The sequence below is a fragment of the Duganella sp. CF517 genome, from assembly GCF_900110275.1.
GTDB lineage: Bacteria > Pseudomonadota > Gammaproteobacteria > Burkholderiales > Burkholderiaceae_D > Rugamonas.
Genome location: NZ_FODC01000007.1, coordinates 286,465 through 331,759, shown reverse-complemented (window position 1 = coordinate 331,759; position 45,295 = coordinate 286,465). Strand labels below are relative to the sequence as shown.

Sequence of the window (45,295 nt, the reverse complement as noted above, 5' to 3'; positions counted from 1 at the left end):
TTGTACCTGGACATCGCCTCGGGCCCGTTCTACGGCTACAACCGTCCCGGCGCCAAGCCGTCGCAAGGCATCATCAACGCCTGGTACGCCCAGGGCATGCAGGGCGGCCACAAAAACACCTACGACTCGATCAAGGCGTTCTCGGAGACCGATTTCCGCGACGACCTGAAAAAGTTCGACAAGCCGACGCTGGTGATCCACGGCGACGACGACCAGATCGTGCCGATCGACGCCGCCGGCAAGGCCTCGGCCGCCATCGTCAAGCACGCCAAGCTGATCGTCTACCCGGGCGCGCCGCACGGCCTGACCGACACCCATAAGGAAAAGTTCAACGCCGACTTCCTGGCCTTCGCCAAGTCCTGACAAGGCGCGAAACAACAGTTCGCCAAAAACCGCCTTCGGGCGGTTTTTTATGTGATATGGTCGCCGTTGCGCCGGACCAGACAGCACCCGCTATCACATGAATATCCACTTACTACAGCACCTGTTCTCGCCGCCGGACGATCCGTCGCTGATCAACTACGGCACCTATTCCCCCCCGCTGGTCGCGCTCTCCATCCTGGTTGCCATCTTTTCATCATGGATGGCTTTGCAAGTGGTGGGCCTGGCGCACGCCAGCACCAGCCGGGGCCGCGCCCTGCGCATCGTCATGCTCGGCAGCGGCAGCCTGGCGCTGGGCTGCGGCGTGTGGGCCATGCACTTCATCGGCATGCTCGCCTTCAACCTGTGCACCGTGGTCGATTACGATCCCGGCACCACGCTGCTGTCGGTGCTGCCCAGCCTGGGCGCCTCGTGCGTCGCGCTGGCGATCATCAGCCGCAGCCAGCTGACCACCGCCCCTTTGCTGACCGGCGGCCTGCTGGTGGGCGCCGGCATCGGCGCCATGCACTACACCGGCATGGCGGCCATGCGACTGGATCTGGCCCTGCGCTACGACCCGCGGATGTTCGCGCTGTCGATCGTGGTGGCCGTGGTGCTGGCCACCTTGGCGCTGTGGATACGTTTCGGCCTGCGCAACCTGCGCGGCCGGCTGCACCGCCACGTGCTGGGATTGATCAGCGCCAGCGTGATGGGCTGCGCCATCGCCGGCATGCACTACACCGGCATGGCGGCGGCGCGCTTCGTCGGCCGGCTGCCCGCCGGCGCCGTGCCGGAACAACGCGGCATCTACCTGGCGCTGGCGATTACCCTGATCACGGTCGCCATCACCATCTTCATCATGTCGGCCAACGGCCTGCTGCGCTACCGCGAACTGTTCCGCCAGAAAAGCGAAAGCGAAAGCTGGATGCGCGCGCTGCTCACCACCACCATCGACGGCGTCATCACCATCGACCGCGCCGGCACCATCCACGAATTCAATGTCTCGGCCGAGCGCATCTTCGGCTGGACGCGCGGCCAGATCGTCGGCCGCGATATCCGCCTGCTGATGGCCGACCAGGAACGCGCCGAACGCGAAGGCCTGCTCAAATACCTGGGCGGGGACGCCGCCACGCTCACCACCAAGGGCCGCGAGGTGCTGGGCGTGCGCAAGGACGGCGCCATCGTGCCGATCCGGCTGGCGGTCGGCCACGCCACGCTGGCCGAGCGCGATCTGTTCGTGCTGTTCATCACCGACATCACCGAGCGGCGCGCCATCATGCAGGCCTTGCGCGACAGCGAGCTGCAATTGCGCTCCCTGATCGGCAACATCCCCGGCATCTCCTTCCGCAGCAGCATGGAGTTCGACGCGCCGCCGCTGTTCATCAGCGACGGCATCGAGCGCCTGACCGGCCACCCGGCCAGCGATTTCACCGGCGCCGGGCGCACCCGCAAACTGAGCTCGCTGATCATGCCCGAGGACCGCGCCGGCGTGGCGGCCGAGATCGGGCGCAGCATCGCCGCGCTGGCGCCGTACAAGGTCGAGTATCGCATCGTCCACGCCGACGGCGGCACCCGCTGGGTATGGGAAAACGGCGCCGTCACGCGCGACGAGGACCGGCCCGAGATCGTCTGGATCGACGGCGTGATCCTCGACATCACCGAGCGCCATCAGATGGAGCAGGAACTGCGCAAGGCCAAGGAGATCGCCGAACAGGCGGCGGCGGCGCGCGCCAGCTTCGTCGCCAACATGAGCCACGAGATCCGCACGCCGCTCAACGCCATCCTCGGCTTCACCAAGGTGCTGCTCGACACCGATCTCGACGCCAGCCAGCGCCACCAGCTGGGCACCGTGCACAAGGCCGGCCGCTCGCTGCTGCGCCTGCTCAACGGCGTGCTCGACACCGCCAAACTGGACAAGGGCGCGGTGGAACTGGAGAACGAAGACTACAACCTGGCGGAACTGATCGACGAACTGGCGTCCACCTTCGGCGGCAACGCCCGCAACAAGGGCTTGCGCATCGACGTCGACTACGACGCCGCGCTGCCGGCGTGGCTGCACGGCGACCAGCTGCGCATGCGCCAGGTCATCGGCAACCTGGTCGACAACGCCATCAAGTTCACCGAGGCCGGCACCGTCACGCTGCGCGCGCGCGGCGACGACGGTTGCCTGTGCATCGAAGTGCGGGACACCGGCATCGGCATCGCGCCGGAACGGCTGCAGGCGATCTTCGACCAGTTCACCCAGGCCGACGCCTCGATGACGCGGCGCTTCGGCGGCACGGGGCTTGGCACCACCATCAGCCGCCAGCTGGTCACGCTGATGGGCGGCCGGATCTGGGCCGAGAGCACGCCGGGCCAGGGCGCCATTTTCCACGTCAGGCTGCCGCTGGAAGCGGCGCGCGACCCGCACACCCGGCACGCCGGCGACGCCCTGCAAGGGCCGGCGCCACCGCCGCCGCGCACCGCCGCCGGCACGCCGCCGGCCGCCTACGACGCCGCCCTGGTGCGCGCCAAGGCCGGCCAGCTGCTGCCGGCGCTCAAACGCGGCGAATTGAACGACGCGGCGCTGGCGGCGCTGGCGGCGGGCATCGGCGGCGCCGGCGCGCCGGCCGCGCTGACGCGCCAGCTGGCCGACATCGAAAACGCCTTGAATGAATTCGACTTACCGCTCGCGCACGCGACACTGGAAGCCATGCTGGAGAGCCTGGCGGAGGAAAACCCATGATCACCACACACCAACCGAACATGCCGCTGATCCTGGCGGTCGACGACGAGGCCAACAACCTGCAGCTGCTGCGCCACATCCTGCAGGACCATTACCGCCTGCTGTACGCCAAGGACGGCGCGCGCGCGCTGGAGCTGGCGCGCCAGGAACTGCCGCAACTGATCCTGCTGGACGTGATGATGCCGGGGATGACGGGCTACGACGTCTGCCGCGCGCTCAAGGCCGATGGCGCCACCGCCGACATCCCGGTCATCTTCGTCACCGCGCTGACCGAGGGCGAGGATGAAGTCATCGGCTTCGACGCCGGCGCCGTCGACTACATCACCAAGCCGGTCAACCCGGCGATCGTGCGCGCGCGCGTGCGCACCCACCTGTCGCTGGTGCGCGTCGACGAACTGAAACGCACGCGCCTGGAGATCGTGCAGCGCCTCGGCCTGGCCGCCGAATACAAGGACAACGAGACCGGGCGCCACGTGATCCGCATGAGCCACTACTCGCGCATCCTCGGCCTGGCGCTGGGCATGGGCGAGGCCGAGGCGGACGACCTGCTGCACGCGGCGCCGATGCACGATGTCGGCAAGATCGGCATCCCCGACAGCATCCTGCGCAAACCGGGCCCGCTGGACGCGGATGAATGGAAGATCATGCAAACGCACGCCGCGATCGGCGGCGAAATCATCGGCAAGCACGCGCACGGCATGCTGGCGATGGCGCACCAGCTGGCGGTGACGCACCACGAAAAATGGGATGGCAGCGGCTATCCGAACGGCCTGGCCGGCGAACAGATTCCGCTGGTCGGGCGCATCGTCGCCATCGCCGACGTGTTCGACGCGCTGACGTCGGCGCGGCCCTACAAGGAGGCCTGGCCGGTGGAGCGGGCGGTCGAACACTTGCTGCAGCAGCGCGGCAGGCATTTCCAGCCGGAGCTGGTCGACCTGTTCCTGAAACAGATGCCCGCGCTCCTTGAGATCAAGGAGCGCTGGGCAGAGCATTGAGTGGTGAAGGCGGCGCGGCCGCCGGGAGGGGACGTCAGGCCACCAGGCGCAGCTCGCGTCCCGCCATGCGCGCCATCACGGCGACCACGTGGTCGATCTGCGCCCGGGTATGGCCGGCGTTCATCATGAAACGCAGGCGCGCCTGGCCCACCGGCGCGGCCGGGAACTGGATCGCGTCGACATGGACGCCCTCGCGCCGCAATTCGATCGCGTAGCGCTGGCAGGTCTCGGCGTCGCCGATCAACACCGGCAGGATCGGCGTCTGCGTCGAGATGATGGTGTAGCCCAGCGGCGCCATCTTCTCGATGAAATAGCGCTGGTTGTCCCACAGGCGCTGGCGGCGCTGCGGCTCCTGCTCCAGCAAATCGAGCGCCGCCAGCAGCGCCGCCGCCTGGTCCGGCGGCGGCGGGCAGGTGAAGCCGTAGGCGGAACTGGTCAGGCGGATCACGTCGGCGACGTCGCGCTCGACGGCGACGAAGCCGCCGATCGAACCGAGCGCCTTGCTCAATGTCCCCATTTGCATGATGTTCTCGCTGTAGCAGTTGAAATGCTCGGAGGTGCCGCCGCCGTTGGCGCCCAGGATGCCGGTGGCGTGGGCGTCGTCGATGTACAGCAGCGCGCCGTAGCGCTCGGCCAGCGCCACCAGCTCCGGCAACGGCGCGATCGTGCCCTCCATGCTGAACACGCCGTCGCTGACGATCAGCGGCGTGGTGCCCTCCCCGGCGCCGGCCTTGAGCAGCGCTTCCAGGTGGTTCATGTCGCAGTGCCGGTAGTTGTAGCGCAGCGCGCCGGACATCTGGATGCCTTCGCGGATGCTGATGTGATTGAACTCGTCCGAGTAGTAGGCGTACTTGTGGCGCTTCTTGGTGCGGAAGCCGTGCAGCCGCGCCAGCGTGGCCGCCTTGACGATCGACGACAGCACGCCGATGTTGGTCATGTAGCCGGTCACGAACAGCACCGCGTCGCTCTTGTGCTTGAGCGCCCCGAGGCGCCGTTCCAGCTCGCGGTAGACTTCCAGGTCGCCGCCCAGCAGGCGCGATTCGCAGTTGCCGACGCCGTAGCGGTCCAGGCCCTGCTTGGCCGCCGCCACCAGGCGCGGGTGGTTGGCCAGCGCCAGGTAGTTGTTGGTGCTGAACGAGACCACGGTCTCGCCGCCGGTGACGAAGGTTGGATCGGGCAAGCTGCCGTGCACCAGCGAGTCGTGGTGGATCGGGTGGTGTTGCAGCCAGTGGGCGATGTCGCTTAAATCATGCATGGTGATGGAGAGTCGAGTGAGCGTGAATCCATGATAGGACCACGCGCCTCTCCGTAAGATTGCGGCCGCATTACAGGTAGGATAGCTTGGCGCCGCGCGCCCGCGCCGTCACCCCGGCGCCAGCGGCAGCAGGATGCGCGCGACCAGACCGGGCGCGCCGTCCTCCAGGGTCAGCGAACCGCCGTGCGCGGTGGCGGTGGCGCTGACGATGGACAGTCCCAGGCCGTTGCCGGGCAGGTGGCGGCTCTTGTCGAGGCGGTAGAACCGCTGCGTCACCTTGCCGCGCTCCGCCTCCGGGATGCCGGGGCCGTTGTCGTGGATGGCGATCGAGGCGCGGCCCTGGTGCAGGCCGGCGCGCACCCGGATGGCGGCGCCCGGCCCGGCGTACTTGATGGCGTTGTCGAGCAGGCTGGCGACCGCGCTGGCCAGCAGGTTGCGGTCGCCGTCGACGTACAGCGAGGCCGGCGCGTCGACCGTCAGCGCGATGCCGCCATCCTCGGCGATGGCCTCGTACATCTCGCCGATGTCGGCCACCACCCGTCCCAGGTCGAGCCGCTCGAACAGGCGCGCGCGCATGCCCGATTCGGCCTCGGCGATCTGCAGCAGGCGCTCGAACAAGCGTATCAGGTCGTCGATGTCGTCGATGGCGTCGTGGGCGGCGCCGGCCAGGCGCGGCACCGTCATCTCGTGGCGCAGCGCGTCGTCGAGCCGGCCGCGGATGCGGCTCAATGGCGTGCGCAGGTCGTGGGCGATGGCGTTCGAAACGTGGCGGATGCCCTCCATCAGCAGCTCGATGCGGTCGAGCATGCGGTTGATGTCGCGGTTGAGCAGCGCGAACTCGTCGCCGCCGGAGACCGGAATGCGGTGACTGAGGTTGCCCGCCTCGATCTGGGCGGCGGTGCGGCGGATCTCGCCGAGGCGCCCCTCGATGCCACGGCGGAACAGCAGCGCGCCAGCCACCGTCAGCAGCAGCGACACGCCGGCGCCGGCCAGCAGCGCGCGCCAGATCACCTCGCGCACCGCGTGCTGCTCGCTCAGGTCGCGCCCGACGATCAGCAGGCCGCCGTCGGCCATCGGCCGCAGGTACAGGCGCGCCGGCCGGTCGTGGCCACTGCGCTTGACGACGGTGGTGAGCATGAGCGCGCGGCGCGGCGGCGCGGCCCCGGCGCCGGCCGGCACGACATCGAGGTTGCCGGCGGCGGGCACGCCGTTGCCGGTGAGGAGCTGGAATATCTCGCGGTCGCTGTCGACGCCGTCGGCCAGCTGGCGCCGCACCTCCTCCACCAGCGCGCCGTGGCCGGGGAAGCGGGCGTGTTCGATCAGGCGCTCGGATTGCGAGACGATCTTGCCGTCGAGGTTATCATCGAGCACGCCGATGGTGCCGCTGTAGAACACCGCCGACACCACCACGATCGAGAAGGTGCCCAGCAGGCCGTAGCCCAGCGCCAGCTTGGCGGCGATCGAGGCCCGCCCGAGCGGCCCGAAAGGCCGCCTGGCCGGGAAACCGCCGGAAGCGGCGGACCTGGTCGGGGAATCAGCCAAGCGCGGGCCTCGTCCCGTCGGCCGCCGCGTCGGCCGCGCCGGCGCCCATGCGGTAGCCGACGCCGCGCAGCGTGTGGATCAGCATGACCGGGAAATCCTTGTCCACCTTGGCGCGCAGGCGGCTGATCTGGACGTCGATGACGTTGGTCTGCGGGTCGAAGTGGTAGTCCCACACCGATTCGAGCAGCATGGTGCGGGTGACGACCTGGTTCTCGTTGCGCATCAGGTACTCGAGCAGCCGGTACTCGCGCGGCTGCAAGGTGATGACCTTGGGGCCGCGCGTGACGCGCATGGTGCGCAGATCCAAGGTCAGGTCGGCCACCTGCAGCTGGGTGCTGTCGGCGCCGGGGGCGCTGCGCCGCAGCAGCGCCTCGACCCGCGCCAGCAGCTCGGAAAAGGCGAAGGGCTTGGACAGGTAGTCGTCGGCGCCGCCGCGCAGGCCCGTCACGCGGGCGTCGATGGTGGTCAGCGCGCTGACGATGATGACCGGGGTCTGCTTGCCCAGCGCGCGCAGCTTGTCGACGATGGACAGGCCGTCGATGCGGCCCGGCAGCATGCGGTCGAGGATGATCAGGTCCCACTGCTCGCCGGTGGCGTAATCGAGTCCGTCCGGACCGGTCGCGCAAGCGGTGACCAGATAGCCCGCTTCGCGCAGGCCCTTGCAGATGTAGTTCGAGGTTTCTACTTCATCTTCGATGACCAGGCAGCGCACGCGGTTCTCCATCATATTGGGGCGATGGCGGTATTCTACCCGCTTGCGGTAAGGGAGGCCGGGAGCGCCGGCGACGGCCCGTGGCCGGGTGGTGAACCCCCGCCCGGACGACGTCGTTGCGTCGCACAGGGGGTGGCGCCATCTTGGTAGCGCCATCGATGAGGACCGTCGGCAGGGCGCGGAGTTCGGTGACCATGATAGCCGCCGGCGCCCGCCGAAGCCTTGCGCTAGATCAAATTGCGCGGTCGCGCGGGGCCGGACGCCTGCCATTGTGGCGCGCCGCCAACTCGCGGTACAACGCGTGGTAGTTCTCGGCCATGCGTTCGGCGGTGAACAGCTCCCAGTAGCGCGCCTCGGCCCGGCGGCCCATTTCGGCGGCGCGTTCGGGCTGCTCCCACAGCAGGCGCATGGCGCCGCTGAACGCTTGCGGGTCGTCGGGCGGCACCACCAGGCCGGTCTCGTTGTCGATGTTGATGTAGGTGGTGCCGGTGCCGATCTCGCTCGAGATCATCGGCTTGCCGAACATCGCGCCCTCCAGCAGCGAGATGCCGAACGCCTCCGAGCGCAGGTGCGACGGGAACACCATCGCGTAGCACAGCCGCAGCAGCGCGATCTTGTCCTCCTCCTCCACCGCGCCGACGAACGTGACGTGGGTCAGCCCGAGGCGGGCGGCGTGCTCCTTGAGCTCCCGCTCGATCGGTCCGGCGCCGACGATCACCACCGGATAATCGATGTTGGCCATGGCGTCGAGCAGGATGTGCAGGCCCTTGTAGTAGCGCAGCACGCCGACGAACAGGAAGAAGCGCTCGCCGCAGCGTTCGCGCCATTTGTCCATCACCGCCGCCGACGGCTGCGGATAAATGCTTTTATCGAGGCCGTAGGTGATGGTGCGGGTCTTGTGTTCGAAGCGCTTGAGCACCGGCGACGAGGCCAGGTAGTTCGGCGAGGTGGCGATGATGGTGTCGACGCTGCGCAGGAAGCGGCGCTTGAGCGGGCTGTAGACGCGCAGCAGGTTCTTCTGGCGCACGATGTCCGAGTGGTAGGTCACCACGCTCGGTTTGTCGATGCGGGCCATGAAATGGGCGATGTCCATGAACGGCCACGGAAAGTGGTAGTGGATCACGTCGGCCTTGCGCGCCAGGCGCGCCAGCGCGCGGATCGCCGCGAAAGAGAAGCCGGTCGAGGCGATCTCGAAGTCCATGCGCACGCGGTGCACGGTGTGGCCTTCGAACTCGATGCGCGCCGGGCCGCGGTCGCGGGTCAGGGTCAGCACTTCGTTGGTCACACCGAGGCGGCCGGTTCCCACGCACATCTGGCGGATGACTTGCTCGATTCCGCCCCAGCTGTCGGGGTAGTAGGTCTTGTAGAAATGAAGGACGCGCATGGCTTGTGGTCGGGCTGCTCGGCGCAGCCGGGGTTATGTGGCGTTAGTGTGACAGGACGTCATGATACACGGCGGCGGTGCGCCGGGCCGCCTCGTCCCAGGTCAGTTCCAGCGCGCGGCGGTGGCCGGCGGCGACCAGGCGCTGGCGCAGCGCGTCGTCGCGCGCGATGGACGTCATGGCGGCGGTCATCTCCGGCACCGACAGCGGATCGAATTCCAGCGCCGCGCCCTGCGCCACTTCCGGCAGCGAGGTGGCGTTGGAGCTGGCCACCGGCACGCCGCTGGCGAAGGCCTCGACCAGCGGCAGGCCGAAGCCCTCGTACAGCGACGGGAAGACGAAGGCGCCGGCGCCGGCGTACAGGTGGCGCAGCTGCCCGTGGTCGGTCAGCTTGTCGAGCCAGACGACGTTCTCGCCGCGCTGTTGCGCGGCCTTGATCCGGTCGACCAGCTCCTCGCTGCGCCAGCCCGGCGCGCCGACGATGACCAGCTGGCGCGCCGAACGCAGCACCGGCGGCAGCGCCAGATAAGCGTCCAGAAGGCGCGCGATGTTTTTACGCGGTTGCAGCGTGCCGACGAACAGGAAGTAGCCGGGCTGCAGCTGGTACTGCGCCAGGGTCGCGTCGCGCGCTTCGGGCGCCGGGGCGTCGAACCATTCGGCGCCGACGCCGTGGTGCACCACGCTGATGCGGCGCTCGTCGACGCCGAAGCATTCGACCAGTTCGCGGATCGAGTAGCGCGAGCCGGTGATCACATGCTGCGCCTTGCGGGCGGCCTTGACCTGCAACCAGTTCTTCAGGCGCCGCATCTTCGGATTGCACCACTCGGGATGGGAAATCGGCAGCGCGTCGTGCAGGGTCGCCACCACCGGGCAATCCATGCGCACGATACGGTAATCGGTGGCGTGGAACAGGTCGAGCGGCGGCGCGTCCTTGCCCATCGCGCCGCTGGCGTGCAGGTGCACGCCGGCCGGCAGGATCAAGTCGCCCAGGGTCGCCAGCGGAAACGACAGCGGCAGCGCGCGGCCCACCGTCAGGCGGCCGGCGTCGCCCGGCGGCGCAAAGCTCAGCGGCAGCACCTCGCAGCCGGCGCCGGGCAGATGGTCGAGCAAGGCGCGGCTGTAGACGCCGATGCCGTCCAGGCGGCCGCCGGTGAGCACCGGTTCGACGGTGGTGGTCGACAGGCCGACGCGCAGCCGGGGCGTGGCGCCCACGGCGCTCAAGCCTGGTACATCCAGCGCAGCGTGTCGGCCAGCGGCACGCTGTCGACCGGGCCGGTGACGGCGGCCAGGCGGCTGTTGTCGCCGACCAGCCGCACCACTTCGTTGGCGCGCACGAAGGCCGGGTTGACGTGGACGTTGATCTGGTAGCCGGCGATGTCGGCCATCATGTCGAGCGCTTCGCCGAGCGAATAGGCCTGGCCCGAACAGATGTTGAACGTCCGGCCGGCGGCGGCCGGCGCGGCCAGCAGGCGGCGGTAGCTGCGCGCCACCATGCGCACGTCGGAGAAGTCGCGCCACACGTGCAGGTTGCCCAGCTCGATGTCGGCGGCCTTGCGGCGGAAGTGCGAGACGATTTTCGGCAGCAGGAAGTTCTCGTGCTGGCCGACGCCGGTGTAGTTGAACGGACGCACCACGATCAGCGGCAGCTTGTCCTGCCACAGGCGCGCCATGTATTCCATCGCCAGCTTGCTGACGGCGTAATCGTTGGCCGGCGCCGCCGGGACGTCCTCGCCGATCACGCCGACGTCGGTGTTACCGTAGATATTGGCGCTCGACGCCAGCAGCACCGCCGACGGTTTTTTCGCAAGGCCGGCCAGCGCCTCGAGCAGGTTGCGGGTGCCGGCGACGTTGACGCGGTAGATCTGTTCGACGTCGCCGTGGCCGACGAAGGCGATGGCGGCCAGGTGCGCCACCACGTCGGGCTGGACCTGTTGCACCACGGCGGCCAGGCCGGCGCGGTCGTTCAGGTCGACCGGGTAGCGGCCCTCGGCGGGCGCGCCGTCCGGCGACACGGTGCCGAAAACCTCGTAGCCGGCCGCGCGCAGCTCCTGCTCCACGTACCGCCCGGTGAAGCCGGACAGGCCGGTGATCAAGGCCCGTTTGCCGGTGCCTTCGCTGCCCTCGAGCGCCGCCGTCACCGCGTTCACCTTAGAAGGAGAAGCCGGCTTTGTTGCGGCGCAGGTCGGCCTCGACCATCATCTGGCACAGCTCTTCGAGCGTGGTCTTGGGCGTCCAGCCCAGTTTTTCGGTGGCCTTGGCCGGGTCGCCGATCAGCAGCTCGACTTCGGCCGGACGGTAGAACTTCGGATTGACGCGCACCAGCACCTTGCCGGTTTTTTTGCAGGTGCCGATCTCGTTGTCGGCCGCGCCACTCCACTCGATGGCCACGTCGATCGCCTTGAAAGCCATGCTGACGAAGTCGCGCACGGTCTCGGTGCGGTTGGTGGCCAGCACGAAGGTGTCGGGCTCGTCGGCCTGCAGGATGCGCCACATGCCTTCGACGTATTCCTTGGCGTAGCCCCAGTCGCGCTTGGCGTCCATGTTGCCCAGTTCGAGCACGTCGAGCAGGCCCAGATGGATCTTGGCGACCGAATCGGTGATCTTGCGGGTGACGAACTCACGGCCGCGCAGCGGCGACTCGTGGTTGAACAGGATGCCCGACGAGCCGAAGATGCCGTAGGACTCGCGGTAATTCACGGTCATCCAGTGGGCGTACAGCTTGGCCACGCCGTACGGGCTGCGCGGGTAGAACGGGGTGTCCTCTTTTTGCGGCACGGCCTGCACCTTGCCGAACATTTCCGAGGTCGACGCCTGGTAGAAGCGGATCTTCGGATTGACGATGCGGATCGCCTCGAGCAGGTGGACCGGGCCGACGCCGGTGATCTCGGCGGTGGTCAGCGGCTGGTCGAACGACACGCCGACGAAACTCTGGGCGGCCAGGTTGTACACCTCGTCCGGCTGCACCGTCTGCATCAGGCGGATGCTCGAGGCCAGGTCGGTCAGGTCGTACTCGACCAGGCTCAGGTTCGGATGGGACTGGATGCCCAGTTCCTCGATGCGCCAGAAGTTGACCGAGCTGGTGCGACGATAGGTGCCGGTGACCTGATAGCCCTTTTCAAGGAGCAACTCTGCCAGATACGCGCCATCTTGGCCGGTGATGCCCGTAATGAGGGCTTTTTTTGTGTTCGTCATGGTGTGTGGCTGCAAATTGTAGGATAAAAATTGTCCGGTATTGTAACAGGCTCGTAACATGGCGCGGCCCGCGGCGGCGCCGACATTACATAAATTACATCCTGTTACAGCGTGCCGGCGACACGAAAAACCGGCCCGGCTCCTGGCGGAACGGGACCGGCTTCAGCGGCCCGCGCCTGGCGGGCCGTCACGGCTGGAAAGGGTGGCTCGGACTAGGGCGGCTTACACCTTGCGCTGGGCCACCGAGTCGACCACGCACAGCGCGGTCATGTTGACGATGCGGCGCACCGTCGCCGACGGCGTCAGGATGTGCACCGCCTGGGCGCAGCCGAGCAGGATCGGACCGACCGCGATGCCGTTGCCGGCCGCCGTCTTGACCAGGTTGTAGGCGATGTTGGCCGAGTCCATGTTCGGCGCCACCAGCAGGTTGGCGTCGCCGGTCAGGGTCGATTCGGGCATGATGGCGTGGCGCAGTTTCGAGTCGAGCGCGGTGTCGCCGTGCATCTCGCCGTCGATCTCCAGGGTCGGATCGAGCTTCTTGACCAGCGCCAGCGCGGCGCGCATCTTCTGCGCAGACTCGCTGTTGGACGAGCCGAAGTTCGAATGCGACAGCAGCGCGGCGCGCGGCGACAGGCCGAAACGGCGCATCTCCTCGGCCGCCATGACGGTGATGGCCGCCAGCTCGTTGGCCGTCGGGTTCTCGTTGACGTGGGTGTCGACCATGACGAGCTGGCGCTCCGGCATGATCAACACGTTCATCGCCGCGTAGACGCAGGCGCCCTCGCGCTTGCCCAGCACCTGGTCGATGTAGTGCAGGTGCAGCTGGGTGGTGCCGAAGGTGCCGCAGATCATGCCGTCGGCGTCGCCCTTCTTGATCATCATGGCGCCGATCAAGGTGTGGCGGCGGCGCATTTCCAGCTTGGCGTATTCCTGCGTCACGCCCTTGCGGCTGGTCATGTCGTAGTAGGTCTGCCAGTAGTCGCGATAGCGGTCGTCGTGGTCCGGGTTGATGACGTCGAAGTCGACGCCGTGCTTCAGGCGCAGGCCGAACTTGGTGATGCGCGCCTCCAGCACGGCCGGACGGCCGACCAGGATCGGGCGCGCCAGCTTCTCGTCGACGATGACCTGCACGGCGCGCAGCACGCGCTCCTCTTCGCCCTCGGCGTAGACGATGCGCTTGAGATCCATCTCGGTCTTCTTGGCCACCTGGAACAGCGGCTTCATGAAGGTGCCGCTGCGGTAGACGAATTGCTGCAGGCTGTCGGCGTACGCTTGCAGGTCCTTGATCGGACGCGTCGCCACGCCGGAATCCTCGGCCGCCTTGGCCACGGCCGGCGCGATCTTGATCAGCAGGCGCGGATCGAACGGCATCGGGATCAGGTACTCGGGGCCGAACGACAGGTTGGTGAAGCCGTAGGTGGTGGCGACGATGTCGGACTGCTCGGCGTGCGCCAGTTCGGCGATCGCGTGGACCACGGCGATCTCCATCTCGCGCGTGATGGTGGTGGCGCCGCAATCGAGGGCGCCGCGGAAGATGTACGGGAAGCACAGCACGTTGTTGACCTGGTTCGGATAGTCCGAACGGCCGGTGCAGATGATGGCGTCGCCGCGCACGGCCTTGACGTCGTCGGGCAGGATTTCCGGATTCGGATTGGCCAGCGCCAGGATCAGCGGGTTCGAGGCCATGGCCTTGACCATGTCCTGTTTGAGCACGCCGCCTGCCGACAGGCCGAGGAAGATGTCGGCGTCGGGGATCACTTCGGCCAGGGTGCGGGCCGAGGTGTCGCGCGCGAAGCGTTCCTTGTCCGGGTCCATCAGCTCGGTGCGGCCCTTGTAGACCACGCCGGCCAGGTCGGTGACGTAGATGTTTTCCAGCGGGAAGCCGAGGTCGACGATCAGGTCCAGGCAGGCCAGCGCGGCCGCGCCGGCGCCGGAGACCACCAGTTTGCAGTTTTTGATGTCTTTGCCGACGTACTGGATGCCGTTCATGATGGCCGCGCCGACGATGATGGCGGTGCCGTGCTGGTCGTCGTGGAAGACCGGGATCTTCATGCGCTCGCGCAGCTGGCGCTCGATGTAGAAGCACTCGGGCGCCTTGATGTCTTCCAGGTTGACGCCGCCGAAGGTCGGCTCGAGCGAGGCGATGATGTCGACCAGCTTGTCCGGGTCGAGTTCGTTGATTTCGATGTCGAACACGTCGATGCCGGCGAATTTCTTGAACAGCACGCCCTTGCCTTCCATGACGGGCTTGGCGGCCAGCGGGCCGATGTTGCCCAGGCCGAGCACGGCGGTGCCGTTGGTGATGACGGCCACCAGGTTGCCGCGCGCGGTGTATTTATAGGCGGCGGCCGGGTCGATGACGATTTCTTCGCACGGGGCGGCCACACCAGGGGAGTAGGCGAGCGCCAGATCGCGCTGGTTGGTCAGTTGCTTGGTCGGCGTAACGCTGATTTTGCCTGGGGTCGGGAACTCGTGGTACTCGAGCGCGGCGACGCGCAATTGTTGACGAATTTCTTCTTTTTTCTCAGATGACGAATCCATGCTGTGCTGCCTTCCTGTTTGTGCGGTCGGAAAGCCTACGATTTTATCAGACCAATTCTTTCATTTAAGTAGGTATTTTCACCAACGATGATAACGGTTATTGGCAGAATTTATGGTTCCCGATGGCAATTGACCGAATTTTTGGTGTTTTTAGCGGCTTTAGGCTATCAATAGCTTCAACATAGTAACATTTCCTCATTTATTCAGTTTGGCTATTGATATCCGACAATTGATTGGGATTGACAATATTTCGGCGGCGCGGCTCATCGCTGCTCAGTCGCCACCGCAGCCACCGCCGCACCCGCCCCCGCAACCTGCACCACAGTCGACCCCGCCGCCGCAATCGTTTCCACTCCAATCATCTGCTGTCACTGAGTCGAGGCCCAGATCGGCGGCCCAATAAACGCCGGTCGTCCCGCCCGCGCCCAGCGCAGCCACCTGGCGCATGGTTTCGCCACAATCCGGTAGGTATACGAAGCCGTTCTTGATCTTCAGCGTTCCGTCCAAGGCGAACAGCAATGGAAGCCGGGTGGGCTTTTTGTGGTTGATGCGTTCCTGCTCGCAGACGAGCTTCCAGGTGCGTCGCAAGCCTTTCTGGGTCTTGCGGCCAGCACCGGCGGCGTGCGCCGGCGTGTGGTGCAGCGTTTTACCGAAGGCGCGACGGCAGAATTGTTCGTAGAGCCGCGTGGACAGGATCATCTCATGCCAAAGATCGTCGGCGACTTGCGAAGGCATCGCTAGAAAATACCTACGGCGTTCGTGGTGAGCCAGGAAGAACTGACGGAGTCCCCGAACGACTGTTTCGCAATCGGCCGTCGATAAATGTGGGTGACGCGCGCGCAGCACGTTCAGTAGTTCCGGCGGTGGCATGAAGTTTTGGATGAACTCCTTCCGGCTTCGATTCCTGCTGCTCTCGTAGTAAATCACGCAAGCAGAAAGCACCAAGGCGGCGCCTAGACAAATGACCATTTCCATGTCCCATCCCCTTAGCTTTAAGCGCAACAGCAATATTCGGTTTCACCGCGTACCGGCACCATGCGCGCGCACGACTGTCCGTGAGGTTTCCGCATGGCAACCTTAACTCTAAGTCGTCCTGAACGAGCGGCGAAATCGCAAACATTGCGTCTGCGCTTCTAACATCGCCCCGCGACGCCCGTACTGACGGCGAGCCATTCAAGATGAACTTGTGGCCTTACTGTCCAAATTGCGGAGCTGCAGAACCGTCGTCATGGCAGATGACAGAGCCTCCGAATTCGTAGATATCGAGATTCCTCTAACTGCGCTATGTTCGGTTAAGTACTGAACCCTTATCGTCCTAGTCAACCTTGTGTCGCCGTCTGAGCTTGGCGGATTACGCTACGCTAATCCGCCCTACGTGGTTTAGATCGTGCTTGCTTTGACTGCCTTTGTGTAAGTTCGCCTGACAGCCGCGTCTCTCATTTTTGTGCCCTTCCGTGCCCGGCTGGGTACAATAAGCCATGATCTCCGAATTCGACCTCATCAAGGAATACTTCCAGCGCCCTCAGCAACCGGGCCGGGCCACGCTCGGCATCGGCGACGATTGCGCGCTGCTTACTCCCACGCCCGGCATGCAGACGGCGATTTCGTCCGACATGCTGGTCGAGGGCCGCCACTTCTTCGCCGGCGAGGACGCCTATCGGCTCGGCCACAAGAGCCTGGCCGTCAACCTGTCCGACCTGGCGGCGATGGGCGCGCGGCCGGTCGGATTCACGTTGGCGCTGGCGCTGCCGTCGGCCGAACGCGCCTGGCTGGCCGGCTTCTCGCACGGCCTGTTCGCGCTGGCCGACGCCTTCAACATCGAATTGATAGGCGGCGACACGACCAAGGGGCCGCTGACGATCTGCATCACGGTGTTCGGAGAGCTGCGTCCGGGCCAAGCCTTGCGCCGCAGCGCCGCGCAAGCGGGCGACGATATCTGGGTCTCCGGCACGCTGGGCGACGCGCGCCTGGCGCTGGCAGGCTACCGCCTTGAACAAACCATGGACGCGGCGGCGCTGCACACGGCCGCCGTGCGCATGCACACGCCGGTGCCGCGCGTGGAACTGGGCGCCGTGCTGGCCGAACAGGGCATCGCGCGCGCCGCCATCGATATCTCCGATGGCCTGGTGGGCGATCTCGGTCATATCCTGGCGATGTCGAACGTGGGCGCCACCTTGAACGTGGACGCGCTGCCGCCCGGCGAGGCGCTGACGGCCTTCCCGCAGGCGCTGCGGCGCGCCTACACCGCCGCCGGCGGCGACGATTACGAGTTGTGCTTCACCGCGCCGGCGTCGGCGCGCGCGGCGGTGATCGCGGCCGCCGGCAGCGTGGCCACGGCGGTCACGCGCGTCGGCAGCATCGAGGCGGCGCCGGGGCTGCGCCTGGTGGACGCCGCCGGCGCGCCGCTAGACCTCCAACTCGCCGGCTTCGATCACTTCACGTCCTGAAGCGCGGTCACATCCTCGTCCGGCTGCCCCACCCTGCGCCCGCTGCCGTGCATTAGCCAGTAGTGGTGGAACGCCAGCCGGATGTTGTCGCGCAGCTGCGTGTCGTCCCACGGCTTGGTGTAGAAGCGGTAGATGGCGCCGCGGTTGACCGAGTCGAGCACCGCGTCGAGCCCCATGTAGCCGGACAGGATGATGCGGATCGTCTCGGGGTACATGTCCTTGACCTGGCCGAGGAACTCGGTGCCGTTCATGCCCGGCAGGCGCTGGTCGCACAGGATCACCTGCACCGGATGCAGCGCCAGCAGCTCGAAGGCTTCGTCGGCCGAACCGGCCGTCAGGATCTGGTAGCCGTCGCGCTGGAACAGCTGGCCGAGCGACCATAAAATATCCGGGTTGTCGTCGACGATGAGCAGCGTTTGCGCCGGCTGGTTGGGCGCGGCCGGATCGACCGGCAGGCAGCGGCCCGATTCGACCAGCACCGCCATGTCGGCCGGCGCCACCGGACGGCTGAAGAAGTATCCCTGGATTTCATCGCAGCGGCTGCGCCGCAGGTATTCGAGCTGCGCGCGCGTTTCCACGCCCTCGGCGATCACCCGCAGCTTAAGGCTGTGCGCCATGCTGATGATGGCCGTGGCGATGGCGGCGTCGTTCGGATTGGTGGTGATCTCGCGCACGAAGGCGATGTCGATTTTGAGCTTGTCGATCGGGAAGCGCTGCAGGTAGGCCAGCGACGAGTAGCCGGTGCCGAAATCGTCGATCGAGACCTTGATGCCGATCGCCTTCAGATTGGTCAGCACCATGATGGTGCGCTCGGCGTTGGACATCAGCGCGGTTTCGGTCAGCTCCAGTTCCAGCAGCTCCGGCGGCACCTCGTGGCGCACCAGCGCCGAACGCACCACCTGTTCCAGGTCGCCCTCGATGAACTGGCGGCTGGCGACGTTGACGGCCACGCGCACCGGCCCCACGCCGCTCCGGTTCCAGGCGCCGATCTGCTTGCAGGCGGCGTCGATGATCCAGGCGCCGACGCGCACGATCAGGCCCGTGTCCTCCAGCACCGGCACGAACTCGGACGGGAACACCAGGCCGAAGCCGGGCCGCTGCCAGCGCAGCAGCGCCTCGGCGCCGGCGATGGCGCCGGTGTGCAGGTTGACCTTGGGCTGGTAGTACAGCAGCAGTTCGTCGTTGTCGAGCGCGCGGCGCAGCGCCAGCTCCATGTCGAGCCGCGCTAGCACCTGCACGTTCATGCCGGCGGTGAAGAAGCGGTAGCCGTCGCGGCCCGCCTGCTTGGCACGCTCCATCGCGGTGTCGGCGTATTTGAGCAGCGTTTCGGGATCGGTGGCGTCGTCCGGATACATGGCGATGCCGATGCTGGCGCTGAGCACCGCCGGGTGCCCGTTCAAGTCGAACGGCAGGCGCAGCGCCTCGCGCACCTCGTTGGCCGTGTGGACGGCGTCCTGCTGGTCGCGCGGCATCGACAGGATCAGCGCGAATTCGTCGCCGCCCATGCGCCCGACCGTGTCGCGCAGGCGCACGCATTGCACCAGCCGGTTGCTGAACTGGCGCAGCAGCTCGTCGCCGAGCGCGGCGCCGAGCGAGTCGTTGATGTTCTTGAAGCGGTCCAGCGCGATGAACAACACCACGATGCGCCACGATTTTTCCTGCGCCAGCGCGATCGCGTCGGCCAAGGTCTGGAAGAACAAGGTGCGGTTGGGCAGGCCCGTGAGGCTGTCGTAGTGGGCCATGTGCTGCAGCAGTTCCTCCGAGTGGCGCCGCTCGCTGATGTCGCGCGCCACGCCGAGCATGACGGTCGACTGGCCGGGCCGCGTGAGCAGCTGCCAGTAGATCTCCACCGGCACCGACACCAGATCGCGCCGCATCAATTCGAGTTCGGCCAGTTCCGGCGTGCGCGCCTGGCCGACGGCGGCGGCGTAGTCGTCGAGCCGGTGCGCCTGCGCGCGCAGCAGCGCCTGCGTGCCCAGTCCGAGCCGGCTGGCGGTCTGGCCCAGCATCTCGTCGCGCGGGTAGCCCAGCATGCGGCAGGCGCCGTCGTTGACGTCGACCAGTTCGGCCGTGGCCGCGTCGAGCAGGAAGATGGCGTCGGCGGTGGCGTCCATGGCGCTGCGGAAGCGCTGCAGTTCGACGGTCCGTTCGCGCACCGTCTGCTCCAGGCGCACGTTGTAGTTGCGCGCCTCGCGGTGCAGCAGGCGGACCTCGAGCATGTTGCGGATGCGCGTGAGCACCTCGACCGGGTCGATCGGCTTGCTGAGGAAATCGCGCGCGCCCGATTCAAGCGCCTTGAGTTTCAGGTCCGGCTGCGCCGTCACCACCAGCACCGGCAGCCAGGAATCGGCTTCGAGCGGGCGCAGCGCATCCATCACCTCGAAGCCGTCCATGCCCGGCATCTGCAAATCGAGGATGATGAGGTCGTATCGATGCCGGCTGTGCCAGTCGGCCACCACGCGCGAATCGGTGGTGGCGGTGACGGCCTGGTAGCCGGTCGACTTGAGCAGGAATTCCAGCAGCTCCACGTTGACGACCTGGTCGTCGACGATCAAGATGCGTGCGTGAAAAATGTCGGTCTGGCTGATCATGGGCTGCGCCTCCGGTGCTATCGAACCGGCGTTATGGCCGGATCAGTCCGCTTTCTTCCCGCAAGCGACGTCGGCTTGCCAGGCTGGTGCGCGCATCCGCGGTGTTTAGGCTGAGCACGCCACGCAGTGCCATTGAGTGTACGCAAGTTCAAATCGCCGGTCTAATGTTTTTATGCAAAGTTAGGGTTGGTGTTAATCAGCGTGCATCGCTGGCAACGATTGTGATCTGCATGGTACAGTGGCAGCACACCCAGCGGGATATCCCAGCCGGCTCCCGAACGCCGCTTCAGAAGGAGAGTTTACATGACCACCGAGATGCAATCCGATAACGCCACCACCATCCTCGACCTGGCCGCGCAGGTCGGCAAGGCGCTGCAGGACAAGGGCCTGATCCTGGCCACCGCCGAGTCGTGCACCGGCGGCGGCGTGGCCCAGGCCATCACCGAAATCGCCGGTTCGACCGCGTGGTTCGACTGCGGCTTCATCGCCTATTCCAACGCTTCCAAGAGCGAGTTGCTGGACGTGTCGGCCGCGCTGATCGCGCAGATGGGCAGCGTTTCCGAAGAGGTGGCCGCGGCGATGGCGAGCGGCGCCCTCGGTGCGAGCAACGCCCACTTGGCCGTCTCGACCACCGGCATCGCCGGCCCGACCGGCGCCGTGCCGGGCAAGCCGGTCGGCACCGTCTGCTTCGGCTGGGCCAACGCCGACACCGTCCACACCGAGCGCCTGGTGTTCAGCGGCGACCGCAAGGCGGTGCGCGAGCAAACCGTGATCCACGCGTTGCAGGGCCTGCTGCGCTTCATCGACTGACCCTCCCTTCCCCCCGATGGCGCCATCACGCTGTGATGGTTGCCTTCCTGCCACAAAACAATTACTCTCGATGCGTTCGCGCGCGATGGTGCGTCTATTCCAAGCAGATTCAGGGGTGATTTCGATGCAAAACACGGTACATTTTATTCTTCAGGGTAAGGGCGGCATCGGCAAGACCTTGGTGTCGACGATATTGGCGCAGTGGCTCGCCAGCAAAGACGCGGCCGGCGACCTGGAAGCGCAGCGCCAGCCGCTGCGCTGCTACGACACCGACCAGGAGAACGCCACGTTTTCGCGCTACAAGGCGATGGACGTCAAGCACGTGCCGGTGATGACCGACAGCCGCACCATCGATCCGAAACGCTTCGACGCGCTGATGATCGACATCCTCGAAGAGGAAGGCAACTGCGTCATCGACAACGGCGCCAACACCTTCTCGCCGCTGATGGGCTATTTGCTTGAAAACGATTGCTTCGCATTGCTCGAGGAATCGGGCCGCAAGGTTTACATCCACACCATCGTCGGCGGCGGCGACACCTTGCACGACACGGCGATGGGTTTCGTGTCGACCGCCAAGGCCACCAAGGTGCCGCTGGTGCTGTGGGAAAACGAGCACTTCGGCCTGCTGCAGTCGGCGTCCGGCAAGCAGTTCACCGAATCGCAGACCTACGCCGACAACTCGTCGCGCGTGCGCGGGCGCATCGTGCTGTCGGCCCGCAACGCCGACACCTTCGGCGCCGACATCAAGAAGATGAACACGGCGCGCCTGACCGCCAACGAGGTGCGCGAAAGCGACAAGTTCAACGTCATGGAAAAGCAGCGCATCAAGGTGGTGTTCCGCGATCTGTTCGAGCAGCTCGACAAGGTCGAGTGGTAAGCTGCCATGGATCAGCAAAAGCTGCGCAGTCTGGTGTTTGAAAAAACCGGCGTCAAGATCGACATCGACGACCCGATCTTTGCGCTGGTGGCGCTCAACGAAGCGGTGCTGGAGGAGGCGGTCGGGCGGCACATCGCGGCCATCGACGCCGCCTCGCTCGAGCTGACGCAACATGCGCGGCTGGCGGGCGGGCTGCCGCCGGTGGCGGACGCGGCGCGCAAGGCGGCGCCGCTGGACGCGACCAACGAGCCGTCGGCGGCGCCGGCCGCCGCCTCCGCCGGCTATGTGCCCACGCCGCCCGGTCCGGTGCGGCCGATCGCCACGCAGTCGCCGGCGATCACGCCGCGCGAATTGCGCTTGCTGGGGGCGGCCGCCGGCATCGCCATGCTCAGTGCGCTGATCGTCGTCGGCGCGCAGGCGGTGTTTTCCAAGCCGCCGCCGGCACCCGTCATCGAGGCCAAGGCGCTGACGCCGGAGCAGACGCTGGCTTTGCGCAACGCGGAAAAACTGACCAAGGCCATCGAGAAGCTGGAGCCGAAGGCGCGCAACCAGTTGCAGGCGGAGTTGCAGAAGTAAGGAAGCGGCGGACGCGGCATCCGCCGTCGCGCGTTGCGCACCGCCTTTTTCGTGCTAACATGTGAATACCTGTTCACATGATGAGTTATACAAAATACATGAGCTGTCAACACGACTACGCCGGCGTCGATCCCGCCATCGCCCAGTTGGCCGACCTGTTCCACCTGCTGGGCGATCCGACCCGCTTGCGCATCGTGCTCGCCTGCGTGGCGGCGCCGATCGCCGTCAGCGACATCGCCACCTCGCTTGAACTGAGCAGCTCCCTCGTCAGCCACCACTTGCGCTTGCTGCGCGCGGCGCGCATCGTCAAGTCCGAGCGGCAAGGCAAACAAGTTTTCTACTCCGCCGCCGATGCGCATATCAGCGACGTCCTGAACGATATGCTCGAACATATCGCCGAACCTGCCAACGGGAACGAAGCATGAGCAAGCACCACGACCATCACGACCACGACCACGACCACGACGCGCATGGTCACGCGCATGATCATGATCGCGGCCAGGCGCCCGCCGGGCAGGCCGTCAAAGCCCACGCCCACGGCCATGGACACGATCACTCGCACGGCCACGGCCATCACCACCACGGCGATCCCAACACCATGGGCCGCGCGTTCGCCATCGCCATCGTGCTCAACCTGGTGTTCGTCGGCGTCGAATTCTTCTACGGTTTCCTGGCCAACTCCACCGCGCTGATGGCCGACGCCGGCCACAACCTGTCCGACGTGCTGGGCCTGATGCTGGCCTGGGGCGCGGCCATCCTGGCCAAGCGCCTGCCGAACCAGCGCTACACCTACGGCCTGCGCAGCACCTCGATGCTGGCGGCGCTGTTCAACGCCATGTTGTTGATGGTCGCGTGCGGCGGCATCGCCTTCGAGGCCGTGCAGCAGTTGATGCATCCGGATCCGGTGGCCGGCTTGACGGTGTCGGTGGTGGCCGGCGTCGGCATTCTGGTCAACGGTTTCTCGGCGTGGTTGTTCATGGCCGGCAGCAAGGACGACATCAATATCCGCGGCGCTTATCTGCACATGGCCGCCGACGCCGCCATTTCGCTGGGCGTGCTGGTGGCCGGCGTGATCGTTCGCTACTCAGGCTGGAACTGGGTCGATCCGGCGGTCAGCATGGTGATCGTGGCGATCATCGTCTACAGCACCTGGTCGCTGCTCAGGCAGTCGCTGCGCCTGATGCTGGCGGCGGTGCCGGACAACGTGGATCGCGGCGAGATCGAGCAATTCCTGCGCGGCCGTCCCGGCGTGACCGAGGTGCACGATTTGCATATCTGGGCGATGAGCACCACCGAGACGGCGCTGACCGCGCAACTGGTCACGCCGGCCGGTTATCCGGGAGACGTGGCGGTCGACGACATCACCCGTCAGCTGCGCGAGGATTTCTCGATCCAGCACAGTACCTTGCAGGTGCGGCTCGGCACCACGGTGCACGAGTGCTGCCTGCAGGAGCCCGCGCACTAATCGGCGAACCTGGCGTACAGCGCGGTGCTCAGGTAACGCTCGCCGAACGACGGGATGATCGTGACGATCATCTTGCCGGCGCTTTCCGGCCGGCGCGCCACTTGCAGCGCGGCCCACAGCGCCGCGCCGGACGATATGCCCACCAGCAAACCTTCCTGGCTGGCCGCCTGGCGCGCGGTCTCGAAGGCGTTGTCGTTGCTCACGCCGATGATCTCGTCGTACACCCGCGTGTTGAGCACGGCCGGCACGAAGCCGGCGCCGATGCCCTGCAGCGGGTGCGGTCCCTTGACGCCCTTGGCCAGCACCGGCGACGCCTCCGGCTCGACCGCGATGCAGCGGAACTCCGGCTTGCGCGCCTTGATCACTTCGCCCACGCCGGTGATGGTGCCGCCGGTGCCGACGCCGGCCACCAGGATGTCGGCGCGGCCGTCGGTGTCGTCCCAGATTTCCTCGGCCGTCGTGCGGCGGTGCACATCCGGATTGGCGGGATTGTTGAACTGCTGCGGCATCAGGTAACGGCGGTCGCCCTCGGCCAGCGCCTCGGCGCGGTGGATCGCGCCGAGCATGCCTTCGCCGCCCGGCGTGAGGATCAGCTCGGCGCCATAGGCGCGCAGCAGCATGCGGCGCTCGCGGCTCATGGTGTCGGGCATGACGAGCGTGCAGCGGTAGCCGCGCGCGGCGCAGACCATCGCCAGCGCGATGCCGGTGTTGCCGCTGGTCGGTTCGAGGATGATGGTGTCGGGGTGGATCTGGCCGGCCGCCTCGGCCGCTTCGATCATGGACAGGCCGATGCGGTCTTTCACGCTGTGGGCCGGGTTGCAGTATTCCAGCTTGACCAGCACGTCAGCGTCGAGGCCCTTGGTCAATCGATGCAGCCGCACCAGCGGGGTGCGGCCGATCAGTTCAGTAACGTCGTTGGCAATTTTCATGGAAAAAACCTCCGCGCGATGGGGAGTAGCCAGTCTACTCCTCCCGCGCGGACAACGACGGATTTATACGCTTACTTTACATCCATCAGTTCGACGTCGAAAATCAGCGCCGAGTTCGGCGGGATGCCGCTGCCCGGCGAGGGACGCGAGCCGTACGCCAGTTCGGACGGAATGATCAAGGTGCGCTTGCCGCCGACCTTCATGCCCTGGATGCCCTGGTCCCAGCCTTTGATGACGCGGCCGGCGCCGAGCACGAAGTCGAGCGGCTCGCCGCGCGGAATCGACGAGTCGAACTGCTTGCCATGCATGTTTTTCGCCAGCGGACGATACAGCCAGCCGGTGTAGTGCATGTAGACGGTGGCGCCGGTGGTCGCTTCCTTGCCGGTGCCGACCTTGCTGTCGGTGATGATCAACTGCTCGGCGGCCGGGCCCGGCGTGGCCGAGCCGACGACCATCGGCGGCGGCGGCGGCGCGACGGCGGGCGTGGCGGTGGTGGTTGGCGCGGCGGGCGCCGCCTGTGCCGCCGGAGCGGCCGGAGCGGCCGGAGCGGCGGGAGTCTGGGCCTGGGCCACGGAGGCCGCCAGCGCGCACAGCATTGCTACTAAAACGGAACTACGCGTCATGTTTTTTTCTTTCAATGAGTTTCTGTGGCCGGCACGGCGGCCGGGCCAGCGCGCACAATGATAGCAAACCTGCCTGGCGCACCGGATAAAATCTACGCCGTCGCGTCGGCCGCCACCGCTGGTACCGGCGCCGGCGCCGCCTGCGCGCCGTCGGCCAGCCGCCGCAGCACGTGGCCGGCGGCAACCATGCCGAAGGTGGCCGTGACCACCATCGCCGAGCCGAAGCCGGCGCAGTTCAAACCGGTCACGCCGCCGGCGCGGTCGTCGCCGTCGACCGCGCACACCTCTCCCGTTTCGGGGAATTTGAGCGGCTCCATCGAAAACACCGCGTCCACGTGGAACTTGGTTTTCTCGCCGCGCGGGTAGCCGTACTGGCTGCGCAACACCTTGCGCACTTTTTTCAGCAGCGGTTCCTGCTCGGTGCGTGCCAGGTCGCGCACGGCGATCTGGGTCGGGTCGGTCTGGCCGCCGGCGCTGCCGATGATGACCAGCGGCAGCGCGTGCTGGCGGCAATACGCGATCATCGCGGCCTTGGCCTTGACGCTGTCGATGGCGTCGACCACGTAGTCGAACTTGCCGGCGCCGAGCATCTCGTCGAGATTGTCGGCGCTGACGAAATCCTCGATCTGGTGGACCACGCAGGACGGATTGATTTGGGCGATGCGCTCGGCCAGCGCGCTGATCTTGGCCTGGCCGACGGTGCCGGTCAGCGCCTGGATCTGGCGGTTGATGTTCGATTCGGCCACGTTGTCGAGGTCGATCAGGGTCAGTTGGCCGATGGCGCTGCGGGCCAGCGCCTCGACGATCCACGAGCCGACGCCGCCGACGCCGACCACGCATACGTGGGCGCCGCGGAAGCGCGCCAGCGCGCGTTCGCCGTACAATCGGGCGATGCCGCCGAAACGGCGGTCGAAGTCGACGTCCGCGTCGACAATAAGGTCAGGGATACTGTTCATCCCGCCATTTTACCGGACGCGGCGACAAGAATTATTCTAGAATGACTTTCCCCCCCCAGCCTAAGCCCCACGCCATGAGCAACGCCGAGAATAAACCCCTGTTCGACACCGCCCCCGATTTCAGCCAGCCGATAGCAGTTTTGAAACATTGCCACGACCGGATCCGCAAACAATTGTCGACCATGCAAAACCTGCTGGCGCACCTGCCGGCGCACGGCGCCGACGCCGAGGCGCAACAAGCCGCGCAGGCCGTGCTGAAATATTTCAACAACGCCGCCCACCTGCACCACGACGACGAAGAACAAAACCTGATGCCGATGTTGCAGGCCACCGCCCGCGACGCCGACGCCGCGCTGCTCGACCAATTGGTGCCGGGCATCTTGGCCGACCACCAGTTGATGGACAAGGACTGGGAAATCGTCCGCGCGCAACTGGAGCGTATCGCCGCCGGCGCCGGCGCGGACCTGTCCGCGCCGGACGTGCAGCGCTTTTGCGACGCCTACGCCGCCCACATGGCCAAGGAGGAAGCGAACATCGCGCCGATGGCCAAGCGCCTGTTCAGCCCGGAGCAGATGGCGCAACTGGGCAGCGCCATGCAATCGCGGCGCGGCATCACGCCCGCGCTGCCGCAAAGCCAGGTGCCGGAACAACAGCAGGTGGCCGTCGCCAACGCCGTGGCCGACGGCGTGGTGCTGGCCGATCTGCGCCTCGACTATGGCCGCGCCAGCCTGACGGAAGCGGACGTGCTCGACGATCCGATCGCCCAGTTCGGCAAATGGTTCGACGAGGCGCTGCACGCCAAGGTCAACGAGCCGAACGCGATGAGCGTGGCGACGGTGGACGCCGACGGCAGGCCGACCTCGCGCATTGTGTTGATCAAGCAATTCGATCCGCGCGGCTTCACCTGGTACACCAATTACGACAGCCAGAAGGGCCGGCAATTGCGCGACAATCCGCACGCGGCGCTGCTATTCTTTTGGAGCGAGCTCGAGCGTCAGGTACGCATCGAAGGCAAGGTCGTCAAAACTTCGGCCGACGAAAGCGATCAATACTTCCATAGCCGGCCGGTGAAAAGCCAGATCGCCGCGATCGCCTCGCGGCAGAGCGCGCCCATCGCCAACCGGGAACAGATGGAAGCCAATTACGATGCGTCGGCCGCCGCCAGCGGCGCGCATCCGGTGCGGCCGGAACACTGGGGCGGTTACCGCCTCGATCCGGTGCGCATCGAATTCTGGCAGGGGCGCCGTTCGCGCTTCCATGACCGGATCGTGTATGTGAAACAGGCCGATGGCAGCTGGATCAAGGAGCGTTTGCAGCCGTAACCACGGCCGGCGCGCGCCGGTTCGGAACTCCAGACCATCGCTTGCGGTGGTCTTTTTATTTCTGAACCGGAGGTGCATCGTGTTGGCACAAGTGTTCGTACAAAATCGCTTCAGCGCCTGGATCGCCGGCATCCGGCGCCAGATCGCGCTGCCGCTACGCATTGAATTGTGGAACGGCCAGTGCGTCGACTTTTCCAGCGAGGCGCCGCGGGTGACGATACGCCTGCCCAATGTGGCGGCCGCGCGCTACCTGCTCAAGCCGTCGCTGGCCAACCTCGGCACCGCCTATGTGGAAGGCGCGATCGAGGTCAAGGGCGCGGCGCGCGACATGATCGCCGTCGTCAACGCGCTGGCGCGCACCACGCTCAAGCCCGAGCGCAAGTTATCGCGGCTGGCGCGCGGCATCAAGCACGACAAGCACAAGGACGCCGAGGCGATCCGCTACCACTACGACGTCTCCAACGATTTCTACGCGCAATTCCTCGACCCGAACATGGTCTATTCCTGCGCCTACTTCGAGGACGGCGACGAGGACCTGGCCGCCGCCCAGCTCAAGAAAATCGACCACATCCTGCGCAAGATCGTGCTGCGGCCCGACCATACGCTGCTCGACATCGGCTGCGGTTGGGGCGCGCTGGTGATCCGCGCGGCGCAGCAGTACCGGGTGCGCTGCGTCGGCGTCACCTTGTCGGAAAACCAGTACGCGCTGGCCCGGCAGCGCGTGCGGCTGGCCGGCCTCGAGCACCTGGTCGAGATCCGGCTGCAGGATTACCGCGACGTGCGCGGCCAGTTCGACCGCATCACCAGTGTCGGCATGTTCGAGCATGTCGGACTGCGGCATTTGCCGGAGTATTTCGCCGCCATCGAGCGGCTGCTGGCGCCGGACGGTCTGGTGATGAATCACGGCATCACCTCCACCGATGCGGACAACGGCCAGGCGCCCTATGGCGGCGGCGAGTTCATCGACAAGTATGTGTTTCCGCACGGCGAGCTGGCGCACGTGGGCAGCGTGCTCAAAGCGATGCAGCAAGGCGGCCTGGAGGCGTACGACGTGGAGAACCTGCGCCGGCACTACGCGCGCACCTGCGCCATCTGGACCGACAATTTCGAAGCGCACGGCGAGCGCCTGCGCGCGCTGGCCGGGGACAAGCGCTACCGGATCTGGCACGTGTACCTGGCCGGTTGCAGCCACGCGTTCGAGCAGGATTGGATCAGCCTGTATCAAATCGTCGGCCACAAGGCGGGCCAGCGCGGCGGCACGTTGCCATGGTCACGCAAATACATGTACCCGGAGCAAACGCAACGCGCTATTTGATGCGATGGCCGTGGATCTTGCGGAACTCGGCCACCTTGGGCGCGACCACGAACGCGCAATAGCCCTGCAACGGATGGCGGCGGAAGTAATCCTGGTGGTAATCCTCGGCCTTGTAATACGGCAGCGCGGGCGACAGTTCGGTGACGATGGGCGCGTCCCACACATTGGCCATCTCGGCGATGACCTGGCGCGCGGTCGCCTCCTGCTCCGGCGACTGGTGATAGACGACCGAGCGATATTGCGTGCCGACATCGTTGCCCTGGCGGTTAGCGGTGGTCGGATCGTGGATGGTGAAGAAAATCTCGAGGAGGTCGTGGTAGGCGACGACGGAGGGATCAAATTGCAACTTCACCACTTCGGCGTGGCCGGTGTCGCCGACGCACACCTGCTCGTACGTGGGATGCGGCACGGCGCCGCCCGTGTAGCCGGACTCGACGCTTACAACGCCCTTCACTTCCAGATACACCGCCTCCAGGCACCAAAAGCAGCCGCCGCCCAGAACCGCCGTCTCCAGCGCCGCGCCCGGCGCGCCATTGCTGCCCATAGCCCCCTCCGTATCGAAGCCGCTTGCCATGGGCCACTGTAACGCAATCGCGCGCCGCGCGCCGCCAGTTTAGCGCCGCGCGACGGGGCGGATTCCATCGCCGCCACAAATCTTTGGCATAATGGCTAAAAGAACCCAGGCCGACCCATGCACACCATCTCCCCCCGCGCCGAAGAACGCGCTTTCGACACCGCCCATTTCCGCCAGGCGCTGGGCCAGTTCGCCACCGGCGTGACCGTGATCACCACGCGGCTGGCCGACGGCACGTTCCGCGGCCTGACGGCCAGTTCGTTCAACTCGGTCTCGCTCGATCCGCCGCTGGTGCTGTGGAGCCTGTCGAACGGCGCCAACAGCATGCCCATCTTCACGGGTAACTCGCATTATGTCATCAACGTGCTCAGCGCCGGCCAGGCCCACCTGGCCAAGCTGTTCGCCACGCGCGGCAGCAATCCGTGGGAAACCGTCGAGTACGAGCTGTCGCGCACCGGCCAGCCGATCCTCAAGGGCGGCTCGGCCTGGTTCGAATGCCACAACCGCAGCCGCTACCCCGAGGGCGACCACGTGATTTTCGTCGGCGAGGTCGAGTTGTGCGAATTTACGCCGGCGCCGCCGCTGATCTTCCACGGCGGCCAGTTCGGCAGCCTGGGCTAAAAACGGAAATTGGTGTCGCCATTTGAAAAGCCGGGGTGGGCGGCGCGGCATAGAATGCTGGCAGCATTCACCATAATGAGAGACCACCATGAGCCAAGCCCGCGCCCAATTCCACTGGGATGACCCCTTGTTGCTGGACCAGCAACTGACCGACGACGAGCGCATGGTGCGCGACGCCGCCGCTGCCTATTGCCAGGACAAGCTGGCCCCGCGCATCCTGGAGGCGTTCCGCCACGAGAAGATGGACACGTCGATCTTCCGCGAAATGGGCGAATTGGGCCTGCTGGGGCCGACCATCCCCGACCAGTACGGCGGTCCCGGCCTGAACTACGTCTCCTACGGCCTGATCGCGCGCGAAGTCGAGCGCGTCGATTCCGGCTACCGCTCGATGATGAGCGTGCAGTCGTCGCTGGTGATGGTGCCGATCTTCGAATTCGGCACCGAGGCGCAGCGCCAGAAATACCTGCCGAAACTGGCGACCGGCGAATGGATCGGCTGCTTCGGCCTGACCGAGCCGAACCACGGTTCCGATCCCGGTTCGATGATCACCCGCGCCAAGAAGGTGCCGGGCGGCTACGCGCTGACCGGCGCCAAGATGTGGATCACCAATTCGCCGGTGGCCGACGTGTTCGTGGTCTGGGCCAAGGACGACGAAGGCGCGATCCGTGGCTTCGTGCTGGAAAAAGGCATGGCCGGCCTGAGCGCCCCCGCCATCCACGGCAAGTTCGGCCTGCGCGCCTCGTTGACCGGCGAGATCGTCATGGACAACGTGTTCTGCCCGGAGGAAAACGCCTTCCCGGACGTGCGCGGCCTCAAGGGTCCGTTCACGTGCCTGAACTCGGCCCGCTACGGCATCGCCTGGGGCGCGCTGGGCGCGGCCGAGGCCTGCTGGCACATCGCCCGCCAGTACGTGCTGGACCGCTCGCAATTCGGCCGTCCGCTGGCCGCCAACCAGCTGGTGCAAAAAAAGCTGGCCGACATGCAGACCGAAATCACGCTCGGCCTGCAAGGCTGCCTGCAGCTGGGCCGCATGAAGGACGCCGGCACGGCGGCGGTGGAAATCACCTCGATGATGAAGCGCAATTCCTGCGGCAAGTCGCTGGACATCGCCCGGGTCGCGCGCGACATGCTCGGCGGTAACGGCATTTCGGACGAGTTCGGCGTCATCCGCCACATGGTCAACCTGGAGGTGGTCAACACCTACGAGGGCACGCACGACATCCATGCCCTGATCCTGGGCCGCGCGCAGACCGGCATCCAGGCGTTCCAATAAGCCGCCCGCAGGATGAAAAAAAACCGCTGCACAACATCGCAGCGGTTTTTTTTCGGCCCAAATTCGATAATCAGAAGTTGAAACCCTTGAAGTTGTAGCCGACGCTGACGCTCACCGCCAGCGGATCGAGGCGGATATCCTGGTTCTGGCCGGTCGAGAAATGCACCTGGGTCTTGAGCTTGGTCTTGATCACGGTGGCATCGACGAACCACTGTTCGTTGATCTTGACGGTGGCGCCGACCTGGTAGCTGGCCGCCCATTTGTCGTCGACCTTGAAGGTCGCGCCCGGACCGCCGGTGTTCAGGATCGCCGTCAGCTGGCCCGAACCGCGTTCCTTCTGGAAGTGGGCGTAGGTGATGCCCAGGCCGACATACGGACGGAACATCGCGTTGGCCGGCAGGAAGCGGTACTGGATGAAGGCTGTCGGCGGCAACACTTCCGACGTGCCCAGCTTGCCGGTGCCCTCGATCGAGCCCGAGCCGATCAGGTCGTGCTTGTACGGCAGGCCCAGATCGATTTCCGCCGAAACATTGTCGGTGACCATGTACGCGAACGCCACGCGCGGTTTGGTGTCCGAATCGATGTCGGCCTTGGTGCCCGGCAGCGCCGGCGCCGACACGTCGCCGGATTTGACCTTCGGCGTGATCTTGTTGATGCCGGCGGTGACCAGCCAGGTGCCGGTGGTCTGTTGCGCCGACGCGGCCGTGGCCACCGACATCGCGGCGGCCAGCGCCAGCAGTTTTACGGTGGTGTTGAAACCCTTGTTCATATCGTCTCCTGATTTTTTATGGTGTGGTCCGGCGGGCGCCGCGCTCAGCGGCGCCCGCCCGCGACGACAGAATTACAGCCAGCCCTTGGTCACCAGGCTTCTGGACACATAACGGGCCAGCAGCAGGTTGTTGAACGGGGTCGGATGGACTTCGTCGGCGAACGAGTAGTGGCTGACGTCGCCCGCTTTGAGGTTGCCGCCGTTGCACGCCAGCGACGTGCCCAGCGGGTTCTTGGCCGCGCTCAGGTCGCAGGCGGGCTCGGTCACGTTGGTCAGGCCGTACGGGCCGGGATTGGTGGCCTGGTCGTGGCTGACGGCGAAGACGTCGACAATAAGCACCTTGGGCTCGGCCGACAGGCCGGCGGTCAGCGCGTTGTTGAAGGCGCTCACCATGGCGTTGATCAGCGCCTGGGTGGCGGCCGACTGGCCACGGCCCGACGGCGTGGTGGCCACGTCCGGCAGGTTGTTGACCGTCACGTAGTTGGCGCCGTTGGCGACGATTTGCGTCTTGACCAGGTTGGCCAGTTCGGTGCCGGCGGCGGCCAGCGCGGCGACCAGTTCCGGGCCCTTGGCGGTGGCGTAATCCAGTCCGGCCTTGGTGCCGGCGGCGGTGGCGTCGGCGGTGGCCTTGGCGACCATCGGACCGTAGACGGCCTGCGCGGCGACGGCCGAGTTGCCCGGCTGGACGGCGGCGGCGCCGATGGCGACCTGGGTGATGCTGGCCTGGGTGCTGCCGGCGCGCGCCGCCTCCGTTTGCGCGGCGAAAGCGATGGCCTGGGCGGCGGTCTGCGGATTGGTCGCGCCCGCCGCCAACTGCGGCACCAGGCTCTGCAAGTAGGCCGGACCGCCGGCGGCGGTGCCGGCGGCGGTGGCGCCGGCGCTCAGCGCGGCCAGCTGGAACAGCACATCGTTACCGCCGGCCATGACGAAGACCATCTCGTCGCCCTTGAACTTGCCGCCGACCGCTTTCAAGTGGTTGGCCACCTGGGTGACGACGGGAACCGTCAACGCGCCGAGCGCGCTGCCGGCCAATTTATTGCCCGGTCCAACCGGATTGGTGACGCGGGAGCCGCCCTGCGCATAGCCGTAGCAGCCGGCGTGGGCCACCTGCGGCACCGAGAAGCCCTTGCTGGCGTCGCCGTCGAGGCCGGTGAGCGCCGCGCACGGCGCGGCCAGGCCCAGCTGGGCGGCGATCAGTTCGGTCCAGTTCCTGCCGGTCAGGGTGGAGGCGATCGCGGTGTTGTCGCCGTTGATGGTGAATTTACCGCCCTTGAGCGCAGCCACGGTGCCGACGGCATACGAACCCACGTCGGACAGGCTGTCGCCGAACGACACTTGTGCGCTGTACTTGTTTTTGATGGTTTGATCACCCGGCTTCGGGTCGGCGCTGCCGCCGCAACCCGCAAGGACGGCCAGGGTCATTGCAGCGAGTGCAAATTTGGTGTTGCGCATATTGTCTCCTGTAAATATTCTTTTATGATTTGCTACGAACGAACGTGCTATTCGCATCCCGACTAATATGCCAGCGTTGGCGATGCTTGTATAGGAAAACACCCGACGAACTCATTAGTTGTGAGCAAAAAGGAACAGTTGCTCGGCTTTTTGAGTGCAAGTTGATCCAGCTCAAAACGCCGGCGGCGCGATCAATCGAGCAGCGATTCGATCACGCCGGCGGAGCCGAACACCGCGCGGCGCAGGCGGTCGTTGACGCCCAGCCATTGCGCATCCTGCGGCGGGGTTTCGACCAGGATCAGGTCCGAGCCGGTCTGGTCCATGTCGCGCAAGGCGGCGTAGAGGCCGTAGGCGTAGCCGGCCGGATCGGCGGGCAGCACCTGCTGGCTGGCCACCAGCGCCGGCAGCGCGTGGCTGATGACGGCAACCTTGACGCCCTTCGCTTGCAGTTGCGGCAGCTTCGCCGTCAACGTGGCGCCGTCGAGCATGGTCACCGGCGTGCGCGGCGCGTAATGCGATTCCAGCGTGCCGGAGGCGCGCGGCGCGGCCTGGTCGGGCGCGGCCGGCAATCGGCCGATGACGTCGGCGATCTGCCGGGCGCTGATATGGCCCGGACGCAGCAGCACCGGGCCGTGCGTCGCCAGGCGCGACAGGTCGACGATGGTCGATTCGATGCCGACCTGGCTGGGGCCGCCCTCGAGCACGGTCGTCAACAAGGCCGCCGAACAGGCGTCATCGCCCGTGATCGAGCCTTCATCGGCGTCGTCCAGCGCGAACTCGTCGCGCACGTGCTGGGCCGTGGTCGGGCTGACGTTGCCGAACTTGTTGGCCGACGGCGCCGCCACGCCGCCCTTGCCGCCCTTGAATGCGCTCAGCAAAGCGATCGCGACCGGATGCGACGGGCAGCGGATGCCGACCGTGTCCTGGCCGCCGGAGACGGCGTCGGGAATGTGGCCGGCGCGTTTCAAAATCAAGGTCAGCGGTCCCGGCCAGAAGGCGGCGACCAGTTGCCGCGCTTCGTCAGGGATGTCGGTGACCCAGTAGTCCAGATCGGCGCCGGGCGCCACGTGCACGATCACCGGGTGGTCGTTCGGGCGGCCCTTGGCCTGGTAGATGCGGGCGACGGCGGCCGGATTTTCGGCGTCGGCGCCGAGGCCGTAGACGGTCTCGGTCGGGAAGGCGACCAGGCCGCCCTCCTCCAGCACCAGCGCCGCCGCCGCGATGTCGGCGCCGTCAGCGACCGCGTGATGCGGTTTCTTCACGGCGCGATACCCAGGATGGCGCAGGCGGCGTCGAGCTGGCGCCGGGCCTCGTCCAACGTCGGCGCGACGATGGTCAGGTGGCCCATCTTGCGGGCGCGGCGCGGATCGTCCTTGCCGTACAGATGCAGGCAGGCGCCGGGCAAGGCCAGGATGCGGTCCCAGGCCGGTTCGCGCGCAGTCTCAGCTTCCCCCGCACTGTCGCCTTCGAACCAGACGTCGCCCAGGATGTTGAGCATGACGGCCGGCGAATGCTGGCGCACGTCGCCCAGCGGCAGGCGCGCCATCGCGCGGACCTGCTGCGCGAACTGGCTGGTGACGCAGGCGTCCATCGTGTAATGGCCGCTGTTGTGCGGACGCGGCGCCATTTCGTTGACCACCAGGCTGCCGTCGGTCAAGACGAAGAATTCGATGCACAGCACGCCGACGTAGCCGAGTTCGGCCACAATCGCCTGCGCCGCCTGTTGCGCGATCCTGGCGCTGGCCTCGGAAACGTTCGGGCCCGGCACGGTGGTGGTGAACAGGATGCCGTCGCGGTGGACGTTCTCGGCGATCGGATAGACCACCGACGCGCCGTCGGCGCCGCGCGCGGTCAGCACCGACACTTCATAGGCCAGCGGCAGCATTTTTTCCAGCAGGCAGGTGACCTTGTCCATGCTTTCAAACGCGGCGCGCACGTCTTCGCGCGACTTCACGCGGACCTGGCCCTTGCCGTCGTAACCCATGCGCACGGTCTTCAGGATGCCCGGCAGCAGATCGTCGGCGATATCGTCGATATCCTGCTGCGTGGCGATCACTTTGTGCGGCGCCGGCAGCACGCCCGAGCGCGGCGCGCAATCGACAAAGAATTTCTTCTCGGCGATGCGGTCCTGCGCCACCGAGACGCCGTGGGCGTCGGGGGCGACGAACACGCGCTCCGCCAGGCGCGACAGGCTGTCGGCGGGCACGTTCTCGAATTCGGTGGTGACGGCCAGGCATTGCGCGGCCAGCGCGTCGAGGCCGGCGGCGTCGCCGTAGCCGGCGTTGACCAGGCGCTGCGCGACCTGGCCGGCGGGACATTCATCGGCCGGCTCCAGCACGGCGACCTGGTAACCCATGCTCTGGGCGGCCTGGGCGAACATGCGGCCCAGTTGACCGCCGCCCATCACGCCCAGCCACGCCGCCGGATTGGCGGCGGGCACAAGTGGAGAAAAATCTTTGCTCATCGATTTATTTCAAACGTTATTCAAGCGGCAGCGTCATGGCCTTGGCGGCTTCGGTCTGCGTCACGCGGAAGGCTTCCAGCTTGTCGGCCAGCGCGTCGTCGTTGGCGGCGATCATCGCCACCGCCGTCAGCGCGGCGTTGGCGGCGCCCGCCTCGCCGATGGCGAAGGTCGACACCGGCACGCCCTTGGGCATCTGCACGATGGACAGCAGCGAATCCTCGCCGCGCAGATACTTCGACGGCACCGGCACGCCCAGCACCGGCACGATGGTCATCGCCGCGACCATGCCCGGCAGGTGGGCGGCGCCGCCGGCGCCGGCGATGATGGCGCGCAAGCCGCGCGCCCGGGCGCTCCTGGCGTACGCGTACATCTCGTCCGGCATGCGGTGCGCGGAAATCACTTGCGCCTCGAACGGCACGCCGAACTGTTTCAGGATGGCGACCGCGTTTTGCATCACGTCCCAGTCCGACGACGAGCCCATGATGACGCCGACCAGCGGCTTGTTGTTAGCGTCCGCCATCTCAGGCCTTCAGCTTCTGGCCGGTCAGGCGCTCGATCGCTTCGAAATACTTGGCCTGGGTCTTGTCGATGACGTCTGCCGGCAATGCCGGCGCCGGCGCGGTCTTGCCCCAGTCCAAGGTTTCCAGGTAATCGCGCACGAATTGCTTGTCGAACGACGGCGGCGACATGTCCGGCGCGTACGAATCGGCCGGCCAGAAGCGCGACGAATCGGCGGTCAGCACTTCGTCCATCAGGTGCATGACGCCGTTTTCGTCCAGGCCGAACTCGAACTTGGTGTCGGCGATGATGATGCCGCGCGTGGCCGCGTAGTCGGCGGCGGCGGTGTACAGTTTGATGCTGATATCGCGCATTTTGGCGGCCAGTTCGGCGCCGATGCGGCTTTCCATGTCGGCAAAGCTGATGTTCTCGTCGTGCTCGCCCAGCTCGGCTTTCGCGGCCGGGGTGAACAGCGGCTCGGGCAATTTCTCCGCCTGGCGCAGGCCGGCCGGCAATTCGATGCCGCAGATGCTGCCGGTGGCCTGGTAATCCTTCCAGCCCGAACCGATGATGTAACCGCGCACCACCGCCTCGACCATGATCGGCTTCAGGCGTTTGGCGACCACGGCGCGGCCCTTGACCTGCTCCACCTCATCGGCTGCCACCACGGACTCGGGCGCGACGCCGGTCAGGTGGTTCGGCACGATGTGGCCCAGTTTCTCGAACCAGAAATCGCTCATCTGGTTCAAGACCATGCCCTTGCCGGGAATCGGCTCGTTCATGACAACGTCGAAGGCGGACAGGCGGTCGGTGGTGACGATCAGAATTTTATCGTCGCCGACGGCGTAGTTGTCGCGGACTTTGCCATGGCCGAGCAGTGGCAGGGATTTGATGGAGGATTGGTAAAGGCTGTTCATAGCGGAGAATGTATTAACCAAACGTAGAAAAAGCGAAAACCGGCGACAAGGAAACCTTGCCAGCCGGTCAAGAGATTCGGGCCACCTTCGCCCGTCCAACCCGAATTTTACTTCACAATCTGTTGCAGCTCGCCGGCCTTGTAACGCTCGGCCATTTTTTCCAGCGTCACTTGCTTGATTTTCGACGCCTGGCCGGCGCAACCGAATTGCTCGAAACGGGCGCGAACGATTTGTTCGGCGGCCAGGCGGGCAGGCTTCAGGTAGTCGCGCGGATCGAATTTCGACGGGTTCTGGAACATGAACTGACGGATCGCGGCGGTCATCGCCAGGCGGATGTCGGTGTCGATGTTGATCTTGCGAACGCCGTGACGGATGCCTTCCTGGATCTCTTCCACCGGCACGCCATAGGTTTCCTTCATGTCGCCGCCGAACTCGCGGATGATGGCCAGCAGCTCCTGCGGCACCGACGACGAACCGTGCATCACCAGGTGGGTGTTCGGGATGCGCGCGTGGATTTCCTTGATGCGGTCGATCGCCAGGATGTCGCCGGTCGGCTTGCGGGTGAACTTGTAGGCGCCGTGCGAGGTGCCGATGGCGATGGCCAGCGCGTCGCACTGGGTTTGCTTGACGAAGTCGGCGGCCTGGTTGACGTCGGTCAGCAGCTGCTCGCGGGTCATGGTGCCGTCGGCGCCGTGGCCGTCTTCCTTGTCGCCCTTCATCGTTTCCAGCGAGCCCAGAACGCCCAGCTCGGCTTCAACGGTGACGCCGATGGCGTGCGAGAACTTGACCACTTCGCGCGACACTTCGACGTTGTACTCGTACGATGCGACCGACTTGCCGTCCGCTTCCAGCGAGCCGTCCATCATCACCGACGAGAAGCCGGAGCGGATCGCGGCCATGCAGACCGCCGGCGATTGGCCGTGATCCTGGTGCATGACGACCGGAATGTGCGGATAGGCTTCGATCGCGGCGTCGATCAGATGACGCAGGAACGCTTCGCCGGCATATTTGCGGGCGCCGGCCGATGCCTGCATGATGACCGGGCTGTCGAGCGCGTCGGCGGCGGCCATGATGGCCTGCACTTGCTCCAGATTGTTGACGTTGAACGCAGGGATGCCATAGCCGTTTTCAGCGGCGTGGTCCAGCAGTTGACGCATGGATACGAGGGACATGATGTGTACTCCAAACAATAAAAAAACTTGGTTGCCGGAGCATTGCGCCCCCGTTCCGCGGGGGCGCGCTATCGGACTTACTTAATACCTACTTTGACGATCTTGAGCGCGTTGGTGCCGCCGGCCTGGCCCATCTGGCCGCCCCACGTCACGACGATCATATCGCCCTTCTTGACGATGCCGTTTTGCACCAGCAAGTCTTCGGCCGCCTGCAGCACGGCGGCGCTATCGCCAGCCTGCGCCAGATTGTATGCCTTCACGTTGCGGTACAGCGCCGCCTTGCGCTGGGTCGTCACGCTCGGCGTCAACGCGTAGATCGGCGTGTCGATGTTGTGACGGCTCATCCACAGCGCGGTCGATCCGGACTCGGTCAGCGCGATGATCGCCTTGACCGCCAGGTGGTGCGCGGTGAACAGCGCGCCGTAGGCGATCGACTGGTCGATGCGGGTGAAGGTCACATTCAGGAAGTCGGCGTCGAGCTTGTTGTACTCGGACTGCTCGGCTTCCACGCAAATGGCGGCCATCATTTCCACGGTCTCGATCGGGTAGCGGCCCGAGGCGGTTTCCGCCGAGGTCATCACCGCGTCGGTACCGTCCAGCACGGCGTTGGCCACGTCCGACACTTCGGCGCGGGTCGGCACGGCGTTGAAGATCATCGACTCCATCATCTGGGTCGCGGTGATCGCCAGCTTGTTCGACTCGCGCGCCATCTTGATCATGCGCTTTTGCAGCGCCGGCACCGCCGCGTTGCCCACTTCCACCGCCAAATCGCCCCGGGCGACCATGATGCCGTCGGAGGCGTCGAGGATCTCCTGCAGCACAGGGATCGCTTCGGCGCGCTCGATCTTGGCGATCATCATCGGCTTGTGGTTGAACGGCTCGCCGGCGATGTTGGCCAGGGTGCGCGCCATTTCCATGTCGGTTGCGCTTTTCGGGAACGAGATCGCCAGATAATCGCACTGGAAACTCATCGCCGTCTTGATATCTTCCATGTCCTTGGCGGTCAGCGCCGGCGCGGTCAGGCCGCCACCCTGGCGGTTGATGCCCTTGTTATTGGACAGCTCGCCACCGATTTTCACGGTGGTGAAAATTTCATGGCCGACGATCTTGTCGACCACCAGCACGATCAAGCCGTCGTTGAGCAGCAGCTTGTCGTCGGCGCGCAAATCCTGCGGCAGCGCCTTGTAATCCAGGCCGACCCGTTCCTGGTTGCCCAGTTCGCCGTTTTCACCCCACTTGGCGTCCAGGATGAACTTGTCGCCATTGGTCAGGTCGATCTTACCATTTTCAAATTTGCCAACGCGGATCTTAGGACCTTGCATGTCCGCCATGATCGCCACTTCGCGACCGCATTCGGCCGCCGCCTCGCGCACCAGCTTGGCGCGGTCGATATGGTCCTGCGCCTTGCCGTGCGAGAAGTTCAAGCGCACGACATCCACCCCGGCGCGTATCATTTTTACCAGAACGTTGAAGTCTGTAGAGGCCGGGCCGATCGTTGCGACAATTTTGGTACTACGGGACATAGGATTCCTTAGCGTTGGGTCATGCGGACAGCCCCCGCGACAGCGGCGGGAACCAGGAAAAAACCAGGAAAAGCTGCACTGTAAGCTCGTGCCGAGCTTGGTGTCGCCCGGTTCAAAGGCGGCCACTAATGTAGCCAGACTACAAATCTTTGTAGCAAACTTTCACGAACCGGACTTTTTTCAGCGATTACTAGGATTTTACTGGCAATTTGCTACACCGCACGACCGTGCTTTTTACGTCGCATGATACTCAAGTTATTGCGCCGCAGCACGCTGCGTCAAGATCTCCACCGCCGGCAAGGTCTTCCCTTCCAGGAATTCCAGGAACGCGCCACCGCCGGTCGAGATGTAACCGATCTGCTCGGTGATACCGTATTTGGCGATCGCCGCCAAGGTATCGCCACCGCCGGCGATCGAGAACGCCTTCGAGTTGGCGATGGCCAGCGCCAGGGTCTTGGTGCCTTCGCCGAACTGGTCGAACTCGAACACGCCGACCGGGCCGTTCCAGACGATGGTGCCGGCGGCGGCGATTTGCGCGGCCAGCGTGGCGGCGGTTTTCGGACCGATATCGAGGATCATGTCGTCGTCGGCGACATCGGCCACGTCCTTGACGGTGGCGACGGCCGTTGGCGAGAATTCCTTGGCGCACACGACATCGACCGGGATCGGCACTTGCGCGCCGCGCTTGGCCATGATGTCGATGATCGCCTTGGCTTCCTCGACCAGCTCGTTTTCCACCAGCGACTTGCCGATGTTCAGGCCGACCGCCTTCATGAAGGTGTTGGCGATGCCGCCGCCGACGATCAGGTTGTCGACCTTGTCGGCCAGCGCCTTCAGGATCGACAGCTTGGACGACACCTTGGAACCGGCGACGATGGCCAGCAGCGGCCGGGCCGGGGCGCCCAGCGCCTTGCCCAACGCGTCCAGCTCGGCGGCCAGCAGCGGACCGGCCGCAGCGACCGGCGCGAACTTGGCGATGCCGTGGGTCGACGCCTCGGCGCGGTGGGCGGTGCCGAACGCGTCGTTGACGTAGATGTCGCACAGCTTGGCCATTTTTTGCGCCAGTTCGTCGTTGTTCTTCTTCTCGCCCTTATTGACGCGGACGTTTTCCAGCAGCACGACCTGGCCGTCCCGCAGGTTTTCCAGACCGGCGCCGTCGACCCACTGCTGTTTCAGCTCGACCGGCTGGCCCAGCAGCTCGGACAGGCGCGCGGCGACCGGCGCCAGGCTGTCTTCCGGCTTGAACTCGCCCTCGGTCGGACGGCCCAGGTGGGACGTCACCATCACTTTGGCGCCGGCGGCCACGGCCGCCTTAATCGCCGGAACGGACGCGCGAATGCGCGTATCTTCGGTGATATTGCCCGCATCATCCTGCGGCACGTTCAAGTCGGCACGGATGAAGACGCGCTTGCCTTGCAGCGCATTCTGGGCGATGAGATCTTGCAGACGGATGAAGTTCAAAACAGCGGACATGGCGACCCAAGGGTGAGTTGAAAGAAGAGCGCTATTTTACCGCAAGCCGGGCCGTGTTTTATTGTTATTGAAATACAGGAACAAGCGAGGGCAGCAGGCGGGGCAGCAGGCGTAGTGCCGTGAAGAAAGCCATGCCGAAAACGATGGTCTCCAGCATGTTGCGACGCAGCAAATAGTAGCCGGTGGCGACGACGCCGGCGATCAGTTTGAGGTTGCTGAAATCGACGACGGCGCGGCCGTCCGGGGCCAGCAGCAGATCCGGGAAGATAATGGCCGCCAGCGCGCAGGCCGGCGCATAGCGCAGCATTTCCTGCACCCGTTTGGGGATGGTGATGTGCTGGCCGATCAGCCAGAACGAGCTGCGCGTGGCGGCGGTGGCCAGCGCCAGCACGCCGATGACGACCCAAATTTCCCAATCAGCCATTGTTGTTCCCCCGGCGGTTGCGCCACTTGTCCGTGCCCTCTTCCACCGCCATCGCGGTCGACATGCCGACCAGCACCGCCAGCAACAGGCCCAATTTATAGGGCAACCCGGCGGCGGCGACCGACACGCCGCCCGCGACCAGCACGCCGCACAGCGCCGGGCGCCCCACCATCAGCGGAATCATCACGCAGATGATGGCCAGCGTGCCGGCAAAGCCGAGCCCCCACTCCGGCGGCACCGTGCTGCCGAGGAAGATGCCGGCGATCGAGCCGACCTGCCACGCACCCCAGTTCGGATACATCAAGCCCTTCAGATAGGACAATTTCCCCACCTGCGGCGCCTCGGACGGATATTTTTGCAAAAACAGCGCCACCGTCAGATCCCCGGAGACATAGCCGAGCAGGAACCGGCGCGTCCACGGAAGATGGGCGAAGTGCGGCGCCAGCAAGGCCGAGAAGATAACGAAGCGCAGATTAACGACGAACGCCGTCAGGAAGATGACCCAGATCGGCGCGCTGGCGGCGATCAGCGGCAACGCCGCCAGCTGCGCCGAGCCGGCGAACACCAGCAACGTCATGCCCAGCGCCTGCGGCACGCTCAGCCCGGACTTGACCATCGCGATGCCCACCACCAACCCCCAGGCGCCGATGCCGAACAGGGTGGGAGTGCCGACCTTCAGGCCCTCCCGCCAGGAAGGCTCATGGTGTTCGGCCACGTAATGATCGGGCCGGGACGGTTCGGGCCGGGGCGCGGGCGCGGGAGGGGTGCTGCTCGGTTCGGTCATGTGGCTTCAGGTGCTCAGGTGGTTGTGGCATTCCCGCCACACAGCAGGCCACACCCGTATTGTGGAGGCGCTATTTTACCGATGATTTTTGCTCAATGCGCAATTCCGTTAAAATCGTGGTTTTCACGCCTTTCGGAGCATTACAACATGACCAACGCCAACACGTCCGCCGCAGCCGCCACCAACGCCGTTGAGCTGGATGGCAAGGATTTGCCGGCACACTGCCCGAACCCAGCCATGCCGCTGTGGTCGTCGCACCCACGCGTGTTCCTGGAATTCAACCACGACGGCGTCGCCAAGTGCCCGTACTGCGGCACCGCCTACCGCCTCAAGCCGGGCACCGTCGTCGGCCACCATTAACACCATGCCCACCGCCAGCCGCGTCCCCCGGAGCCCGCATGCCCATTAAACGAGAAAAACAGTTGAACGGCAGCGCCGTCGAGGTGGAAACGGCGTTCTACGCCGCGCTCAACCGCGCCGACCTGGACGCGCTGATGGCCCTGTGGGCCGACGACGAAGAGATCGTCTGCGTCCATCCGGGCGGCACCCGCCTGATCGGCCACGCGGCGATCCGCGCGTCGTGGAGCAAGATCCTCGAACATGGCGGCCTGCACATCATGCCGTCGCAACTGCACGAGACCCACAACCTGATGAGTTCCGTGCACACGGTGGTCGAAGGCGCGACCGCCGCCAGCGGCGAGCCGGCGCACCTGGTCGCCACCAACGTCTACGTCAAAACCCCGCGCGGCTGGCGCATCGTGCTGCACCACGTCTCGGTCGCGCCCGGTCCGGCGCCGGCCGACACGTCGACGCAAGTCCTGCATTAACGCCATCGTCCAGCGCCGTGAAGTACACCGCTCCGTTCTGGCTGCCTAGCGGTCACCTGCAAACCATCTACCCGGCCGTCGCCATCGCCAAGCCGGCGGTGACGTTCCGGCGGGAACGCTGGGACGCGCCGGACGGCGACTTCGTCGATGTCGATTTCGTCGACGGCCGGCCGGGGCAACCGTTCGTGGTGCTGTTCCATGGCCTGGAAGGCTCGTCCGACAGCCACTACGCGCGCGCCCTGATGGCCGACATCGCCGCGCGCGGCTGGTCCGGCGCGGTGCCGCATTTCCGTGGCTGCTCCGGCGAGGCCAACCGCGCGCCGCGCTTCTACCATTCGGGCGACGCGGCCGAAGTCGACTGGATCATCCGCCGCCTGCACGCCCAGCACGCCGCGCAAGGCGGCGGCAAGTTCTACGCGGCCGGCGTCTCGCTGGGCGGCAACGCGCTGCTGCGCTGGCTGGGCGAATCGCAGCACCAGGCCGACTTCGTCGACGCCGCCTGCTCGGTGTCGGCGCCGCTCGACCTGGCGCAGGGCGGCGCCTCGCTGTCGAGCGGCTTCAATATGATCTACACGCGCATGTTCCTGCAAACGCTCAAGCCCAAGTGCATCGCCAAGCTGCGCGAGTTTCCCGGCCTGTTCGACCTCGACGCTTTGCACGCGGCGCGCGACCTGTACGCCTTCGACAACGTCGTCACGGCGCCGCTGCACGGCTACCGCGACACCGACGATTACTGGGACCGCGCCAGCGCCAAGCACGTGCTCAACGACATCACCGTGCCGACGCTGGTGCTCAACGCCAGGAACGATCCCTTCCTGCCGGGCCGCCACCTGCCGCAGCGTGCGGCACCGAACGTCGTATTGGACTATCCTGAGCACGGCGGCCATGTCGGCTTCGCGGTCGGCGGGCTGCCGGGCAAGCTGCACTGGCTGCCGCAGCGTTTGATTCACTTCATGGAAGGCGCCAACGACGGTATGGCTCAGATACGGATCGAGAAGAAACATGGATGACATCGTCAAGCAGGCGCTGGCCAAATGGCCGAACGTGCCCCACTGCTACGGCTGGCTGGGTCTGGACGCGCGCGGCAACTGGCGCATGCGCGACGAGCGCGCCCAGCAGCAGAATCTCCCCGGCGACAAGCTCGCGCACGAGGCGCTGATCGCCTTCATCGTGCGCAACTACGCGGCCGACGACAGGGGTTGCTGGTATTTCCAGAACGGCCCGCAGCGGGTCTATGTGAACCTGGAGGCGACGCCCTACATCGTGCGCACCGATCCGTCCTGCGGCTGGCTGCTGCACACCGGCACCGCGATGGGCGGCATCGACAAGGCGGTGTTGACGGAGACCGGCGCGCTGGTGCTGCGCAGCGGCGAAATCGTCGCCCAGCTGGACGACCGCGACTTCGCGCAGGTGCTGCCGCTGCTCAGGATGAACGACGAGCCGGTGGCCGACGAGACCTTGCTGGAATGGATGGCGAGCGATGCGCAATCGGTCGCCGCCACGTTGACGTTGACCGACCACGAACGCCAGGTGCCGGTGCACCGCGTGGCCGCCGCGCAATTGGCGGCGCACTTCGGCTTCGTCAGCGAACCGAGCGCCCCGGCGTAAGGTCCGACGAACCCTGGCGCAGCCGGTCGAACGGATTGGTCGACTGGTTGGAAAACGGACTATTCGGGCGGTTCGGGTTGCCGGTCCGGTCGTCGTCCTCGGCGCGGGTACCCGACCGCATCTCCGCCTTGAACGCCGGCCTGCTGTCGGCCTCGCGCAGATCCTTTTTGCCCTTGTCGCCCATTTCCTCGCGCCGGCGCGCCTGCAACTCGCGCTCGCGCGCATCGATCACGGCCTGGTCGTAGAACGACGCGTCGGGCGCCTTGCGCGCGTAGTTGAGCTGGTCGAGCGCCGACAACAC

At 65.9% G+C, this 45,295-nt stretch carries 43 protein-coding genes (1 of these 43 cut by a window edge); 17 read left to right on the top strand and 26 right to left on the bottom strand.

Annotated elements, in window-relative coordinates; all coding sequences use genetic code 11:
- The 3 genes from BMX85_RS25425 to BMX85_RS25415 all read left to right on the top strand — a co-directional run.
- Nucleotides 1-363, top strand: a 363-nt coding sequence (locus BMX85_RS25425) for an alpha/beta fold hydrolase (protein WP_143068064.1), incomplete at its 5' end; no start/stop codon positions are given.
- A gap of 97 nt (nt 364-460) precedes the next feature.
- Nucleotides 461-3,085: a sensor histidine kinase gene (locus BMX85_RS25420; protein ID WP_090325417.1), complete on the top strand. Its 2,625-nt coding sequence runs from the start codon at nt 461-463 to the stop codon at nt 3,083-3,085.
- Nucleotides 3,082-4,080 (top strand): HD-GYP domain-containing protein, encoded by a 999-nt coding sequence (locus BMX85_RS25415; protein WP_090325415.1) that lies wholly within the window; start codon nt 3,082-3,084, stop codon nt 4,078-4,080. Before BMX85_RS25420 ends, BMX85_RS25415 begins: the two co-directional genes overlap by 4 nt.
- A gap of 34 nt (nt 4,081-4,114) precedes the next feature.
- Here BMX85_RS25415 and BMX85_RS25410 read toward each other — a convergent pair whose 3' ends face one another.
- The 9 genes from BMX85_RS25410 to BMX85_RS25370 all read right to left on the bottom strand — a co-directional run bounded on the left by BMX85_RS25410 (nt 4,115) and on the right by BMX85_RS25370 (nt 15,679).
- Nucleotides 4,115-5,335, bottom strand: coding sequence for an aminotransferase class I/II-fold pyridoxal phosphate-dependent enzyme (locus tag BMX85_RS25410; protein ID WP_090325413.1), 1,221 nt, complete (start codon nt 5,333-5,335; stop codon nt 4,115-4,117).
- Nucleotides 5,336-5,443: 108 nt separating this feature from the next.
- Entirely contained in the window at nt 5,444-6,877 is a 1,434-nt protein-coding gene (locus tag BMX85_RS25405) for a sensor histidine kinase (RefSeq protein ID WP_090325411.1), read from the bottom strand.
- The gene (locus BMX85_RS25400) at nt 6,870-7,601 is read right to left on the bottom strand and encodes a winged helix-turn-helix domain-containing protein (protein ID WP_304529061.1); all 732 of its coding nucleotides are present in this window, start codon (nt 7,599-7,601) and stop codon (nt 6,870-6,872) included. The genes BMX85_RS25405 and BMX85_RS25400 overlap by 8 nt, the downstream gene beginning before the upstream one ends.
- 220 nt (nt 7,602-7,821) lie before the next feature.
- The gene (locus BMX85_RS25395) at nt 7,822-8,973 is read right to left on the bottom strand and encodes a glycosyltransferase family 4 protein (RefSeq protein WP_090325409.1); all 1,152 of its coding nucleotides are present in this window, start codon (nt 8,971-8,973) and stop codon (nt 7,822-7,824) included.
- Between the two features lie 43 nt (nt 8,974-9,016).
- A complete protein-coding gene (locus BMX85_RS25390) occupies nt 9,017-10,183 on the bottom strand; it encodes a glycosyltransferase family 4 protein (RefSeq protein WP_090325460.1) in 1,167 nt (388 codons plus the stop codon).
- A gap of 5 nt (nt 10,184-10,188) precedes the next feature.
- Nucleotides 10,189-11,109, bottom strand: coding sequence for a GDP-mannose 4,6-dehydratase (locus BMX85_RS25385; RefSeq protein ID WP_090325458.1), 921 nt, complete (start codon nt 11,107-11,109; stop codon nt 10,189-10,191).
- 10 nt (nt 11,110-11,119) lie between these two features.
- Complete coding sequence (gene gmd / locus BMX85_RS25380; protein WP_090325407.1) at nt 11,120-12,163, bottom strand: GDP-mannose 4,6-dehydratase; 1,044 nt, start codon at nt 12,161-12,163, stop codon at nt 11,120-11,122.
- Between the two features lie 222 nt (nt 12,164-12,385).
- Entirely contained in the window at nt 12,386-14,704 is a 2,319-nt protein-coding gene (locus BMX85_RS25375) for an NADP-dependent malic enzyme (RefSeq protein WP_090325405.1), read from the bottom strand.
- 273 nt (nt 14,705-14,977) lie between these two features.
- Nucleotides 14,978-15,679, bottom strand: coding sequence for a glycine-rich domain-containing protein (locus tag BMX85_RS25370; RefSeq protein WP_090325403.1), 702 nt, complete (start codon nt 15,677-15,679; stop codon nt 14,978-14,980).
- A 503-nt stretch (nt 15,680-16,182) separates the two neighbouring features.
- On the opposite strand from BMX85_RS25370, the gene thiL reads away from it, so the two are divergent.
- Nucleotides 16,183-17,151 (top strand): thiamine-phosphate kinase, encoded by a 969-nt coding sequence (thiL, locus tag BMX85_RS25365; RefSeq protein WP_090325400.1) that lies wholly within the window; start codon nt 16,183-16,185, stop codon nt 17,149-17,151.
- Here the strand turns inward: thiL and BMX85_RS25360 are convergent.
- Nucleotides 17,136-19,742 carry an EAL domain-containing protein gene (locus BMX85_RS25360; protein ID WP_090325398.1) on the bottom strand — a complete coding sequence of 869 codons (2,607 nt, stop codon included), beginning with the start codon at nt 19,740-19,742 and terminating at the stop codon, nt 17,136-17,138. The two genes, thiL and BMX85_RS25360, sit on opposite strands and share 16 nt — an antisense overlap.
- A 303-nt stretch (nt 19,743-20,045) precedes the next feature.
- On the opposite strand from BMX85_RS25360, the gene BMX85_RS25355 reads away from it, so the two are divergent.
- The 5 genes from BMX85_RS25355 (at nt 20,046) to BMX85_RS25335 (ending at nt 23,470) form a co-directional block, all read left to right on the top strand.
- Nucleotides 20,046-20,552 (top strand): CinA family protein, encoded by a 507-nt coding sequence (locus tag BMX85_RS25355; RefSeq protein WP_229210660.1) that lies wholly within the window; start codon nt 20,046-20,048, stop codon nt 20,550-20,552.
- Between the two features lie 124 nt (nt 20,553-20,676).
- The gene (locus BMX85_RS25350) at nt 20,677-21,429 is read left to right on the top strand and encodes a P-loop NTPase family protein (protein WP_090325396.1); all 753 of its coding nucleotides are present in this window, start codon (nt 20,677-20,679) and stop codon (nt 21,427-21,429) included.
- Between the two features lie 6 nt (nt 21,430-21,435).
- On the top strand, nt 21,436-22,005 hold the full coding sequence (locus BMX85_RS25345; protein WP_090325394.1) for a hypothetical protein: 570 nt from the start codon (nt 21,436-21,438) through the stop codon (nt 22,003-22,005).
- 98 nt (nt 22,006-22,103) lie between these two features.
- On the top strand, nt 22,104-22,430 hold the full coding sequence (locus BMX85_RS25340; RefSeq protein WP_090325393.1) for an ArsR/SmtB family transcription factor: 327 nt from the start codon (nt 22,104-22,106) through the stop codon (nt 22,428-22,430).
- Nucleotides 22,427-23,470, top strand: a complete 1,044-nt coding sequence (locus BMX85_RS25335; RefSeq protein ID WP_090325391.1) for a cation diffusion facilitator family transporter — start codon at nt 22,427-22,429, stop codon at nt 23,468-23,470. Before BMX85_RS25340 ends, BMX85_RS25335 begins: the two co-directional genes overlap by 4 nt.
- Here the strand turns inward: BMX85_RS25335 and cysK are convergent.
- The 3 genes from cysK to tcdA all read right to left on the bottom strand — a co-directional run bounded on the left by cysK (nt 23,467) and on the right by tcdA (nt 25,978).
- Nucleotides 23,467-24,399 carry a cysteine synthase A gene (cysK, locus tag BMX85_RS25330; RefSeq protein WP_090325390.1) on the bottom strand — a complete coding sequence of 311 codons (933 nt, stop codon included), beginning with the start codon at nt 24,397-24,399 and terminating at the stop codon, nt 23,467-23,469. The genes BMX85_RS25335 and cysK overlap by 4 nt on opposite strands.
- 71 nt (nt 24,400-24,470) lie before the next feature.
- Entirely contained in the window at nt 24,471-24,995 is a 525-nt protein-coding gene (locus BMX85_RS25325) for an FKBP-type peptidyl-prolyl cis-trans isomerase (RefSeq protein WP_090325388.1), read from the bottom strand.
- A gap of 119 nt (nt 24,996-25,114) precedes the next feature.
- Nucleotides 25,115-25,978, bottom strand: a complete 864-nt coding sequence (gene tcdA / locus BMX85_RS25320) for a tRNA cyclic N6-threonylcarbamoyladenosine(37) synthase TcdA (protein WP_090325386.1) — start codon at nt 25,976-25,978, stop codon at nt 25,115-25,117.
- A 41-nt stretch (nt 25,979-26,019) separates the two neighbouring features.
- Between tcdA and pdxH the strand changes: the two genes are divergently transcribed.
- Together pdxH and BMX85_RS25310 are read left to right on the top strand one after the other, a co-directional pair.
- Nucleotides 26,020-27,300 (top strand): pyridoxamine 5'-phosphate oxidase, encoded by a 1,281-nt coding sequence (gene pdxH, locus BMX85_RS25315; protein ID WP_373924139.1) that lies wholly within the window; start codon nt 26,020-26,022, stop codon nt 27,298-27,300.
- Nucleotides 27,301-27,391: 91 nt separating this feature from the next.
- Complete coding sequence (locus BMX85_RS25310) at nt 27,392-28,615, top strand: SAM-dependent methyltransferase (protein ID WP_090325383.1); 1,224 nt, start codon at nt 27,392-27,394, stop codon at nt 28,613-28,615.
- On the opposite strand, the gene msrA is transcribed toward BMX85_RS25310, so the two are convergent.
- A complete protein-coding gene (gene msrA / locus BMX85_RS25305) occupies nt 28,608-29,159 on the bottom strand; it encodes a peptide-methionine (S)-S-oxide reductase MsrA (protein WP_090325381.1) in 552 nt (183 codons plus the stop codon). The two genes, BMX85_RS25310 and msrA, sit on opposite strands and share 8 nt — an antisense overlap.
- A gap of 147 nt (nt 29,160-29,306) precedes the next feature.
- On the opposite strand from msrA, the gene BMX85_RS25300 reads away from it, so the two are divergent.
- Entirely contained in the window at nt 29,307-29,810 is a 504-nt protein-coding gene (locus BMX85_RS25300) for a flavin reductase family protein (RefSeq protein WP_090325379.1), read from the top strand.
- Nucleotides 29,811-29,898: 88 nt separating this feature from the next.
- Complete coding sequence (locus tag BMX85_RS25295; RefSeq protein ID WP_090325377.1) at nt 29,899-31,083, top strand: acyl-CoA dehydrogenase; 1,185 nt, start codon at nt 29,899-29,901, stop codon at nt 31,081-31,083.
- 70 nt (nt 31,084-31,153) lie between these two features.
- On the opposite strand, the gene BMX85_RS25290 is transcribed toward BMX85_RS25295, so the two are convergent.
- The 11 genes from BMX85_RS25290 to BMX85_RS25240 all read right to left on the bottom strand — a co-directional run bounded on the left by BMX85_RS25290 (nt 31,154) and on the right by BMX85_RS25240 (nt 42,559).
- Nucleotides 31,154-31,852 carry an OmpW/AlkL family protein gene (locus tag BMX85_RS25290; protein ID WP_090325375.1) on the bottom strand — a complete coding sequence of 233 codons (699 nt, stop codon included), beginning with the start codon at nt 31,850-31,852 and terminating at the stop codon, nt 31,154-31,156.
- Between the two features lie 72 nt (nt 31,853-31,924).
- On the bottom strand, nt 31,925-33,304 hold the full coding sequence (locus BMX85_RS25285; protein WP_090325373.1) for an SGNH/GDSL hydrolase family protein: 1,380 nt from the start codon (nt 33,302-33,304) through the stop codon (nt 31,925-31,927).
- Nucleotides 33,305-33,495: 191 nt separating this feature from the next.
- Nucleotides 33,496-34,566: an L-threonylcarbamoyladenylate synthase gene (locus BMX85_RS25280; protein ID WP_090325371.1), complete on the bottom strand. Its 1,071-nt coding sequence runs from the start codon at nt 34,564-34,566 to the stop codon at nt 33,496-33,498.
- Nucleotides 34,563-35,768, bottom strand: a complete 1,206-nt coding sequence (locus BMX85_RS25275; protein WP_090325368.1) for a 5-(carboxyamino)imidazole ribonucleotide synthase — start codon at nt 35,766-35,768, stop codon at nt 34,563-34,565. The genes BMX85_RS25280 and BMX85_RS25275 overlap by 4 nt, the downstream gene beginning before the upstream one ends.
- 16 nt (nt 35,769-35,784) lie before the next feature.
- Nucleotides 35,785-36,288 (bottom strand): 5-(carboxyamino)imidazole ribonucleotide mutase, encoded by a 504-nt coding sequence (gene purE / locus BMX85_RS25270; RefSeq protein ID WP_090325366.1) that lies wholly within the window; start codon nt 36,286-36,288, stop codon nt 35,785-35,787.
- A gap of 1 nt (nt 36,289) precedes the next feature.
- Nucleotides 36,290-37,183, bottom strand: a complete 894-nt coding sequence (locus tag BMX85_RS25265) for a phosphoribosylaminoimidazolesuccinocarboxamide synthase (RefSeq protein ID WP_090325364.1) — start codon at nt 37,181-37,183, stop codon at nt 36,290-36,292.
- Nucleotides 37,184-37,290: 107 nt separating this feature from the next.
- Complete coding sequence (gene fba / locus BMX85_RS25260; protein ID WP_090325362.1) at nt 37,291-38,355, bottom strand: class II fructose-bisphosphate aldolase; 1,065 nt, start codon at nt 38,353-38,355, stop codon at nt 37,291-37,293.
- Between the two features lie 77 nt (nt 38,356-38,432).
- A complete protein-coding gene (gene pyk, locus BMX85_RS25255) occupies nt 38,433-39,878 on the bottom strand; it encodes a pyruvate kinase (RefSeq protein ID WP_090325361.1) in 1,446 nt (481 codons plus the stop codon).
- A gap of 255 nt (nt 39,879-40,133) precedes the next feature.
- The gene (locus BMX85_RS25250; protein WP_090325359.1) at nt 40,134-41,351 is read right to left on the bottom strand and encodes a phosphoglycerate kinase; all 1,218 of its coding nucleotides are present in this window, start codon (nt 41,349-41,351) and stop codon (nt 40,134-40,136) included.
- A 64-nt stretch (nt 41,352-41,415) separates the two neighbouring features.
- Nucleotides 41,416-41,775 (bottom strand): AzlD domain-containing protein, encoded by a 360-nt coding sequence (locus BMX85_RS25245; RefSeq protein ID WP_090325357.1) that lies wholly within the window; start codon nt 41,773-41,775, stop codon nt 41,416-41,418.
- Nucleotides 41,768-42,559, bottom strand: a complete 792-nt coding sequence (locus BMX85_RS25240; protein WP_090325355.1) for an AzlC family ABC transporter permease — start codon at nt 42,557-42,559, stop codon at nt 41,768-41,770. Before BMX85_RS25240 ends, BMX85_RS25245 begins: the two co-directional genes overlap by 8 nt.
- 147 nt (nt 42,560-42,706) lie before the next feature.
- Between BMX85_RS25240 and BMX85_RS25235 the strand changes: the two genes are divergently transcribed.
- The 4 genes from BMX85_RS25235 to BMX85_RS25220 are packed head-to-tail and all read left to right on the top strand — an operon-like array spanning nt 42,707 to nt 44,994.
- Nucleotides 42,707-42,919 carry a zinc-finger domain-containing protein gene (locus tag BMX85_RS25235; RefSeq protein WP_090325353.1) on the top strand — a complete coding sequence of 71 codons (213 nt, stop codon included), beginning with the start codon at nt 42,707-42,709 and terminating at the stop codon, nt 42,917-42,919.
- 38 nt (nt 42,920-42,957) lie between these two features.
- Nucleotides 42,958-43,386 (top strand): YybH family protein, encoded by a 429-nt coding sequence (locus BMX85_RS25230; protein WP_090325351.1) that lies wholly within the window; start codon nt 42,958-42,960, stop codon nt 43,384-43,386.
- 17 nt (nt 43,387-43,403) lie between these two features.
- Nucleotides 43,404-44,396 carry a YheT family hydrolase gene (locus BMX85_RS25225; RefSeq protein WP_090325348.1) on the top strand — a complete coding sequence of 331 codons (993 nt, stop codon included), beginning with the start codon at nt 43,404-43,406 and terminating at the stop codon, nt 44,394-44,396.
- Entirely contained in the window at nt 44,389-44,994 is a 606-nt protein-coding gene (locus BMX85_RS25220) for a DUF2946 family protein (protein WP_090325346.1), read from the top strand. Before BMX85_RS25225 ends, BMX85_RS25220 begins: the two co-directional genes overlap by 8 nt.
- Here the strand turns inward: BMX85_RS25220 and BMX85_RS25215 are convergent.
- On the bottom strand, nt 44,969-45,295 hold the 3' end of the coding sequence (locus BMX85_RS25215) for a M48 family metalloprotease (protein WP_090325345.1). The gene runs 1,398 nt beyond the window's last position; 327 of the gene's 1,725 nt are visible here — the last part of the coding sequence; the start codon falls outside the window, past its right edge — the gene reads right to left on this strand; its stop codon occupies nt 44,969-44,971. The two genes, BMX85_RS25220 and BMX85_RS25215, sit on opposite strands and share 26 nt — an antisense overlap.

Excerpts from the sequence above, each read along its gene's own strand:
- BMX85_RS25420 (WP_090325417.1), top strand. The coding sequence starts at position 461 with ATGAATATCCACTTACTACAGCACCTGTTCTCGCCGCCGGACGATCCG.
- BMX85_RS25415 (WP_090325415.1), top strand. The coding sequence starts at position 3,082 with ATGATCACCACACACCAACCGAACATGCCGCTGATCCTGGCGGTCGAC.
- BMX85_RS25410 (WP_090325413.1), bottom strand. The coding sequence starts at position 5,335 with ATGCATGATTTAAGCGACATCGCCCACTGGCTGCAACACCACCCGATC.
- BMX85_RS25400 (WP_304529061.1), bottom strand. The coding sequence starts at position 7,601 with ATGGAGAACCGCGTGCGCTGCCTGGTCATCGAAGATGAAGTAGAAACC.
- BMX85_RS25395 (WP_090325409.1), bottom strand. The coding sequence starts at position 8,973 with ATGCGCGTCCTTCATTTCTACAAGACCTACTACCCCGACAGCTGGGGC.
- gmd (WP_090325407.1), bottom strand. The coding sequence starts at position 12,163 with ATGACGAACACAAAAAAAGCCCTCATTACGGGCATCACCGGCCAAGAT.
- BMX85_RS25375 (WP_090325405.1), bottom strand. The coding sequence starts at position 14,704 with ATGGATTCGTCATCTGAGAAAAAAGAAGAAATTCGTCAACAATTGCGC.
- BMX85_RS25370 (WP_090325403.1), bottom strand. The coding sequence starts at position 15,679 with ATGGAAATGGTCATTTGTCTAGGCGCCGCCTTGGTGCTTTCTGCTTGC.
- thiL (WP_090325400.1), top strand. The coding sequence starts at position 16,183 with ATGATCTCCGAATTCGACCTCATCAAGGAATACTTCCAGCGCCCTCAG.
- BMX85_RS25360 (WP_090325398.1), bottom strand. The coding sequence starts at position 19,742 with ATGATCAGCCAGACCGACATTTTTCACGCACGCATCTTGATCGTCGAC.
- BMX85_RS25355 (WP_229210660.1), top strand. The coding sequence starts at position 20,046 with ATGACCACCGAGATGCAATCCGATAACGCCACCACCATCCTCGACCTG.
- BMX85_RS25350 (WP_090325396.1), top strand. The coding sequence starts at position 20,677 with ATGCAAAACACGGTACATTTTATTCTTCAGGGTAAGGGCGGCATCGGC.
- BMX85_RS25345 (WP_090325394.1), top strand. The coding sequence starts at position 21,436 with ATGGATCAGCAAAAGCTGCGCAGTCTGGTGTTTGAAAAAACCGGCGTC.
- BMX85_RS25340 (WP_090325393.1), top strand. The coding sequence starts at position 22,104 with ATGAGCTGTCAACACGACTACGCCGGCGTCGATCCCGCCATCGCCCAG.
- BMX85_RS25335 (WP_090325391.1), top strand. The coding sequence starts at position 22,427 with ATGAGCAAGCACCACGACCATCACGACCACGACCACGACCACGACGCG.
- cysK (WP_090325390.1), bottom strand. The coding sequence starts at position 24,399 with ATGAAAATTGCCAACGACGTTACTGAACTGATCGGCCGCACCCCGCTG.
- BMX85_RS25325 (WP_090325388.1), bottom strand. The coding sequence starts at position 24,995 with ATGCTGTGCGCGCTGGCGGCCTCCGTGGCCCAGGCCCAGACTCCCGCC.
- tcdA (WP_090325386.1), bottom strand. The coding sequence starts at position 25,978 with ATGAACAGTATCCCTGACCTTATTGTCGACGCGGACGTCGACTTCGAC.
- pdxH (WP_373924139.1), top strand. The coding sequence starts at position 26,020 with ATGACTTTCCCCCCCCAGCCTAAGCCCCACGCCATGAGCAACGCCGAG.
- msrA (WP_090325381.1), bottom strand. The coding sequence starts at position 29,159 with ATGGGCAGCAATGGCGCGCCGGGCGCGGCGCTGGAGACGGCGGTTCTG.
- BMX85_RS25300 (WP_090325379.1), top strand. The coding sequence starts at position 29,307 with ATGCACACCATCTCCCCCCGCGCCGAAGAACGCGCTTTCGACACCGCC.
- BMX85_RS25295 (WP_090325377.1), top strand. The coding sequence starts at position 29,899 with ATGAGCCAAGCCCGCGCCCAATTCCACTGGGATGACCCCTTGTTGCTG.
- BMX85_RS25290 (WP_090325375.1), bottom strand. The coding sequence starts at position 31,852 with ATGAACAAGGGTTTCAACACCACCGTAAAACTGCTGGCGCTGGCCGCC.
- BMX85_RS25285 (WP_090325373.1), bottom strand. The coding sequence starts at position 33,304 with ATGCGCAACACCAAATTTGCACTCGCTGCAATGACCCTGGCCGTCCTT.
- BMX85_RS25275 (WP_090325368.1), bottom strand. The coding sequence starts at position 35,768 with ATGAGCAAAGATTTTTCTCCACTTGTGCCCGCCGCCAATCCGGCGGCG.
- purE (WP_090325366.1), bottom strand. The coding sequence starts at position 36,288 with ATGGCGGACGCTAACAACAAGCCGCTGGTCGGCGTCATCATGGGCTCG.
- BMX85_RS25265 (WP_090325364.1), bottom strand. The coding sequence starts at position 37,183 with ATGAACAGCCTTTACCAATCCTCCATCAAATCCCTGCCACTGCTCGGC.
- fba (WP_090325362.1), bottom strand. The coding sequence starts at position 38,355 with ATGTCCCTCGTATCCATGCGTCAACTGCTGGACCACGCCGCTGAAAAC.
- pyk (WP_090325361.1), bottom strand. The coding sequence starts at position 39,878 with ATGTCCCGTAGTACCAAAATTGTCGCAACGATCGGCCCGGCCTCTACA.
- BMX85_RS25250 (WP_090325359.1), bottom strand. The coding sequence starts at position 41,351 with ATGTCCGCTGTTTTGAACTTCATCCGTCTGCAAGATCTCATCGCCCAG.
- BMX85_RS25245 (WP_090325357.1), bottom strand. The coding sequence starts at position 41,775 with ATGGCTGATTGGGAAATTTGGGTCGTCATCGGCGTGCTGGCGCTGGCC.
- BMX85_RS25240 (WP_090325355.1), bottom strand. The coding sequence starts at position 42,559 with ATGACCGAACCGAGCAGCACCCCTCCCGCGCCCGCGCCCCGGCCCGAA.
- BMX85_RS25235 (WP_090325353.1), top strand. The coding sequence starts at position 42,707 with ATGACCAACGCCAACACGTCCGCCGCAGCCGCCACCAACGCCGTTGAG.
- BMX85_RS25230 (WP_090325351.1), top strand. The coding sequence starts at position 42,958 with ATGCCCATTAAACGAGAAAAACAGTTGAACGGCAGCGCCGTCGAGGTG.
- BMX85_RS25220 (WP_090325346.1), top strand. The coding sequence starts at position 44,389 with ATGGATGACATCGTCAAGCAGGCGCTGGCCAAATGGCCGAACGTGCCC.